Raw genomic sequence first — 57,671 nt, 5'->3', positions numbered from 1 at the left:
TTCACCAGCCATCCTTCGAGCAATGTGACGCATCCCGGAACCTTTGCCGGGTTGATCGAAAAAATACCTTACCTCACGCAGCTGGGCGTGACCCATGTCGAGCTTCTCCCGGTCATGGCCTTCGACGCGCAGGATGTTCCGCCGGCGGCCGCAGCCAGAGGGCTGTGCAACTACTGGGGCTACAGTACGCATAGCTTCTACAGCCCGCATCCGCGCTATTGCGTCGATCCGGCAAGCGCTCCGCAGGAGTTCCGCGCGCTCACGGACGCGATGCACGCCGCCGGTATTGGCGTGTTGCTCGACGTGGTCTTCAACCATACGGCGGAGGCGGGCGCATCCGGGCCGGTCATCAATTTCAAAGGCCTTGCCAACGACATTTTCTATCACCTGGACGCCGGCGACCGGCGCCGCTACCGGGACTACACCGGCTGCGGGAACACCGTCAATTGCAACCATCCTTTGGTAACCGCGTTCATTGTTCGATGCCTCGAATACTGGGTGCAGGAGCTCGGTGTGGACGGCTTCCGGTTCGATCTGGCGAGCGTGTTTGCACGTGATCAGCATGGCGATCTCCTGAGCGACCCGCCATTGCCCTGGGCGATCGAGTCTTCCCGGATACTTTCGCGCGTGCCGCTGATCGCCGAAGCGTGGGACGCCGGCGGTCTCTATCAGGTCGGCGCATTCCCCGGCATGGCGTGGGCGGAATGGAACGGGCGCTATCGGGATGTAATCCGCCGTTTCGTGCGCGGCGATCCTGGCATGTGCGGCGAGGTTGCCACCTGCATCGCAGGAAGTGCCGATCTGTATGCCGACGGTGGCAGACTGCCCGCGAACAGCATCAATTTCATTACTTGCCACGACGGCTTCACGCTCAACGATCTCGTGAGCTACAACGCGAAGCACAACGAGGTCAACGGCGAGGAAAACCGCGACGGTAGCAATGACAATCTGTCGTGGAACTGTGGTGCTGAAGGCGAGACGGACGACGCTGGCGTTCGTCGCCTGCGTAGCCAGCAGGCGCGTAACCTGATGGCCATTCTGTTTCTGAGCCAGGGCGTGCCCATGATCCTCGCAGGCGACGAACTTCTGCGCAGCCAGCGCGGCAACAACAACGGCTATAGCCAGAACAATGTGCTTTCCTGGATCGACTGGCGCTCGATAGAAGCAGAGTCGGACATGCTGCGTTTCGTGCGTGAACTGATTGCGCTGCGCAAGCGCCACGCGAGTCTGCGCCGCCGGCGCTTTCTCACTGGCAGACCGTCGTCCGGCCACGCCGACCCTGACGTTGCCTGGCACGGCGAACACCTTAACGAGCCGCGCTGGCATGATCCGGGAGTCCGGTTGCTGGCCTTCACTCTGGGCGGCGAAGCGTCCGGGGAGTCCGCGTTGCACGTCATGCTGAACATGGACGACTGCGCGCGCCGGTTTGACCTTCCTGTGCTTGGCGGGCGACGCTGGTGCCGGATCATCGATACGGCACAGGAGAGTCCGAACGACATCGTCTCCACCCTGCAACACGCCGCTATCGAGTCGGAAACGTGTTGCGTCGACGCACGCAGCGTCGTGGTGCTCGAAGCGATCTGAGCGGATTTAGCGTCGCCACTGTGTCGACCCGCGAAGGCTGATCTCCCCGAGACGGCATAAAACCGATGCGGGCGACCACATGCTATCCGCTGCTCGCGAGCGTTATCGCATCGCGCCTGCCAGGTTTGGCGCGTCGAGGCCCACAATCAGATCGAACTCGCCGTTGGTCAGCGTTTGCGTCGCGGGAACGCCGGCTGCCTTTAGTGCGGCGGTGTCGAGTTGTGAGGCGTCGCGCAACCCGACACGCAGCCGCGTTGCCGCCAGCGCGTCGATTTTCTGGATATTGGCGACGCCACCCAACGCTGCGCGGATTTTTTCAACACGCTCCGCCTGTTGCGTCGTGCTGTGCGCCGAAGCCTGGGCGCTCCCGATCGCGGTCGCAGTCGGCGCGGCGGCCTCCGCGACAGCCGTTCCGTCTGCTGCGAGGTCGGCCTCGCTGCCGGCTGTCTTCAGGTATTCGTGCATGTCGGTCTTCATGTTTTCGGACAATGGCCCGAAGATCGCCTGAACCCCGTTGCCGACCCGCACGACGCCCGCAGCGCCGAGCGCCTTGAGTTTGCCTTCATTGACGAGCGCGGGGTTCTTCACCGAGATGCGCAGACGCGTGATGCAAGCGTCCAGGCTGTCGATGTTGGAACGGCCGCCGAAGGCGAGCACCAGTTCGCGCGAACGTCCGCCGACGCCAGCGGTGCTTACCTTCGCGGTTTCGACGGTATCGTCCTCGCGGCCCGGCGTCTTGAGATCGAACCGGGTGATCACGAAACGAAAAACGCCGTAGTAGATCACCGCGTAGATCGGCCCGAGAATAAAGACGTACCACGCGTGAGTCGACTTGTTGCCGATCAGGTTGAACATCAGAAAGTCGATGCCGCCCTGCGAAAAGGTGAAGCCCATGCGCATGCCGAGCGTGTTGGCCACGAACTGCGCCGAGGCCGCGAGACATGCATGGATAAGGTAGAGCACCGGGGCGACGAACAAAAACGCAAACTCGATTGGCTCGGTGATGCCGGTGAGGAACGAGGTCAATGCGGCCGAGACCATCATGCCGCCAACGGCGACCTTGTTCTCCGGCTTGGCGCAGTGCCAGATTGCGATCGCCGCAGCCGGCAGGCCGAACATCTTGAACAGGAACGCGCCCGCCAGGATGCCCGCAGTGCGATCGCCCGCAAAGAATCGGGTGATGTCTCCGTGAACCACCTTGCCGGTCGTGGGATCGAGGAAGCTGCCTGCCTCGAAGAAGAACGGCACGTTCCAGATGTGATGCAGGCCGAACGGAATCAGCAGACGCTCGACAAAGCCGTAGACGGTTGCCGCAGTGCGCGGGTCGGACACCGCCGCCCATTGTGAAAAGGCCTTGATCGCGCTGCCGATAGGCGGCCACACGACGGACAGGATCGCACCGAGCACGATCGAACCGATTGCGGTCACGATAGGCACGAAGCGCTTGCCGGCGAAAAAACCCAGGTAGGCCGGCAGCGCGATTCTGTAGTAGCGGTTGAACATCCAGGCCGCGAGGCCGCCCGCTAGGATGCCGCCGAACACACCGGTCTGAATCGACGGAATGCCCATGATCATATCGGGCTCGATGCCTTCCACCTTGGCGATCACGCCCAACGTAGCCGTCATGACGAGATATCCGATTGTTGCGGCGATGCCCGAGACGCCGTCGTTTTCGGTAAAGCCGAGCGCCACGCCGATTGCGAAGATCAGCGGCAGATTGGCAAAAATCACGTCGCCCGCGTTCTTCATCAGGGCGAGCACGATGGCCGGCACGTAACCGTGGAAATCGGTCGCGCCGAGGCCGAGCAACAGGCCGGCCACGGGGAGCACGGCCACCGGCAGCATCAACGACTTGCCGACTTTCTGCAACACTCCGAACGCATGTTTGAACACGGCCGGTCTCCTGTTGAACTGCTTATTCGGCGAACGGAGCGAGGAGGGCGCGGACCTCCGCGGCGGTGCCGAGTCGCACTACTTCTGCGGCGAGCTGACGCGCCTGGGCCATCGTCAGCCGGGCGAGCTGTGCCTTGATTGAACCGACGGCGGGAACGCTGACCGAAAGCTCGTCGACACCGAGACCTACGAGCACCGGCACAGCGATCGCATCGGATGCGATGCCGCCGCATACGCCGACCCATTTGCCATGCTTATGCGCACCTTCGACCGTCATGCCGATCAGGCGCAATACCGCCGGGTGAAGCGCATCGGCCTGCCTGGCGAGCTTTGGATGCCCGCGGTCCATCGCGAGCGTGTATTGCGTCAGATCGTTCGTGCCGATCGAGAAGAAGTCGACTTCGCGCGCGAGCGGCTCGGCGATCAACGCGGCGGCCGGCACTTCGATCATCACGCCGACCTTGATGCTGTTCGCGCGGTCGCCGGCTTCTTCCAGCAGGATCTTTTTTGCTGCGAGCACTTCCTCGATCGCGGCAACCATCGGGAACATCACATGCAGATTGCCGATTGGAGCGGCGCGCAGAATCGCCCGCAGCTGCGTGCGGAAAATGTCCGGGCGATCGAGGCTCACACGCACGCCGCGCAGGCCGAGGAACGGGTTGTCCTCCTTCGGCAGCGGCATGTAGGAGAGCGGCTTGTCTCCACCCGCGTCGAGCGTGCGAATCACGAGCGGACGTTCGCGGCCGAGCGCTTCGGCAACGGCGCAGTACTCGCTGGCCTGTTCGTCTTCGGACGGTGCAGTGTCGCGATCGTCGAACAGGAATTCCGAGCGCAACAGGCCCACACCTTCGGCACCGGCTGCAACCGCATCGCGCGCTTCCTTTGCGTTGCGGATGTTCGCGACGACTTCGACGCGGTGACCGTCGGCCGTCATCGCGAGCTTGCTCGCAGCGAGCTTCTCTTCTTCGCGTTTTTCGGCCTGACGGCTAATGCGCTCACGTGCCTTTTCGACTTCGCCGGCGCTCGGGTTGCGCCGCAAGCTGCCATGCGAACCGTCCAGCACCACGAGCGTACCGTCGGCGAGTTGCAGCGCATCTTCGTCGATGCCGCAGATCGCCGGAATGCCGAGCGAGCGCGCAAGAATCGCGACGTGGCTCGTGGCGCCGCCCGTCGTCGTGCAGAAACCGAGCACTTTGGTTCGATCGAGTGAAGCGGTGTCGGACGGTGAGAGTTCCTCGGCGATCAGGATCGAGTCGGCGGGTACGTCGATCTGCGCCTGCTGCATGCCTGCCAGCAGCGCAAGCACACGCCGGCCGACGTCGCGGACGTCGCCCGCGCGCTCGCGCAGCAGCGGATTATCGAGCTTTTCGAGTGTCGCTGCCTGCTGCTCGAAGGCGGCGCGCCACGCGAAGCCCGCGCTTTTGCCTTCGCTGATGCTGCCGATCGCCATGCCGTTGAGATCGGGATCTTCGAGCAGTTCCAGGTGCGCGTCGAGAATCTGCGCCTTCGACGGATCGGTGAGTTTCGCTTTAAGCGCCTCGATGTTCTGACGCGCTTCGTGGTGTGCTGCTTCGAGCCGAACGCGTTCGCGCTGCGGCGATTCGCCGGCTTCCTTGACGTCGATGACCTGCTGGCGGAACTGCACGATTTTTCCGACGGCGAGGCCGGGGGAAGCCGATACGCCAGCGAGTTCGTTGACATCGGCAGGCTGCGCGCGTTTGACGACAGCCGGCTCGCCAGACGATCCACTCGTGGGCGCGAGACTCGTCGGAGGAAAGGCGGGTGCGTCGGCGGGTTTTTCGCCCGAACCTTCGGCGAGCAGACGCGCAAGCACGCTAGCGGCTTCTCCCGCGTCAGGACCGGTGGCCTGGATACGTACCCTGTCGCCGAACTTCGTCGCGAGCCCCATGACGGACACGATCGACTTGGCGTTCGCGCTGTTGCTACCGTGCAGCAGGCGGATCTCGGACTCGTACTTCTTCGCCGCGCCGACGAAGACCGCGGCGGGTCTCGCGTGCATGCCCGCGGGATTCGGCAGCGTGACCTCGTCGGAGACGATTGCGCCGGTCGTGCGGGCGGTCTGATCTTTGGCTGTATCGTCGGCGAGTTCGACAGTCAGTGCGACGTCGCCGGCTGCGGTAACGAGGCCTTCCGCGGGCACGTAGCGCGTCACGCGGTCGCCGTTTGCGATCACCATCTGAGTCAGCAGGCTGGCCGCCTTGGCGCCGACGTAGACCGGATCGAACCGGATCAGCGGCTGGCCCGTCGCGACCGTATCGCCTTCCTTGACGAGCGGGGTGAAACCTTCGCCGCGCAGCAATACAGTGTCGAGCCCGATGTGAAGCAACACTTCGAGCCCGCTCGCGCCCGTAATCGTGACGGCATGGCTGGAACTATGCAGTTGTGTGACCTTGCCGGGAAGCGGCGATAGCAATTCATGCGACGTCGGATCGATCGATATGCCGTCGCCGACCATCTTTTGTGCGAAGACCGGATCGGGCACGGTTTCGAGCGGCACCATGACGCCCGAAAGAGGCGCGACCAACTCGATGCGTAGTGGACGCTGAAGAGCTTTCATCGGCGCGACTCCGTTTGACGCCCGGCTGAAACGTGCTGCTTCGAGCGGCGCGAACTCGTCTGGAGAGCGCCGTGAACTGCCCCGATGACCTGGGCCGTTGGGTATTCCGCCGCGGACCTGCGTACCGGGCGCCGTTGCGGCGTCCAGCGGCGCTGACGTCAAGCCGTGAGCGATATCAGGATCGTGACACTGCCACAGCTAGCCTACAGGTGCCGCTGCGTGCGCGACATCGGTCGATGGTCCTATTGTCTTCACGATTGGATTGAACATAAATTTGTAGATGCGCCTTCGGGCTGCACATTCCAACAATCGAAAGCCTTCGATCGCAGCCGGAATGCCCCGACGAGCGCGAGGCTGGTGGCCGGATCGTGTCCCGGAGGCGCGGGGCTCATTCGCTGCTGCGTCTTCGCTCCAAGGCAAAAAGGAAACGCCATGGATACGGTCAGGACGTTGCTCGAAACGCAGCCGCTCTTCGTGCTGTTTCTCACGGTGGCCTTGGGATACGTGGTCGGTGAGATCAGCATTAAAGGGGTGTCGCTCGGCTCGGGCGCAGTGCTGTTCGTCGGCCTGGCGATCGGCGGCTTCGCACCGAAGTCCGCACCGCCCGCGTTGCTCGGCACATTCGGGCTGCTGCTCTTCCTCTACGGTATCGGTATCCAGTACGGCGATCAGTTCTTCAAGGGACTGACGAGTCCGGACGGCCTCAAGGCCAACGCCGCCGCCGCGCTCGGCGTGATCGTCTCGGGACTGGTCGCGGTCGCGTTCGTACCGCTCTTCGGCGTGAAACTCGACGAATCGCTTGGCATGTTCGCCGGTGCCGGCACCAGCACGGCGAGCCTGCAGGCCGCGATCGCCGCTGTGAAAAGCGACGGGCCGGCGGTGGGCTACAGCGTCGCCTATCCGTTCGGCGTTGCCGGGCCGATTCTCTTCCTGTATGCCCTTAGTGCATTGCTTAAACCGAACATCGTGCGACCGCCGCCCCCGCTCATCGAAACGGCCGAAATCGCGCTGCGCAATCCTGCGTTTATCGGGTTGAACATGGCGCAGCTGGTGGCGCGTATGCCGACCGGGCTGGCGATCGCGGCCGTGCGTCGCGAGCATCGCAACCGCCCGGCCGCCGACGACCTCGTCCTGCGTGCCGACGACGTGCTGCTCGCGACCTCCACCGATCCGGCCGTGCTGCATGAGGCCACGACACTTTTCGGCGAACTGCAGCCGGGCCGTATGACGAGTCACCGCGAAGACCTGGACTACGCGCGCGTGTTCGCGTCGAGCCGGCTCGTGGTCGGGCGGATGCTGCGCGACATCCGCTTTCCCGAGGGCGTCGTCTGCACTATTGCGCACGTGCGCCGGGGTGACGCCGACCTGATGCCGAACCCGGACCTCATCCTCGAATATGGCGACCGCGTCGGTCTGCTGCTCGATCGCGCCCAGATCAAGGCGGTTCGTGCGTTCTTCGGCGACTCCATCAAGGGTACTGCCGAACTGAGCTTCATCTCGATCGGTGCCGGTGCGGCGCTCGGCCTGCTGGCGGGTGCGATTCCACTATCCATTCCAGGCATCGGCAAGCTCGCGCTCGGGCTGGCGGCAGTGCTGCTGGTGGCACTCGTGCTCGGCAGGGTGCGGCGCTTCGGACCTTTCGTCTGGACGATGCCGCTCTCGGCCAATCTCGTGCTGCGCAACCTTGGCCTGACCATCTTTCTCGCGCAGGTAGGCATCGCTTCGGGGCCGAAATTCTTCGCGACCATCGGCGTAACCGGCGTGTCCTTCCTGCTCTATGGCGTGACGATCCTGCTCGCGCTCGTCGTCGTGACGGCGGCGGTCTGCCTGTGGATCTTCAGGCTGCCGTTCGACATGACGGTAGGCGTCTTATGCGGCGCGACGGGCAATCCCGCGATCCTCGCCTTTGCCAATCGCATTGCGCCGACCGACCGCCCGGACGTCGGCTACGCGATGATTTTCCCGTCGATGACCATCGCAAAGATTCTGTTCGTGCAGGTCGCCGCGGCGCTCGCCAGTGGATAGCGCGATCACCAGCCGTAACGATCGCACCCGGCACTCCTGATCAAATTTGCCACGGAGATCATCATGGACATAGCCGTCTTCAGCGCCAAGCCTTACGACCGCGAGTATCTGAATGCCGCGAACGCGGGGCATCATCATCGTCTCCAGTATTTCGATGTCCCGCTCGACATCGAAACGGTCAGCCTCGCCGCGAACCATGGCGCCGTGTGTATCTTCGTCAACGATCATGCGGATGCCGCTGTGCTGCAGGCGCTCGTGCACGGCGGCACGAAGCTCGTCGCGCTGCGCTGCACCGGCTTTAACAACGTCGACCTGAAAGCAGCGCAGGACCTCGGGATCAAGGTAGTGCGAGTAGTGAACTATTCGCCGAACGCGGTCGCTGAGCATGCGGTCGCGTTGCTGATGGCGATCAACCGCAAGATCCAGCGTGCCTATAACCGCACGCGCGACTTCAACTTTTCTCTCGACGGCCTGATGGGCTTCGACCTGAACGGCAAGGTGGTGGCCGTGATCGGTACCGGCAAGATCGGGCGCGTGTTCACGAAGATCATGCTGGGCTTCGGCTGCAGCGTGATCGGCTACGACAAGTTCCCATCAGCGGAATTCGAGGCGCTGGGCGCGCGCTATGCGCGGCCAAAGGAAATCGGCGAGAGTGCGGACATCATTTCGCTGCATTGTCCGCTCACTCCGGAGACGTACCACATCATCGACGCCAGCACGCTCGCGCGCGCGAAGCGAGGCGCGCTTCTGATCAACACGAGCCGAGGCGCGCTTATCGACACCGAAGCGGTCATCGATGCGCTGAAGAGCGGGCAACTGGGCGGTCTCGCGATCGACGTGTACGAGCAGGAGGCGGACCTTTTCTTCCGTGACCTGTCGGGCACCATCATCACCGACGACGTGCTTCAGCGGCTCGTCACATTCCCGAACGTGATCGTCACGGGCCATCAGGCCTTTCTCACGCGCGAAGCGGTGACGACCATCTGCGAGACGACCCTGCAAAGCGTCACGGAGTTCGAGACGGGCAAGCCGCTTTCAAACGAAATCAGCGCGAGTTGAACGCAGCGCGCTGCGCAGCGGTCAGTCCGTGCGAGTTCGTAAGCGTGTTCTGTTAGCCGGTACCTTCATCGTTTCGCCATAGATGTGGCCAAAGCAGTTTCGACATCAGGCATGCGCGGCGGGCGTCGCTGAGGAGCAGGAACCATGAAACTCTATTCACACGTTCTCCGGAAGTGGCTGACTGCCATCTTGACCAACCTCGCGATCACGGCGATTTTTGCGTTGGCAATCTCGCCTGCGGCTCATGCGCAGCAGAACTTCGCCACTCCGGAGGCCGCGATGAATGCCTTCGGTGAGGCAATTGTTAAAGACCGCGAGGACGCATTGCGCACCATCTTGGGCAAGGACTTTCGTAATCTGATTCCGCCCGTTGGCGCGCAGGTGCGGGATGCGTTTCTCACGATGTGGTCGAAGTCGCATGCGATCAAGCCGATCGATACGCGACACGCGGAGATCGCGGTAGGCGACGATGGCTGGACGCTCCCAATTCCACTCGTGAAGACCGAACGGGGATGGCACTTCGACACGCGCGCTGGCGCGGAAGAGATGCGGGAACGACGCATCGGCCGCAACGAACTAGCCGTCATTCAGACAATGCTCGCAATCTACGATGCACAACGCGAATACGCGCAGACTAATCACGACGGCGAGGGCGTGCTCGCCTACGCGTCGAAAATGGTGAGCTCGCCAGGCAAACACGACGGTCTGTACTGGCCGACGGGACCGGACGACCCACCAAGTCCACTCGGCGACGCGTTCGTTAATGCAAGCGCGCGCAACACCCAGAACGCCGGTTATCACGGGTATCACTACAAGCTGCTCTATTCACAGGGACCGCATGCGCCTGGCGGCGCCTATGACTACGTTGTCGACGGCAAGCTGTTCGGAGGTTTCGCCATCATCGCCTGGCCGGTGCGTTACGGAGATACGGGTATCAAGACTTTCATGGTCAGTCATGCCGGGCAGATCTATGAGCGTGATCTTGGCCCGCAGACCGCCGCGAAAGCCGAGGCAACGAAGTCGTTCGATCCGGGTCCAGGCTGGAAGAAGGTGAGCGCTCAGGATAGCGGCCTACCTTGACCATGGTGCTGTGCGCGTAGCGGCACCATGGTTAAGTAGTCGATGACTGCCGCGCGCTATTTACAGGCTGATGTCAGGTTCGCCTACGCTTGCGTTGAGCGCACAGCCGCCCCATACGTGCTGACGATCCGCGCATCCTGCTCAGCGGCCGAAAACAGCTCCCACTCCAGTCCGTTCACATCGAGGCTGCTTGAATACGCGTTGGCGGTATCGTCTTCGAATCCGACGTGCCGCAGTTGACCCGCTTGCTCCGGTTTCTCGTTGATCGAGAAGTTGAGCAGATCGGTTCGCCACATAGCGTATTTGCCGGGCACGACGGCATCGGGCGATTGTCCGAGCCGGCGGCTGTAGTCGACAATTGATTCGTCGAGACTCGCAACAGCGAGTGCGATGTGAAAACGCTTCATGATGGGCTCCCGCGATGGTTATCCGTTTTGACGGTCCGCCCATCGTAGCGATTGCGCACGAGCGCAACTAGGCAAGCGATTATGCTGGTATGTGCGTTACCCGGTTACGCTCGCAGGCCGGTTCGGATCGCTTCGCCGCCGAAGCGCGACAACGCAGTCAGAGATTCGACGGGTTGCCCGGATCCGTCTTGCCCTTTTCGGCGTTTTCACGCTGATCGCCGAGATCCTTGCGGTTTTCGCCTTCGGTGATTTGCGCTTCACCTTTGAGCTTCCTGTCTTCGTTGCCGGTGATAGAGCCGATGCCCTTGTTGATCATGCCTTTCAGTTCTTCCTTGATGCCTTCGGTCTTGTCGTTTGCCATGAGTGCCTCCAGAGTTAAGCGGGTTTTCGCGCGATGCGACCATCGCGTGCGTCATGTGCATGCGCAATCGGCATGCCGAAGCGCTCATGGACGGCGCTTCTTCCACGCATAGTCGGCGGGTGGATCGGCGACGCCAGGACGACCCACCGAGTTCGGGTTTTCCGAGCAAAGGGTAACGAAACACACCGGCTCGCCGCACGACTGACGTCGCCGCAACGTCTCGGCAAGTGACAGCGCCTCTGCCATCGCGCCGGCGGCAAAGGATGCGGCGCGCGGCACGATGGCGTCGTCTATCGCTTCCGACCAATAGACCATGTACACCGGGTTCACGGAGCAGGTGACTGGCTACCGGGCACACCGACGCCCGGTATGTCTCGCACGGGCTGCTGATCCGGCTGGACGTCGGTTTCGGGAAGCGCCTCCGGTGTGCGCGCGGGCGGCGTGCCGCGGCCAATTTCGGACTGTTGCGGATCGGGTTTTTGGGGCGTGGGTGTTTCGGTCATGGGCGGCTCCTTCTGCGTTGCTTTCGGTGGATCGAGTATCGTGTTCGGCAGCATCCTGTGTGCCAACGAGTCGCGAGCGTTGCGCACGCCAGTGCAGCATCGTGTGGCCGAGCAGCTTCCCGCATTGCTACACGCTGAATGCACAGCCGCAGGCTTCCCGGCAGTCTGGCCCCAGGTACCTTTACAATTCAACACTTCGATCCGACAAACGTGAATGCGCGATGAGATACCACTTTGCATTGATCCTTGCGGCGGCCGCTGCGAGTACCGCCGTGAACGCTCAAACAGCCGCGAATGGCGAGACAGGCGCACTGCAATGTGCGATCGGAAAAGTGACGGGCGTAGGCGGGTCGGAACAGAGCGTTCGTGAATATCTCGCGACGCCCGATCGGGACAAATATCGCTACATTGCCGACAACCCGATTCAATGCCGCATTTCCGACGAGGGCCGGGCGTCCGCATGTACCGGCATCACCACGCTTAAGCGCGAACAGGTCAGCGTGTACGATCAGATCGACAGCACGATGATCACCGTGGTCGCGCGCGTCGAGCTGGATCACGGCACGTATCCGGTACTTATCGCCGTGCCGAGAAAAGACGTGCAGTGTCAGGAGTAAATGTTCTGGCCCGGCCGGCTTTGTGCGCTGTCCTGAGAGCAATTGCAAAGGTAACCCGTCCATGCAAGCCAGAATCCGGATCAGCGTCCTCGCGAGCATTCCACGAAGCGTCTGGGTACTCGGCTGTGTGAGCCTTTGCATGGATATCTCGTCGGAGATCGTCCATAGCCTTTTGCCGATGTTCCTGACAGTGAGCCTCGGTGCGAGCGCCGCGACCATCGGCTTGATAGAAGGCATTGCCGAAGCGACCGCGCCGATAGTGAAGGTGTTTTCGGGCGCGCTGAGCGACTACCTCGGGAACCGTAAGTGGCTCGCGGTGGCCGGTTATGCATTGGGCGCGTTGAGCAAGCCGCTCTTTGCGATCGCGCCGACCGTCGGCGTGGTGGTGAGCGCGCGCGTCATCGACAGAGTCGGCAAGGGGATTCGCGGCGCGCCGCGCGACGCGCTCGTTGCCGACGTCACGCCTGTCCACCTTCGAGGTGCCGCATTCGGCTTGCGTCAGTCGCTCGATACCATCGGCGCGGTGCTGGGCCCGTTGTTCGCGGTAGTCATCATGTCGGTGTGGGCCGATAACTTCCGGCTCGCCTTCTGGCTTGCCGTCATACCAGGTGTCCTGGCGGTCGCACTGTTGATGGTCGGCATCCACGAGCCGGCGCGTGAAGCGGGCGCGAAGCGCGTCAATCCTGTGCGGCTGGAGAATCTGAAGAAGCTGGGCGCGCGCTACTGGTGGGTCGTCGCCATTGGCGCTGTGTTTGCGCTCGCCCGCTTCAGCGAAGCATTCCTCGTTTTGCGTGCAATGGGCAGTGGCGTACCCATCGCTCTGGTCCCGCTCGTTATGGTGACCATGAATATCGTGTATTCGCTGTCGGCGTATCCGTTCGGCAAACTTGCGGACACGATGAGTCACAAGCGGTTGCTGATCGCGGGCGTCGTCGTGCTGATCGCCTCGGACCTCGTGCTTGCACACGGCAGCCACTGGAGCATCGTGCTGCTCGGTGTCGCATTGTGGGGCTTGCACATGGGTATGACGCAGGGGCTGCTCGCGACCATGGTTTCTCACACCGCGCCGGCGCAATTACGGGGCACTGCGTTTGGCTTTTTCAATCTGCTGGGCGGTGTCGTCACACTGCTTTCGAGCGTCATTGCCGGTGAGCTGTGGGACAAGATCGGGGCTACGGCTACCTTTTATGCAGGCGCCGTTTTCTGCGTGGCGACAATCGCGCTCCTGCTTGCCGGCAAGGCGCCCGACACCCGCGCAACGTCGCACTGACAAACACAGTTTGCAAAGACCGCAGCTATCCTTTGAGTTCCGCGAGGAGGCGCGCCAGGCGGGCGATGCGGTTCCGGTACATGGGTGCTTGCGGACTCGTCTTCAAATGCTCGACGCGGTCTCGCCAATAGGTCGGTGAAAAAGGCTCCTGGGACGCCCATGCGATCACGCGCTCGAGATGAACAAGCTCGCTTTCGAAAATGTGGTGGTGCATCTTTGAACCCCCGTGGATGGCCAGTCTTCTCTCGTCACGGCGCCGTTGAAATCTGGCGCTGCGTAAGGCTGCTCAAGCAGCTTGTTTTCCGCGACTCGTTACAACAAGGTTAGCCGTCGCAGCCCTTTCCCGAAGGGAAGGCAACGACGGCCGGACCCATCCCGCAGCGGATCTTCGGTGCATAGCCGCAGATTTTCCGCTATCTGGTGCCGCGCATTGCGAGCTGCTTCTCTGCAGAAGCATGGTCGCCACCTGTCTACGCGTCACCGCTACAACAGCACAGCCCTCTCTCAGTCTGCTACCAACGGCTGGCTACCGTTGGCGTCGATCGGCGTTGCACGTATTAGTTCGTTTAACTAAACGACTGCTTGCCATAATGAATCGAGATTACTCGATCCGCGGTGTCAGCCGTCCCGCGACGGACGCAACGACGCGGCAACAGAACGTCGAACACGTTGCAGCGCGCGATCTTGTTTTGGTCTCTCAGGCTCCCCGGTCATTCGGACAATTTCGTTGAAGCTTTCCGGCCACCTGCCTTTGTATAAGCAATGGTCGTGCCATATGTTGAGATGGCTTAGGCTCGGGCGCGTCGGCGAATCGGGTCTGCCGGTGTTGGCCGATCTCGTCCAGGTTGGCGGTCAAAGTTGGTCGTTTTCGTCCACATGGCATGCGGCGCGCGTAATAGGGCGATTTCGTCCGCAGCGGGGCGCACTTGACGGCGTGAGGGAGGATTGCGAGCACCACGAACGGCGCAGAGAGGAGTCCGGCGCGGCGATGCATGCCGCAGCCGGACGAAAGCAGATGAAGCGGATGAGGGCGGACGGGGATGAGGCGGACAGAAGCGGCCTTGCTTACGCCTGCAAGCTGACCTTGCTGTACGTGAGCCTGCTCGGGCGCACGCGCATACGCACCAGCGACACGAGGAAGCTGAACCCCGCCTGATTGGGATCGATTACGGGCACGTAAGCGCCGAGCGCCTCGCCGAGCAGCGTCGAGACCCGGCTCGCCACGTCTACGAATCCCGTACAGCCGAGCAGAATTGCCTGAGCGCCGTCGTCCTTGATCGCCTTCAATGCCGCTTCGAAGGTGCGGACAACCACGACGTCGATGTTCTCGAGCTGCGCGACAGGGCAGTCGATCGCGCGAATCGACGCGAAGGTGTCTTCTATGCCGTAGGTTTGCGGATGACCGCGCTGCATCGCGAGCGTGCTTTGCAGGATGGTGATGATCGAGAAGCGCTGGCTGAGCGCGAGGGCCGTAAACGCCGACGCCGGAAAGCCGCCGATGATCGGAATGTCGATCACTTCGCGCGCGGCTTCGACGCCGCACATGTCGAAGTCGGTGAGCCAGATTCCGTCGAAGCCGTCGTTGGCGATGGACTGCGCGAGCTCGACCACCGGCATGCCGTTCTGCAGCCAGTTCGTGCGGTTCTCGATGTCGGGATGACCCGCGGTGATGTTGCGAATCTCCACCTGGACGTCGGGCGGCACGACAGGCGCAATCGCCTTCATGATGCGGTCGTTGTACTGGGACGTGGCAACCGGCACGAGCACACAGATACGAATGGGCGAGTTCAAGATGCATCTCCAGTGCGTGCGGACTGCAGCGATTCCAGCGGCACGTAAGGGCCGAGGTAGCCAAGCGAGTTCAGCAACTGCATGAAGCTGTCGAGAATGAGGCCCGGTTTGCGCAACTCCGTTTCGGCACGCCAGGCGATCAGCGTCACGGGGCGTTTGCCGATTGCCGGATTCAGCGAACCGTCGCCGTTGACAAGGTCGCCATTGCTAAAGACTGCCTGGCCCTCGCCGCCGACGAAATAGGCGACGCTGTCGGGCGCGAGCACGATCGGCTGTGCACACGTGCTGTCCCATGCGAGTAGCGACTCGTTCTGATACATCACCGTATAGGTATGCTGTCCAGCCTGAATGCGAATCTTGCCGACGTCGAAACCGCCGCTCGTATCGACTTCGGCCGACACCAGTTCGCCCGGTTCGGAAACTGCGCGCGCCGCAAGTCTGCAACGTTCGACGAGATAGGCGGTCATCTGCCGGGCGCTGCCGATCTCTCCGCTCTGCAACGCGCGCCCGAGTTTCAGTGCGCGCGTCAGTGTGCCGCGAATCGGCGTCGCGCGGCCGATATCGGCCGGCGTCATCACCCACATCGCGAGTCCGCCGAACTGGCCGAACTCCGGATCGGCCACGACCGGGCGCATCATCTGTTCGACGATCGCCGACACGTCCCGCTGATGAGTCGGCGCGCCTTCGCTGCCGCCGCGCGGCGTCACATTCAGTTCGACGCAAAGACCGCCCTGGCTTACGAGGAACGCGGGCCGCGGATCGATTTCCGCAGCGGCGAACGTCAGCATCGGCAACGAGGGCACCGCGCGCCCGGCGCCGTCGGCGTCGATGACCGCAAGGCCCAGTTTCGCCGCCACGAGTGCAGCCACCGTGAAGCCCAGCGCACCGCTTTCCGGCGGCATCACATAGGCGAGTTTCTTGGATTGCGAGGCGAGCCGAGCCTGAACGTTCTGCACCGCCGTCACGGGGCCGAGCGGGTAGGTCGCCGAGTTGATCGCTTCGGGCGCGCCGAGATAGGCGACCATGACGGCCGCGCCCTCGGTCGCTTCATCGACGGAAACGACCTTGACAGTGTCGGTGGGATAGTAGTCGCCGGCTACGAAGTGCGCGGCCAGATGCCGTGCGGAATCGATGGTGCCGCCTCCGCCGCTGCCGAAGAAAGCTGCGCCCAGTAGCAGCGGTTCGAGATCTTCCCGGCGTAGCTCATATGCCATTTACGATTCCTTTGGTGTAGTTGTGGAACGAAGCATGTTGCTGGAGTTCGGCAAGCAGATTCGCGGCGCCCGCGACGCGAGGCGTTGCATCCGTCGGCAACGCACGCAGGCCGCGCTCGAGCGTCTCGATGGCTTCGGCTACGCGGCCAGTCGAGCGCAGCAAATCGGCGAGGTGGTGCGCGGCATCCACGCGCCCAGGCACCGAGCCGAACGCGAGCGCCGTCGACAGCGCCGTGCGCAGCCCGAGTTCCGCGGCGTTCACGTCGCCGAGCGCCCACTGCGCGCGTGCTCGCGTGACCAGTAGCTTGCCCAGATACACGCGCTCCTGACGGGCGAGCGTTTCGTCGATAGCCGTAGCCAGAATCGCCTCGCACGTTTTCGCGCGGCCGGCGCGCAGCAGCAATTCCCCGTGCTGCCACGTCTTGAACGAATAGAAGAGCGCACCGCCATTGCAAACGACGTGGTTATCGTAGCCGTCGAGCATGACAGTTTCCGCTTCGTCGGCCTGCCCGAGCGCGCTGAGATGACAGCCGCGCAACACCTGCCCGACTCCGCGATAGAACGCGAAGCCGTGCGCGATCGACACCGACTCCAGTTCGCTCGCAAGCTGACCCAGCCGTTCCACGTCGTCGAACAGCGCGGCGAGCCAGGCGGCGCCCTGCAAATTGACGACGTGAGCGAGCGCGTGCACGCCGGGTTCGGATGTGCGCAAAATCAGCATTTCCATCGCGCGGCGTGCCTGTCCGAAGGCGCCGATCTGGTAGGCGGCGAGTCCTTCGAACGTCAACGCGAGACTCGCCAGGTCGATTCCTTGCGAGCCGGTGCGGATGTCGTTGCGCCCCACGCCGAGCAGATTGCCGCGCGCGAGACAGGCGAGAGCTTCTTCGCTGTCGCCGAGCCAGAACAGCGTGTTGGTCATGGCGACGTGAGCTTCGTCGAGCGACACGCGATCGCCGGCGTTCTGCGCGCGCTCCAGCATGTTCTGCGCGGTTGCGCGTGCCTGCTTGAGCTGCAGCGTGGTTAACTGCGTGGTCCAGATGCCGAACTGGATTGCGGCGATTTCAGCGGGGGAGCACACGCCTTCACCGACCGCCAGCGCTGCGGCGTAGCAGGCCGTGGCTTCCGCGTACAGCCAGCCGTGCACGCTGCGCAAGCTCATGCCCAGAAGGCGGTAGGCGTCGAACTGGAGGCGGCGCACGGGGTCCTGTTCGTTCGGCGTTTGCAGCACGTCGAGACAGCGGCGCAGCGGCGGAATTGCTTCGGCAAATTTCGATTCTTCGATCAGCGCACTCGCATGCTCCAGGCACTTGCGCGCTTCACGGTGATGTTCCTCTCGCGACTTCAGACGCCGTTCGATTGTTTTGCGACCCACGCCGAGCATCGCGGCGGCCGCACTCTTGTTGCCGCTCGTCCGTTCGAGTGCGCGGTCGATCAGCAAATCTTCGGCGGCGTTGAGCTTGTCGCGGCCTTCGAGTTGCATCAGCATATCGGCGAGACTCGCGCGCGATACCGGCCCGCTGGTCTCGTTGGCGAGAAACGGCTCGAGCGTATCCACGTCGATCACCGTGCTTTCCGCGAGCACGCTCAACTGGCTGACCAGGTTGCGCAATTGCCGGATATGACCAGGCCACGGGTGCTGCGCAAGACGACGCAGCGCGGCCGGCGCAAACTCCAGCCGGCGCGTGTGTTGTGACGCGAAGTGGTTGACGAGCGCGGGGATATCCTCGACGCGCTGCTCGAGGCCCGGCACCGCGAGTACGAAGACCGCGAGCCGGTAGAACAGATCCTCGCGGAACAGCCCCGCGCGCGCGAGCTCGCGCAGGTCGCGGTGTGTCGCGGCAACCACGCGCCCGGCAAACCGCAGACTGGTCGACGATCCCAGCGGACGGAATGTGCGCGTTTCAAGTACGCGCAGTAGTTTCGGCTGCAGCGCGAGCGGCAATTCGCCGATTTCATCGAGCAGCAGCGTGCCCTTGCCAACTTGCTGGAAAAGCCCCTGGCGGTTTTCGCCCGCGCCGGTGAACGCGCCCTTGACGTGCCCGAACAGTTCGGCTTCAACGAGGTGTTCGGGAATCGCGCCGCAATTGACGTCGACGAAGGGTTGATCCTGGCGCAGGCTGTGTGCGTGAACACGGCGCGCAACGAGTTCTTTGCCCGAACCGGTCGGCCCGAAAATAAGCAGCGGATGATCGGTGGGAGCAACCCGATCGATCATCCGGACCAGTTGGCGAAACGCTGGTGCGCCGCCTACGAAAGAGCCGGAGTCGGCCTTGTCGGTGGCGAACGGAACGACTGGGGTATAACTCATTACAAAGTAAGCTCCACATGATCCGCGTGCGGCGCTACGCGGAAATGGCCGTCGCAAGGACGGCGGTCATGCATCGATTCCCTGTCTGACGAGCTTCCGATTCCGCTGTCGGAGTAGCCCGCCTAAGAAGTGACAGAGTATGAAGGTTGGTTGTCGATGTTGTCGTTCGAAATTAATTTTGGCGCAAGTATCTATGCGCATTTCATCGGGTATGGCAAAAAGCACAGAAAGAAGAGCGTCCGCGACGGCGCAAGCGCGTCGCGCCGACTCACGATACGTGGTTGATATAACGGCGCCGCGTCAACGGTTCTTTAGCTGCTGCGCGCTTCGTGTCAATCGTGTGCAACGTGTGGAGGGAGTGCATGTGGCCGCTGTCGGGCCTGCGATGTGATGCGGGGTGGTTGAAGAGCCAGTTGATTGCAGCTTTGTTGCGCGGGTTTTGATGGAGAAATTGCCACGGTCGCCGGCAACGGGAGCGTGGCAATCTATTGCTTCATGACCGGCCGATGCAACGGCCGGCCGATCGGTGCTTACGGCCCGACGCGCAGGACGACTCCCGTTGAAATCTGCACCATCAGATAGTCGCCGCCAATGCCGACCCACGAATAGCCGCGCGGCGGCGGAGCCAGCCGGTACGCGCGCCAGTCGTCGATCACATACTGACGGTCGCGGTATTCAGGAGGCAGGCGATCGCCCTTGCGCCAATGTCCGGGCGCGTTCGCGGAGTTGCCTGGGCCGTCGGGGCTGTGTCCGGGTGGCACCTGCTTGGGGTCATGACCGTTCGATTCATGACCATGGTTGGGCCCGTGACCGTGACTCTCCCCATGACCGTGGTCGCCGCCCTTGCCGGGGTTGTCGTGCGGCGGTTGTGCGAGAACGAGCGACGACGCCAGCATACCCGCGCTCACCATCGACGCGAGAAATATGCGGGATTTATTCATTAACTATCTCCTGGAATTAGCAGCGTGAAGGTGCAGGGCACCAAACCGGACAGCCCGATCTGAATCTGTCAGGTTTGTATGTTAGCGGACCCAGGTCACCTGCGCGCACACGAAATCTTGCCAACCGTTGCTCGCGCAACTAGCAATGTTTTGCGTGCATTCGCATAGCAGACAGCCGCAGTTCCCCTCACGCTTTTATGCAAATTCGCGATTCGAAGCTATGCCCCGCATCGGAAAAATGCGTTCGAAATTCTCCGTTGCAGGCTTATCGCGGCACTGCATTGACTAGCTCATGCTGATTGCAATTCCGGCTGCGGTGCTATTCGAAGCTTGCGCCTCGAGTTCGTCCAGTCGCAGCAGGAGAAGGTCGAGTGAGCGCAATTGTGCATTCGTAAGGTGCTGCGAATCGAGTAGTCGATGAAGCCGCAGGCGCCAGTATGCGGCCGGCAAGATCGGCCCCGCGAGATCTCCTGTCATTGACGCGCTCATGACTCGCCCCAGATGCGCGATCTCCAGGTCTATTAAAGTGACCATGCCCCCACCTCGCAACGTTCGTTCTTGTTGTCTAACCAAGAGTTATTAGACATTAGTCCAAATGCGGCAAATAACCAATGGGGGCGATTATTGACGGACGGCTAAAGCGGTCGGCAATTTTTTTGGGGAGAATGCACATAGCATTAGGTGCAAGGGGAATCCAACGTCTTTTTCCTTGCAACAGCAAATGTTAAATATTTGTGGCAACGGCCTTTGCGATTTAAAACATATCTCCGCACTCGACGGTGCACGACGACATGCGGCGGCATGCAACCCGAGGCGGGCCGCATGCCGTCTCTTTCAGTTGCAGTTCAGGCTCTGCTTCGCGGCGAAACAACGCGATTGCTGCCCGGTACTGCATTGCGGCCAATGGCCGAGCCGCCGCTTTCTTCAATCGGCGGCTGATGGCGGAAACCCGCACTGCCCGACACGATCGCGATAATCGCGCCGACGATCAGCGCTGCGAAAGAGAACCAACTGGCGCGAGCGACGCCGCGCGCGGCCGTGTCAGCGGTTTCGCGGGCCCGTTGTCCGGCTTCGGGGCTGGACGCCATCGACGCCGCCGACGCCATGGCCGACTGCATCTGCTGCTTGGCAGTGTCAACGATGGAATTGGCTCCGCCTGCCTGATTGGCCGCGGTCGCGCCCACTTGCGCGCCGACTTGCGCACCCGTCGCCGCAACGCTTCCTGCAGTGCTGACCGCTCCCGTGATGAGCGAAGTCATTCCATAGAGAATGAACAGCGTCATGACAGCCCATGCTAGCAGGCCATGCAGCCATCCGAGCACGGGCGCGCACCGTCCTGCGTAGTACGAACCGACGAAGACCGCGAGAACCGTCGTTATGATTACCCACACGCCGGAGCCGAAGCCGAAGCCTTGCAACGGGTCGGGTTTGGACATCGGCGCGAGCAGCGACGCGCCGATAGCCGTGCCCAGCACGCTCATGACCAGATAGACGATCATCGAGAGAATAACGCCCGCGAAAATCGGGCCCCATGACAGCCGCGGCAGGCCGTCTTGTGTCGTGAGAAGTTTCATGGTGTCTCCTGCAGAGAGGGAAGAGGTCGCCTGGTGCCGCGCACATGGCCCGGCACTCCGGTTTGCGCAAGCGCCATGCCGTGGGCGCCCGTGACGCGCCGCGTCAGCGCCTTGCCGCGCTATACGCGCCGGCTTCCTCAATCAGCCAGGTTCTGAAGAGTTCGAGTGGCTTCCCGTGACTTAGCTCTGTCGGATAGACAAGGTAATACGCGGATTCCTCGACCGTGGTGGCCGCGAGCGGAATGACGAGGCCCAGTTGCGACAGCTGTTCGTCGACGAAAAATTTTGGAACGAGGGCCACGCCGAGTCCTGCGGCCGCGGCGCTAATCAGCATGGAATGCAGTTCGTACCGGACGCCTTGCATCGTGGCGTTATCTTCGACGCCGAGATTGGCGAACCAGCGGGACCAGGCGTCGGGGCGCGTCGTCGAATGGAGAAGCGGGTAGTTCAGCAATTCGTGCGCTCTCCTGACGGGCTTTGCAAGCAGTGACGGCGCGCAGACGGGCACGACTTCCTCGCCGAAAAGATAGTCCGACGACGTGCCCGGCCAGGTCGGCTTGCCATAGTGAATGGCGGCCTCGAAATGCGACTCCTCAAACGGGAACGGGTCGGTGCGAACACCCATGTTGATTCGAACGTCCGGGTTGCGGTCGTTGAAGTCCTTCATTCTCGGAATCAGCCATTGCGACGCAAACGTGGGAAGCACCGCGAGTTCCAGGTAACCGCCTCCGCTGCCGTGCGCAATGATCGACAGCGTGTCCCGATCCAGATTCTCCAGCGCCCGGCGCACCTGCGTACCGTACAGACGACCGGCGCGAGTCAGCATCACGCGCTGCTTCGAACGAACGAAAAGGCGCACGCCAAGATTCGATTCGAGCGTCAGGATCTGCCGCGAAACCGCGCTCTCCGTCAGGGACAACTCTTTCGCAGCATGAGTGAAGCTTTCGTGCCGCGCCGCGGCCTCGAAGGCCAGCAACGCGCTCGTGCCGGGAACCTTGAACTTGCGCATGTTAATTCCAAAAAGTCATCAAGTGGCAATTTAAACTCGCTTTACGGCGGGTGCAACACTTTGAATAATGAGAATCACGTAAGCTTGGCTACCCCTTCGCCTACCTTCTGGCTACCAGTTCCGGTATGCCGTCGATGAACACCTTCCCGCTGCGGCGGCGCGCCCCCGAGAGAAACGCAGATGCGCAATTCGAACGTTGAACGCCTGTTACTGAAACTGCTTGGCCCGGCCAAAACGGAGTCGCTCTTTACAACCCTCAGATTTCCGAGCGCACTGGCGGATTGGGAAGACGGCACGGTGACGCGCGCCGAACTCGCGCAGGCGATGAACATGGCCTTATTCGAGGATCTACTGGAGCGTTCGCCGAATGGGCGCGCCTATACGACCGAGACAATCGCGAACGGCGGCTCTGTGTATTTCGATCACGGCGCGTTGCGCACCGTGAGGTGGGAGAACAACGGGGCGCTGCCTCCTGGCGAGGCTGCATTCACTCGCATCTTGCGTCCGCTTGGCTTCAGGCTGAACGGCCGCTATCCGCTCGACAAACTGGGCATGACCGGCCGTGCGTACGCGCATGATGACGCGCCCGATGAAATCGCGCAGTTCTTCGTGAGCGAGTTGCATCCCGAACGCTTCTCCAGCGAGTTCCAGCAGGCGGTCACTAACGTGGTCCATTCGTCGAAAGATCCGTTGACGCCGCTCGCCGTATCGCAACTCTGGGAACTGGAGCGTGAAGGCTCGCTTGCTATCGACGCAGCTCACAAGTTGCTGCCGGTCATTGTCGGCGCGTTCGCTCGCCAGCACGATCTGCCGAGCGAGGCGGACTACGAAGTCCTGTTACGCGAATCAGCCGAAATGGCGTGGATCGCTACCGAAGGCAACGCCTTCAATCACGCGACGGATCGCGTGGAAGACGTGTTCACGCTGTCGGACGAAGAGAAGGGCAAGGGCCGGCCCATGAAGCCCGAAGTCGAGCGCTCGCGCTCGGGCCGCGTCTTCCAGACCGCCTATCGCGCGGATACGGTCGAGCGTCAATTCAGGTCCACTGGCGACAAGCTCGTCACGCGTACTGTGCCTGGCTCCTTCTATGAATTCATTACTCGCAAGCGCACTTTCGATCAGGCATCGCGTAGCTGGGTCACGGACCTGCGTTTCGACGCCGGTAATGCGCAAGGCATTTTCAAAATGACCGCGAACGCGGCACAGTAGGTGTGTCTCCGGCCGGTGATTCAGGCCGGTGGCTCATGCTGATAAGGCGTTCCGATCAGAATGCAGGCGGCATTTCCTATCAGAAATAACGCTTGCGAGCGCGCGGCGGCAGCGGAAGCGGTTGATGTTGCCGGCAAAAACCCGCGCGTGTATAGTTTCCGAACGTACCAAAATTTCGTATTGGAAATTCAAAGAGGTCTCAATCGTGAAAGCATCCGCCATTCTCTCGGAACTCGGCATTTCCCACCTCGCGGAAGCGGGCGACATTGCCGTCCATTCGCCGATCAACGGCGAACTCATCGGCCGCGTTGCGAGCCGGACGGTCGCCGAGGTCGACGCCGCGCTGGCCAGCGCCCAGAAGGCTTACGCAAGCTGGCGCAACGTGCCGGCGCCGCGTCGCGGAGAACTGGTGCGTCTGCTGGGTAACAAGCTGCGCGAGCAGAAGCACGCGCTCGGCAGCATCATCACGCTCGAGACCGGCAAGATCCTTCAGGAGGGCCTTGGCGAAGTGCAGGAAATGATCGACATCTGCGACTTCGCGGTCGGCCTGTCGCGTCAGCTTTACGGTTTGACGATCGCGTCGGAGCGTCCGGGTCATCGGATGGCTGAAACGTGGCATCCGCTCGGCGTGTGCACCGTCATTTCCGCGTTCAACTTTCCCGCAGCCGTGTGGTCGTGGAATGCCGCGCTCGCGCTGGTGTGCGGCAATGCGGTCGTCTGGAAACCATCGGAAAAGACACCGCTCACCGCGCTGGCAGTCGACAAGATCCTGCAAGACGCGTTGAAGGAATTCGGCGACGCTCCCGAAGGCCTGACGAGCGTCGTGAACGGTGGCCGCGAGGTCGGCGCCAAGCTGGTTGCCGACCCGCGTTCCAACATCGTGAGCGCGACGGGGAGCACGGAAATGGGCCGCGCGGTCGGCGTCGAAGTGGCGCGCCGTTTTGGCCGCTCGATTCTCGAACTCGGCGGCAATAATGCGGGCATCGTCTCCGGCAGCGCCGATATGGAACTGGCGCTGCGCGGTATCGTCTTTTCTGCGGTCGGCACGGCCGGTCAGCGCTGCACGTCGCTGCGCCGCCTGTTCGTTCACGAAAGCGTGTACGACAAGGCCGTCGAACGTTTGAAGGCGCTATACAGCAAGGTCGTGATCGGCAATCCGCTGGAGCAGGGCGTGCTGATGGGACCGCTGATCGACGAACAGTCGTTCAACCGCATGCAAGCGGCGCTCGAACAGGCAAAGAGCGAAGGCGGCAAGGTGTTCGGCGGCGAACGTCATGCGGTTGCCGGCAATGAGAAGGGCTTCTATGTTCGTCCGGCCATCGTCGAAATGCCTTCGCAAACGTCGGTCGTGCTGAAGGAAACGTTCGCCCCGATTCTCTACGTGCTGAAGTACAGCGACTTCAACGACGCGATCGGCGGAAACAACGCAGCGGTTCATGGTCTTTCGTCATGTGTCTTCACGACTGACCTGCGTGAAGCGGAGCGCTTCCTGTCGGCGTCGGGCAGCGACTGCGGTATCGCGAACGTGAATATCGGACCGAGCGGCGCGGAAATTGGCGGCGCGTTCGGCGGCGAGAAGGAAACGGGCGGCGGTCGCGAATCGGGCTCCGACTCGTGGAAAGCTTATATGCGGCGCGCGACCAACACCGTCAACTATTCGTCGGCACTGCCGCTCGCTCAGGGCATCGATTTCAACATCGGCTGAGCGTTTTGCGCTGCACGTGCACGGCTGTTTAACCACGGCCGTTTTTTGCGCGAGCTGTCGTTGCGGCCCTGCCGGACAAGTCGGTCACTGTATCCCGGCGGGCCCTTTCCGGGGCAGCCCGGTCATGTGCAACCTGGAGCGAGTCGTGAGTTCACAAGTCGTTATTGTCGGTGGCGGCGTTATCGGCAGTTCTATTGCTTACTTCTTGCGCGCTTCCGATCCGACGGTTTCCGTGTCCGTGATCGAACGTGATCCGAGCTACGCGAAGTCGTCGTCGGCATTATCGGCCGCTTCGATCCGGCAGCAGTTCTCCACGCCGTTATCGATTCAGATGTCGCTGTACGGTATCGACTTTCTGCGCAATATCGGCGAGCTTCTTGAAGTGGACGGCAACAAGCCCTCGATCGATTTGCATGAAGGCGGTTACCTGTTCCTCGCCACGGCCGCCGGCGACGCAACGCTGCGCGAAAACCACGCGTTGCAGAAGAGCCTTGGCGCGGACATCAATCTGATGGACCAGCAGGCGCTGAAAGCCAGGTTCCCCTGGCTGAATGTGGCCGACCTCACGTCGGGCGCCTTCGGGGAGAGCGGCGAAGGATGGTTCGACGGCTATGGCCTCGTGCAGGCGCTTCGCAAGAAAGCGCAGTCGCTCGGCGCGCGCTACATTGCCGCCGATGTGACCGGTGTCGTTCGCGAGGGCCGCAAGATCACGCACGTCATCGCCAGCAATGGCGAGCGCTTCGCCTGCGATACGGTCGTGAACGCGGCTGGCGCATGGGCGCGGAAGATTGCCGGCATGATGGACATCGACATTCCGGTCTTTGCTCGCCGTCGCAGCATTTTCAATGTGTCGTCTCCGGCTCGCCTCGCAGACTGTCCGTTGCTGATCGATCCGACCGGCGTCTATTTCCGGCCGGAAGGGAAGACCTACATTTGCGGCACATCGCCGGGCGCGGATAACGATCCTGACGATCTGCCGCTTGACGAGGTAGATCACCGCCTTTTCGACGACGTCATCTGGCCGACGCTTGCGCATCGTGTGCCCGAGTTCGAAGCGCTGCGTGTCGCGAACTGCTGGTCTGGCTATTACGAGTACAACGTATTCGACCACAACGCGATCATCGGCTATCACCCGCAAATCGAAAACTGCGTGTTCGCGAACGGGTACAGCGGACATGGTCTTCAGCAGGGCCCCGCAACGGGCCGCGGCGTAAGCGAACTGATTCTGAATGGACGCTACGTGTCGCTCGATCTCTCTTCGCTGAACTGGGACCGTCTGCTCGAAAACCGCCCCATCGTGGAAAAAAACGTGGTGTAGGCGACCACGAATAATGCTTGACGACCTGGGCTCAGCCGCCGCAAACATGTACGAATTCACCGCTCCTTTCCAGAATCCTTCGGGCTCTCCGATTCGCGAACTGTTCAAGTATCTGGGTGAGCCAGGCATGATTTCGTTCGCGGGCGGCTATCCGGCTAGCGATCTGTTCGATGTCGACGGTTTGCAGCAGGCCGAAGCTCGCGCATATCGAGACCCGAACAGCTGTCTGCAGTACGGGCCGACCGACGGGTTGCCGCGTCTGAAGCACGAGCTCATAAGCCTGATGGCGCGTCGCGGCGTGCCATGCGCGTTGAACGAAATGCTGGTGACTACGGGCTCCCAGCAGGGACTCGACCTGCTGCTTCGCGTGCTGGTGAGTCCAAGCGATGTCGTGTTCACCGAACAGCCTGCGTATCCGGCAACGCTTCAGGCACTCAAGCTTCAGCAGGCGAAAATCGTTACCGTGCCGGTGGATGCGCACGGCCTCGACGTCGAACATCTCGCCGAGCTTCTGGCGTCGGGTACGGTTGCGCGCCCGAAGCTGCTCTATACGGTTCCGACGTTTGCCAATCCGACCGGCGCAACCATCACGCGGGAGCGCCGCATCGCCTTGCTGAAGCTTGCGGTGCAATACAAGTTTCTTATCGTCGAAGACGACCCATACGGCGATCTGCGCTTTTCCGGAGTCGCGGTTCCGTCGATCATTTCTCTTGCGGCCGAAGTAGAGGGCTCACGTGATTGGGTCGTGCATTTTGCGAGCCTTTCGAAGATCGTCGCGCCTGGACTGCGCGTAGGTTGGACAATCGCACCGGCCGAAATCACGCGCCGTTGTGTGATTGCAAAGCAGACCGTCGACCTGTGCAGTGCGCCGTGGACGCAGGCCATTGCCGCCGAATATCTGGCCGACGGTGCGCTCGAACGACACCTGCCGCGCATCACCGAAATGTACGGGCGCAAATGCGAGGCGCTATGCGAAGCACTGCGCTCGCAGTTTGGCGATACGCTCCAGTTTCATCGGCCTGACGGCGGCATGTTTGTCTGGGCGCGTATCGAAGGCATCGACGCCTCTGCGCTTCTACAGCACGCTATCGAGAACAAGGTCATGTTCGTGCCGGGCAAGGCATTTTTCGCGGACAGGATCGACCCTGCGTCGTTGCGTTTGTCGTTTGCGGCGCCGGGTATTGCCGATATCGAAGAAGGCGCAAAGCGCTTGCGGCGCGCATACGACACTGCGGCACGCAACGTTGTCTTATCGTGACGCCGGCCCCGTCGACTCTCTGACCTGCAGTAGCGCGTGCACTTCCTGACCGCGTTGCGCCCGCTTGCCGTCCAGCATGTCGAGCAGATATTGCGCGGTGAGTTGTCCGATCTCACGCGTATCCACGCGCATCGTGGTGAGCGTGGGGTGAATCTCTCTGGATATCTCGAGATCGTCGAAGCCCGTTACTGATAGCTCGCGCGGTATGGCAATGCCGAGTTCTTCCGCTTCGCGCAGCACGCCAAGCGCGATGTGATCGTTGCCGCAGATAAGAGCAGTCGGGCGTTCGCTCGCCGCTTGCCAGATGGAGCGCAGACTGCGGCGCCCGAATGCGATTGTCGATTCCCCCTCGCACATGTGTTCGGGTCGCACCGCGAGGCCGTGACGTTCGAGCGCCGCCCGAATGCCGGCGACGCGCGCCTGCACCCGGTCGTTGTCGCGCGTCGGCTGAATGCACACCGCGAATGAGCGATGACCGAGGGCGATCAGATGTTCGGTCATTTGCACATACGCCGCGAAATTGTCGAAGCCGATGCAGACGTGCGGACTCTCCTTGCGGTACGCGTAGGTCACCGCATACGGCACGCGGTAGAGCCGCAACGCGTCGAAAAGTTCTGGCGGATGCGCCTCACCCACGATGGCCATTGCCTCGACGCCTCGCGCGAGCATCGCGCGCACCTGCACGAGCGCTTGCGTGGGATCGTAGTTCGAGCAGCCGAGAACGAGCGTAATGCCGCGCGTCGCAAACGCGGCTTGCATGCCGCTTACCTGCGAGGCGAACACCTGATCGTCTAGCGTGGGAATGATGATGCCCGCGATGTGGCTGCGCGTGGACGCAAGCGCGCGCCCCGCGGCATTGGGAAACCAGTTCAGCGCGAGCGCCGCCTGTTCGACGCGCTCGCGCACCGCAGCCGATACTTTCTCCGGCTCGTTGTAGACGCGCGATACGGTCGCGGTCGATACGCCCGCCAGCTTCGCAACATCCGACAACACCGTGCGGCCCGTCCCGCGGCGCACGCGGCTCGTCTGAGTTCGGGCTGTAGCGGCGAAGCCGGTTGTGTCTGGTGTGTCGGGCGTGTCGGACATGAGTTCGGAGTGCGGGGTGAAGCTGAAAGCCTGACATCTTACCGTTGCGTCACTCTTGGCGTAGCCGCGACGATCGCGCGAGGCACGGGTTATCGCTAGCGGCTCGAATCCAGTGCTGCGATGCGAGCGCGGAAATGCTCGGTGCCGGCCACGATCTTGTCGAGTATCGCATCCAGCGCCCAGAACCGTTCGCGGACGTCGTAGTCGATTACGCGGCAGCGAATCGAATTGAACGTGCCGATGCGCTGGTGGTACATCTTCGCAAGCGCGGGGTAGCCGAGCGATTCGGAGACGGCGGCGAGCACAAGGAACGTCGCGAGTTCATCTGCGAGGGCAGGGTCCCGGGCCGCGTCGTTGCGCAGCCATTTGTACAGGTCAGTATGAAAGTTGGTGAACACGCCGTTAAAGCCTGCCGAACCGGCTTTCATCGCGTCCCACGCAATCGCCGCGTTGGCGTTGAGGATCTTCAGCGGCGAGCCTTGCGCCAGCGCGACGCGGCGTTTCACGGTCGCGAGATCGCAGCTCACGTCCTTTAGCATGATGAAGCGGCCAGTGTCTATGCATAGTTTTAGTTCGTCATCCGAAAGAAGGCGACGATGCGGTGCGGGGCACTCGTACAGGCCGAGCGGCAGGTCGGACGGAAGACGCGCGAGCAATCGCTTCAGATTCGCGGCAAATGCCTGCGTGCCCTCGCGCGCGGGATCGAGCCGGTTGGTGACTAACACAATGGCTTGTGCGCCCGTCGCTGCCGCAACGTTTAGTTCTTCGGCTTGCGCGTCCGGATCGTCGCTGATGTGGCCGGACACCACGACAGGGATTCGCCCCGCGACCTTCTCGACGACGAACCGCCCGAGCGCGCCGCGCTCGGCGAGCCTAAGAAACTGCATCTCGCTCGACTGCGCGACCGCAAACAGCGCGTCCGATCCCTGCGCGAGATACCATTCGATCAGACGTTCAAGGCCGGCGTAGTCGATCGCGCCCGAGTCGTCGAACGGCGTCAGCATCACGGGAACAATCCCTTCAATTGACACGGTGGGTGGCTTCGCGATTGTCATGCTGTTGTGCTCCAGAAGAATTTGATTGGACGGGCGAGAGGCGAACGGTTCATGCCGGTGCCTGGATCGTCTCGTTCGTGGCGGGTGTGTCGGCGATCGGCTTGCGCACCAGCAGCAGATAACTCATCGCGCCGATAAACGCGATGCCCGCGGCTGTCAGCAAGGCCGGCACGAACGACCACGTCTGCGCGATATAGCCGGTGAAAATCGGCGCGAGTGCGCCGCCGAGAAAGCCGCCGAAATTCTGAATCGCGCCGAGCGAGCCGACGCGGTTCGGCGGCGCGGCCGCTGTCGCGAGCGCCCACGAACTCGCGGATGCGGCGTTGGCGAGAAAGATCACGACCGAGATACAGACGATTGCCAGCACGTTGCTCTCGACGAGCGCGGCTGGAATCGTGAACGCGACCATGCCCAGCATTGCGATGACCACGGCGTTACGGCGGCTCGCGACCGGGCTCGCGCTGCGGCTCGTGATGAGATCGGAAAACCAGCCGGCCGTGAGCGAGCCGAGGAAACCGCAGAAAAACGGCACCGACGCGGCGACGCCGGTGTGCATCAGGCTCATGTGGCGCTCCATGGTCAGGTAGCCTGGCAGCCATGTCAGATAGACCCAGTTCAGATAAACGGAGCCGAAAAAGCCGATTAGCATGCCCCACGTGGTGCCGTGCGAGAACAGCGAGCGCCATTCGGCGAACGTGACGGCCGGTGCCGGCTTACGGTCCGCTTCGTCGCCTTCCAGATAGCGGCGCTCTGCCTCGCTCATGGTCGCCTTGACCGGGTCGCGATAAACCGCGAACCATACGGCCGCAACGATCAGACCGGCCGCGCCGGTCGCGATGAATGCCCATCGCCAGTGGAAGTTCACGACGAGCACCGACAGGCAGAGCGGCGCGAGCGCGGTTCCGAGCGGTGACGCCGAATTGAAGATGCCGGTCGGCTTGCCGCGTTCGCGCAACGGAAACCAGTTGCTGACCACGCGGGCTGCCGACGGAAATTGCGGCGCTTCGCCGATGCCGAGCAGGATCCGCGCAAGCACGAACCAGCCGAACGTCGAGACGAAGCCGCCGGCGGCCTGCGCGAGCGACCACACGATCAGCCCCATGCCGAGAAGTTTGCGCGGTCCTATCCGGTCGACAAGGCCGCCGACCGGCAACTGGAAGAGCGCATAGCTCCACGAGAATGCGGACAGCAGCAGTCCCATTTGCCCGAGCGTCAGGCCCATGTCGTGACGGATCAACGGATTGGCGACGGCGAGCGTTCCGCGGTCAAGATAGTTGACGATGCCGCTCACCATCAGCAGCGTGAGCGCCACGACCTGGGCGCGGCGGATTTTCGGCGGGGGCTGCTCGTGGCTCGACGTTGCGCTCATGATCGTTGTCTCCGTTTCATGTTGCGATTCAGGCGGGGCGCACCGATGCGGTGTCGGGCGACCGTGAGTTGTGCGGCGATTCAAGCGGGCGCTGGCGGGGGTATGCCACCTTCGTGGTGGCGATCGGCGCTTGATCCCTTGCGGTACCTTCAAACTGTAGACCACCATCTCTACTGTTAGCGCTTACATTTGAAACGCAAGCGTTCGCAGTTTTTCCGACGGGCGCTCTTAGGGCGGCCGGAAGATTGATGATAGCGCTTACATTTTGTGTCGCCTCGCTGGCAGGTGCAAGCTCGAAAAGCAGGTTGACGGGTAAACACCGACCATCACCGGCTGTTGCTAAGAGCGGGCAAAAATGCAACGCGGCAGCAGGCACACGGTTTGCTCAGCGCTCGATGCCTTTGTGTCCACACAGCTTCGATAACGAGAACAACCATGCAACCTGACCAGACTGCTACCGAGTTTCCCCAGTCTCAACCGCTGCTCGCGACTCCCCTCGCAGGCGTGAGCGAGGGCGCGGCTCACCGCCAGATCGGGCTGCTGCCGGCGGTGACGTTCTGCTTCGCGTGGCTATTCGGGCTGGAGCCGTTTCTTAATGGCGCCGCCGGCGATTCATCGCAGCGCGGTCCGGACCGTCATTGATGTATGTGGGACGCCGCACTGACGCCTTGTGAAAATTTCACTTGCGGCTTCGGCGGTTTCTACATCGTCGCGCATGGGTGCGGCAGCGCGCTGCGAGCGCCGTTCGCGGGAATAACGGTTGCGATGCTGTCGGCGGGAGTCCTTCCCGTCCACAGGAGCCTGTCATGCAAACCGATCCGACCGTCGATCCCGTAGCCGACCCTTCGAATCAGCCGCTCGACGCGCCAGAAGAGCAGCCGCGCCCGCTGCCCGGCACGGCGCCAGACACGGACCCGCAGACCCCAGGCAGCGCTCCCGACGACGATGCACTCTAAGGCAGTCTCGCCAGCCGCCGCAGAGCACGGCAACAGCGCTGCTGGAATTAGGGAATCTACGTGTGAAAAGACGCACGGTCGTGCCGTTAATGTAGATGGAAGGCTGTTCGATGCATTGCCGTCCGCTTTCAGCACAGGGTTGGTCACGCGGCGGTCGGCGTCGCAGTTCACCTCCGGACACGCCCGTGCTGAAGGCTTCACTTACTAGCCATGAATACGTATTTATGGGGCATTTGTGCCGCACTTTCCCCTCGGCCGCCTGAAGGGTGGTTTTTCATTGGCTCGGCCGAAGCGCTGCGGCCAACGTTCTCCGGTTCCTCACGGCGCCAGCAGTTCACGCCAATAATCACGTTGATTAAAGTCGCTGAATGCCGCGATAACCGATTACCGCGAAAGGTGCGGATTAACCGCGACTATATCCAGTCAATTAAGTTCCCCGCCTTTTCAAATGATTGATCCCGCGCCCGTAATGACGCCCACACTGCGCAATTAATCATCAACTATTCATTCCGGAAGTACGCTTTTCTACGCCGCGCATTACTTCGGCCGTATTACAGGCTGTTGCATTCGCACAACTTTAGTTATTGAAAAGTTGCAAATAATTTATGTCCGGAGCAGGTCGATGGCCTGACCCTCATTGCGATAACTTTCCCAAAAACAAAGACTTAGCCCCTAAGGGCAATCGATTATTGCCAAATCGGCAAGACCGTGTTGTGCGAATTGCGGGCGTCCGTTGTCCGGGTGGCCCCCTACACTCACGCTTCGTTTAGAGGGTGCCCCAGCCGGGCCAGAACGGTTCGGCGATAAGGGCGGTGGCGCGTTCGCGTACTACCGAGGCTGGTCCCGCTCCCCCGCGAAAATTTATCGAACAGGAGTCCCACGCATGAAAAAGAGTCTTATCGTCGTTGCGGTTGCCGCATCGTTCGCTTCCGTCGCTCACGCACAAAGCAGCGTCACCCTGTACGGTCTGCTGGACGCTGGCGTGACCTACACGAGCAACGTTGCTCACAACTCGAAGTGGGCAGCCGGCAGCGGCGGCATCGACCAGAGCCGTTTCGGTCTGCGCGGTTCGGAAGACCTGGGTGGCGGCCTGAAGGCAATCTTCACGTTGGAAAGCGGCTTTAACGTCAACAACGGCCGTTTCGCTAACAACAACGGCATGTTCAACCGTCAGGCATTCGTCGGTCTGTCGAGCGCGCAATTCGGTTCGGTCACGCTGGGCCGTCAATACGACGCAGCGCAAGACTTCCTGGCACCGCTGACCGCAACGGGCAGCTGGGGCGGCACGTACTTCGCGCACCCGTTCAACAACGACAACCTGAACACGAACGGCGGCTTCGCAGTTAACAACTCGGTCAAGTACTCGAGCGCTAACTACGCTGGCTTCACGTTCGGCGGCACGTACGGCTTCTCGAACCAGGCTGGCGCATTCGCAAACAACCGCGAATACAGCCTCGGTGCTGCTTACCAGTGGCAAGGTCTGCGTTTGGGCGCTGCTTACGCACAGCAGAACAACCCGGGCGCAACGAACGCTGCTGGCACGGCTAGCAACGGCGGCGCGACCGACGGCGGCTTCCTGGGCGCAACGGGCAACTTCCGTCAGCGTGAATTCGGTGCAGCTGGTTCGTACGCTTTCGGCCCGGCAACTGTCGGTCTGGCATGGACGCAATCGCGTATCGACAACGTTGCAGGCGTTCAGCAATCGCTGCGCGCTAACAACTACGAAGTCAACGGCAAGTACAACCTGACCCCGGCTCTCGGCCTGGGCGTGGCGTACACGTTCACCGACGGCAAGGGCTATGGCACTGCCGCAAACGGTGGCTCGACGTCGGTTCGTTACCACCAGATCGGCCTGCAGGCTGACTACGCTCTGTCGCGTCGTACGGACGTCTACGCTCAAGCCGTGTACCAGCACGCAATGGGCGACGGCGGTGTCGCTTCGATCTACAGCGGCGACATCACGCAAGCTCCGTCGTCGTCGAAGAACCAGACGGCTGCTACGGTCGGTCTGCGTCACCGCTTCTAAGCTTCAACAGAAGCTGCTTGTTGTACAAAAAGGTGCCGTTCGCGGCACCTTTTTTTATGCGCGTTCCGTTTGAACGCAACAGCCGGATCAGGCAGGCTGGCCGACTTTGAACACCGCGACAGCCTCGCGCAACTGCTCGGTCTGCTCATCGAGCGAACCTGCCGCGGCTGCAGCCTGTTCGACCAGTGCGGCATTGCGCTGCGTGACGTCGTCCATCTGGCGAATCGCGAGGTTCACTTCGCCGATGCCGGAACTCTGTTCATTCGACGCCGCCGCGATTTCGTTCATGATCGCCGTGACGCGGCCCACCGCCTCTACCACCTCGCCAATCGTACTGCCGGCCTTCCCGGCTAACGTCGAACCCTCGCCGACCTGCTCAACCGACTGGTCGATCAACACCTTGATCTCTTTCGCGGCTGTCGCGCTGCGCTGCGCGAGATTGCGGACTTCACCCGCCACAACCGCAAAGCCGCGGCCTTCCTCACCCGCGCGTGCTGCTTCCACGGCTGCGTTGAGCGCGAGAATATTCGTCTGGAACGCAATGCCTTCGATCACGCTGATGATCTCGCCGATCTTGCGTGAGCTGTCCGTGATGCCGGCCATTTTCTGAACGACGTCGTTGACAACTTCGCCGCCGCGCGCGGCGATGCTCGATGCGTCCTTTGCCAGTTCGGACGCAGTTGCTGCGTTGCCCGCGTTCTGCGTGACGGTCTTGGTGAGCTCGTCCATGCTGGCGGCGGTTTGTTGCAACGACGCGGCCTGTTCTTCGGTACGGCTCGACAGGTCCAGATTGCCTGCGGCGATTTCCTTCGAGGCGACCGTGATCGTTTCGGCCGAGTTCTTGATGCGAGCGACGGTGGCCGCAAGCTGATCGCGCATTTCACGCAACGAGAACAGCAGGCTGGAGGTGTCGTCGCGGCGCAAGTCGATACGCGTAGCGAGATCGCCGCGGGCGATGCGCGTGGCGATTTCCGCCGCAGCGGACGGTTCGCCGCCGATCGAGCGCGACACATTGCGCACCACGCGCGAGGCGACAAAGGACACGACTACGCCCAGCACCAGCAACATGCCGCCCGAGCGCAGCAACGTGGCGTAGAACTCCGCCTGAATGTCGTCCATGTAAGCGCCGGCGATGAAGTCCCAGTTCCACGGCGCGAAGCGCTTCACGTAGCCGATTTTCTCGCTCGGCTTCGTGTCGCCGGGCTTCGGCCACCAGTAACGCAGATAGCCGGCGCCGGTGGCCGAGCCGCCCGCGGCGGCGATGTCGTGATACAGCGCATTGCCCTTGGCGTCGCGAAAGCCGCTCATGTCCTTGCCGTTGAGTTGCGGGCTCATCGGGTGCGCGACCATCACCGAGTCGCTGCGCACAATCGTCACGTAGCCCGAGGTGCCGTAGCGTTGCGCATTGACGCGGGCAATGGCTTGCTGCTTCGCTTCGTCGACGGAAAGCTTGCCGGCGTCCGCCTGCTTCGCGTAGTCGGCGACAATCGAGGCCGCCATGTCGGTCACATCGGCCAGTGCCGAACGCCGTGCGTCCATTTGTGCGCTACGTGCTTCGAATGCGTTCACTACGGTGACGATCAGCAGGGCCGCCCAGCAAAGCAGCAGGGGCACCCATAACTTCTGTTTCAATGTCAGACGGTTCATTTATTGGATTCGACGGTTCGTTGAGCGCGAGAGATAGGAGCGCTTGCCAGGCAGCGCCATAGTTCGCATAACGGCTGTCGAAGCGGATTCTTTATCCCTGGTCAGACGGGCGTGTCGGCACCGCGCACCAAACAAATCAAATAGTTGCGCGGTGGTCACGGGGTTCGCGCGCACGGCGCGCGACGCTACGCATTGAACAGTTCGCTGCGCGCGGCGTCGATGATCGTCGCGACAGCCGGGTGACTAATGCGACGTTCGATCGAGATCGCGAAGAATTCCTCGACGATGGTGTTGATTTGCCCGACGGAAGTGAGTTTTTGTTCGGCGTGTAACTGGTTCTCCAGCACCGTCGGCGCGAAGAGCAGGCCGCGGCCTTCGCGTCCGAACGCGAGTGCCATCGCGCTATCGTCGAACTCGCCGACGATGCGCGGTGAGATGGCACGCGACGCGAGCCAGTGATCCAGTTTGCGGCGCACTGCCGATTCGGTGCCTGGCAGCAGAAGCGGCAACTGGCCGAGCGACATGGGAAAGCGCTTCCGCACGCCCTGCAGCAGCGCGTCGGCGCCAAAGCAGCTCAGGGTAGAGCGGCCGAGCGGGTGATTGAACGCCTTGATATTGACGTCGGCGGGGATGGGCGCGTCCGCGATGATCAGGTCGAGGCGGTGCACGGCCAGTTGAGCGAGCAGCGCGTGCAGCTTGCCTTCGTGGCAGATCACGCGCAGCGAAGCGGGCGCGCTCAGCGCGGGTTCGAGCAGCCGGTACGCAATCGCCTTGGGCACCGAGTCCGCAATGCCGACGCGAAACCTGGATTGCGTGCCGACCTCCTGCTCGCGGCGCACCGCGCTTTCCAGCTCGGAGCCTAGCGAGAAAATTTCGTCGGCGTAGTCGAGCGCCAGCCGGCCCGCATCAGTTAGTTCGAGCGTGCGCCCGCTCTTCTTGAAAAGCTTTTTATCCAGCGCTTCCTCGAGCAGTTTGATCTGCCCGCTCAGCGTTTGCGGCGTGATGTGAAGTTGCTCACCGGCACGGACGATGCCACCCGCGTGTGCCGCGACCCAGAAGTAGTACAGATGCTTGAAGTTCACGCTCCCTCCGTCAATCGAACGACGTTACGGTTTTTTCGAATGATCAGCAACAAAAATACGAATTTTCCGTTGTCTCCCATTCGGTTAGATTCAAGGCTCGGCCCGAGGCGTTAGCGGGCGGCAATTAGAGCTGACAGAGGTGACTTATGGCATCCGTTGCACAGTTTCTGCGTTCGAAAGCGTCCCAGACAGTCTGGTCGATCGAAGCGTCGGCGTCGGTGTACGACGCGATTGCGATCATGGCTCACCGGCAGGTTGGCGCGCTGATCGTGGCGCACGAAGGGCGCATTGCCGGCATCGTCACGGAGCGCGATTACGCGCGCAAGATCGTTCTAATGGACCGTTCGTCGCGTAATACGCCGGTTCGCGACATCATGTCGACGGCGGTGCGCTACGTCGGCCCGGAGCAGACGACCGAGGAGTGCATGGCAATCATGACCGGCCACCGCATACGGTATCTGCCTGTGATCGCCGCGGGGCAGGTGATTGGAATGGTGTCGATCGGCGACCTGATCAAGAGCCAGATGTCGGAGCAGGAACACACGATCCAGCAGTTGGAGCACTACATTCACGGCAACAGTTCCCAGTCCGCGCATGGCGGAATGCAGGCTGGCCGATGGCAAGTTTAACGACGAAAAATTTTACTGTCCGTAAGGTAGCCGCGAAAAGATGACGCGCGGCGCGGGCGGCCCCTGACACATCAAGAGAGGTTCATATGTATACGCAAACTATCGATCGCTTGCGGCGCGTTGCCGGCAAGGTGACACGCGGCACCGTAGCGCTCGGTCTCGCGGGCGTGCTCGCGATTGGCGCGCTCGCGGCCAACGACGCGCAAGCAAAGCGCGTCGGCGGCAGTCAAAGCATTGGGCGCCAGTCGCAGATGGCGTCGCCGTCCGCTCCGGCGCAACGAAGCCAGCAAGCTCAACCGGCGCAACAGGCCGCGCAGGCGCCGGCCGCCACGCCGGCGCGCAACCGCTGGCTTGGTCCGCTGGCAGGCCTCGCCGCTGGCTTTGGTATTGCCGCGCTGCTGTCGTCACTTGGCCTGGGCGCGGGTCTCGCGCAAATGCTGTCGAATGTGCTGCTGATCGGTCTCGTGGTCGTTGCCGGCGTGATGCTGTTCAGGTTCATCGCCAATCGGCGCCGCCCGGATCTGGCTTATGGACACGGCGCCGCGAACCGGTCGCAGACCAACGGCTCGCCGCTTCACAACCAGGCCGGTCACGCGCGGCCGGACACGAACTTTTTCGGCATGCAGCGCGCCGCGACGAATCCGGCCGGAGCAACGGGCACAGTAACGGGGCCCGTGCAACCGCTCGGGCTCGATCAGGCCGAGTTGGTGGCGTTGGCGAAAAATATGTTCATGCGTCTGCAAGGCGCATGGGACCGCAACGAGCAAGGCGACCTGTTCGAACTGACCACGCCGGAAATGTTCGCGCAAATCAAGCGCGATCTGGAAAGCCGCGGCAGTGAGCCGAATCGTACGGAAGTGCCGCAACTGGAAGCCGAAGTGCTGGGCGTGGAAAACACCGCGGACGAGACGCTCGTCAGCGTGCGCTTCTACGGCCTGATGCGCGAAGACGGCGCAGCGGCTGCCCAGCCGTTCCAGGAGGTGTGGAACATTGTTCGCAGCGTACAGGGCGACCAGGCGTGGCGGCTTGCGGGCATTCAGCAGCTCGACCGTTAAGGAAACGGGTGTTAATTCGCGGGGGCATCTATTAATGGATGCTCCCCGCGAGCATGAGAAAGCGGCTAATCGGCCACTGACTATTGCGCTCTATCTGGCATTGGCCGAACTCTTTTTCCACCATGTCGACAGCACCCATTCGTCGGCGGCGAAATATAGCGGAAGCTTCGCGGGATAGCCGAGGTCGCGACTATATGCGATGCGGTGACTTGCGGAATACCAGTGCGGGATCACGTAGTACCCATTCATCAATACCCGGTCGAGCGCGTGTGTCGCGTCGGCAAGTTCCTGATGCGTTTGCGCCGATACCACTCGTCGCAGAATGGCATCGATAGCCGGCGACTTCACGCCGGCCAGATTGTCGGAACCCTGCTGATCCGCATACTTGCTGCCGAAACGCGAAAGCTGTTCGGTACCCGGCACCTGGACATCGGGCAATCGCACGGTTGTCATGTCGAAGTCGAACGCGTCGAGGCGCTTTTGCACGAGCGCAAAATCCGCGGTGCGGAAATTCATCGTAATCCCCAGCTTCTGCAGATTGCGGCCGAACGCGGCGGCGACCGGCTCCATGGACGTGCCGCTACCGCTGTCGTCGAGAAGTTCGAATACGAACGGCTGCCCATTCATGTTGCGCAGCGCCCCGTTGCGATAAGTCCAGCCCGCCTGCGCCAGCAGTTGGCGCGCCTTGACGAGATTGGCGCGCAGCGAACCGGGCGGATCGGTGTCGGGCTGTTGCGGCATCTCGCCGAACACGGCCGGGTCTAGCTGTCCGCGCAAAGGCTCCAGAATCGCTAGCTCGCCTTCGCCTGGCTTGCCGGTCGCCTGCAAGTCCGTGTTGGCAAAGAAACTGCCAGTGCGCTTGTACTGATCGAAAAATAGCTGACGGTTAAGCCACTGGAAGTCGAGCGCGAGATCGAGTGCCTGACGTACCCGCACGTCGCGAAAAATCGGCCGTCGCAAGTTGATGAAGAAGCCTTGCATGCCGGCGCCATTGTGGTGAGGAAACTCCCGTTTGATCAGCTCGCCGTTGTCAAAGCGCTTGCCGACGTCGCGCCGCACCCAACTCTGCGCGACGTTCTCGACCAGCACGTCGTACTCGCCTGCCCTGAACGCCTCCAGCTTGGCGACTGCGTCGGAATACAGCTTGTAGTCGATGCGCGCAAAGTTGTGCGTGCCCACGCGCACCGGCAGCGAGGCGCCCCAGTAATTGGGGTTGCGCCTGTAACTGATGGTGCGGCCGTTGTCGTATTTGTCGATCAGATAATCTCCGCTCGCTATCGGCTTCTCGAATGCGAGTTGATCGAAAGGAATGCGCGTGCCGTCCGGCCTCATGCCCCACTTGTGCGAAAACACCGGGATTCCGCCCGCGAGCAGCGGCATTTCGCGCGTCGCGACCTTGTAATCGAAGCGGATCGTGAGGCGGTTGACGACCACGGCCCGCGCGATCTGCGCGAAGTACACCGAGAACTGCGGCAGAGCCTGCGGACTCTTCAGCGTGTCGAACGAGAACTTGACGTCCTCGGCCGTGACCGCGTCGCCATTTGAAAAGCGCGCTTGCGGATTGATGTGGAAGGTGGTCGAAAGGCCATCTGGCGCCACGTCGATGTCGTCGGCGAGCAGGCAATACGCGCTCGCGACTTCGTCGGAACTGCCGGTGGTCAGGCTCTCGAACATTAGCCCGAGTCCGGGCGCCGGATTGCCGCGCAGTGTGAACGGGTTGAATTTATCGAAGCTCGTCAGGCGATCGGGGTTCGCGAGGACAAGCGTGCCGTCGCGCGGTGCGTCGGGGTTCACATAATCGAAATGCTTGAAGTCCGCCGGATATTTGGGCTCACCATATTGTGCGATCGCGTAGACGGCGCACGCCTGATTCGCGATCGACATGGCCGATCCGCCGAGCACGAGCGCGACCAGCAGGCGCCGGATGTCGCGCGCGCGAAACCTCGTGTGAGTCATAAACTCCCTTGGCGCAATGCTCCAATTCGTAGGTGAATTGGACCGCCACGCGCCGCCGGCGTTTCATGCAGCGTGTCGCCATAGCGACGTTATTGCGTTGAGATCGCGTAATTGGGCGCCCGCCATCAGCGCCGTTCAACTCGTGAGGGCGGAAGCCCGGGTTGCAAAAAATTGCGCAAATCTGAGCAGGTCAGTCCGCATGCGGCGATGCCGCAGCCGGCGCCAACTCCGCGAGCAGCGACATCAGATATTCAATGTCTACCGGCTTGACGAGATGATGGTCGAACCCAGCGGCCTGCACCCGCAGATGATCGTCCGCCTGGCCGTAGCCCGTTACCGCGATCAGCACCGGCCGGACTTCGCCCTTCAGGCGGATCAGCCTGGCGAGTTCATAGCCGTCCGTATCGGGCAGCCCGATGTCGAGCAACGCTGCGTCCACAGGCTCCGCTTCGGCTTGCGCGAGAGCGTCGCTGGCGCAGTAGGCGACGCTGACGTGGTAGCCCTCGCTCTCGCAAAGCAGCGCGAGTGAGTCGGCGGCGTCCTTGTTGTCGTCGACGATCAGCACATGCAGCGAAGCGCGCTCCGCATGCGAATGACCCCCGGCCGACGGTTCGTCGTGCAGCGGCGCAGGCACTTCGGGCGCGTGGCAGAGCGGCAGCCTGATCGACACCGTGGCGCCGCGGCCGGGTCCGGGACTCGCAATGTCGATCGAGCCGCCGTGCAATTCGACAAGCTTTTTCACGAGCGACAAGCCGATGCCGAGGCCGCCATGCGCCCGGTCCAGCGTTCGCTCGCCTTGCGCGAACAGATCGAAAATATGCGGCAGAAGATCGGGCGAGATGCCGCTGCCGTTGTCTTCAATGGTGACGGTGGCGAAGCGTTCGTCGGCGAGGGCGGTCACGCAGACGTTGCCGCCGGGGTCCGTGTACTTGCACGCGTTGTTCAACACGTTGACCAGAATCTGCGACAGCCGCAGCGGGTCCGCGTGGAGCCAGACCGGGGTGGGCGGCAGCCGCACGGTGAGGTGCTGGCCGCGCGAACTCGCCATTGACGACACCGTTTCGAGCGCACCATACACCGCCGCGCCGACCAGTAGCGGCTCGCGTCGAAGCACGATGCGGCCGTGCGTGATGCGCGAGACTTCGAGTAGATCGTCGACGAGTTGCGCCATGTGATCGACCTGCCGGCTCAGCATGCCGACCAGTTCGCCGGCCTTCAGGCCGGCTTCTTTCTCTCGACGCAGTAAGGCAATGGCATTGCGCATCGGCGCGAGCGGGTTGCGCAGTTCGTGCGCGAGCATCGCGAGAAATTCGTCTTTGCGGCGATCCGTTTCGCGCAATGCGAGTTCCAGCGTTTTGCGCTGCGTGACATCCACGGCGCTCGCAATGACGCGCCACGGGCGGCCGTCGGCGTCACGCTGCAACACGGCCTGGCTTTGCAGCCAGCTTTCCCTGTTACCCAACGAAATGCGAAATTCCAGTGGTTTGTCGAATTCGCCGGTAAGCGCGACGCGGCGCATCGCTGCGTCCACCGACGCGCGGTCTTCGGCGTGCACGCGATGAAGCGCCGCGTCGTAGCTGAGCGCGCTCGGCGCGGCTTGCACGCCGGGCACCGCGTCGACGCTGTCCCAGCAGAGCGTCCATGAATCGAGCGACAGATAGCCAATCGTCATTCTGGCGGCGCGCATGGCCACCTGCAGGCGCAGATTGCGCTCTTCGAGCGCGGCCGCCGCGGCGCGTTCGTCGGTGACGTCCGTCGCCATGCAAAACCATTCGCGCAACGTGCCGTCGTCGTCGCGTAAAGGCGCGGCCCGCGCGACCAGCGTCCGCCAACTGGAGTCGCGCCGGCGCAGCCGGAACGTCATCGAGCCCGGCATCTCGGTCTTCATGATCTGCGACCACTTCTCGCGAGCGCTTTCCTGGTCGTCCGGGTGAACGAGGTCGAGCCATTCGCAACCCGCGGTCATGCCGTCCTGCGCCGCGAATGACTGCCAGTTGCCGAGCTGATGCGTCTTCCCCTGTGCATCTGCGATCCAGGTGAGTTCGGAACTCGCTTCGACGAGCGCGCGATAGCGCTGTTCGCTGCGTTCACGTTCTGTCTGCGCGTCGTGCTGTTCGGTGATGTCGTATGTCACGCCGAATACGCGCTCGATTTCCGAGCCGGTTCCGCAGTCGGTCTCGCCGCGTGTTCGAAGCCACAAGCGCTGCCCATCCTCGAGCTGGATCGGAAAGTCCAGTTCGAACGGCACACACTGATGCAGGCGGCCGGTCAGCTCGCGCGCGAACCAGGCGCGATGACTTTCGGGGATTCTGTCGAACAGCCATTGCAGCGGCACTTCCGCCTGCTCGGGATCGAGACCGTAAATCTGCGCCAATTGAGCGCTGATTCGCGCGGTGCGGCTGCCCATGTCCCATTCCCACGCGCCGACACGCGCCGCGTCCAGCGCGAAACGCAGACGCCGCTCGCCGACCTCATAGGCTTCGCCGGCTTTCACGAAGTCGTCGATGTCCATCGCGATGCCGCACGCGCCGGACACGACGCGCGCCTCGTCGAAGATCGGTCGTATGCGCAGTTTGTGCCAGCGGTATTTACCGTCGAAACGCTGCAGGCGCGCATTGACCTTCACGCTCTCGCCGTCGGTGAGCGCGGTGCGCCACGCATCGTGCACTTTCTTGACGTCGGATTCGAGGACGAACTGGTCCCAGTGCAACGTCGTGTTGGGCGCGAACGGATTGCCGAGATATTTGCGGCAGGCGAGGTTGGCATAGGTAACGGTTCCGCGTGCTTCGGCAGTCCACACGAGAGCCGGAACCTGATCGGCAATATCGTTGTTGCTCATTGCGTTATCAATCGCACTGTTCGTACTGCTTCCAGGAGAACGTCTGCTCGCATCCCAAGTGAGATTGAAGCGCCGCCCAGCACGGGCTACGCGAAGTTAATCGTCGTTTGCACGGTGCCTGGCTGCTATTGGGGAAATCATGGGTTTGCGCATTCGCATTGCCGCACGCGCTGTTCCCGGCGTGGCCAATTCTGCAGACGTTTAGGCACATTCCGTCGATATCCCGCTCACCTGGCCTCATTGTGCTCCTGAAACCGGCTGTAATAATACGGCGTGCGTGCAGCGGTCATGTGGCGCCATAACCGCAAGAGATCAGACAATGCGGCGCCCATCGAGTGGGACAGGAGACGAGATGATCAAGACTTCGCCGGCAGGGTATGACCTGGGAAACTCACGTCGGCGAGGTGCGCGCAATGCGCTCCTGCCGCTTGCTGCGGCGCTGCTGTGCTGCGTCGCTTCAATCGAGGCGCACGCCGCTGGTGCGCTGCCCGCGGGCGGAAGCTTCGTCCGCGGAAACGGCTCCATCAGCGGCGACGGTACGACGGTGACCATCAATCAGGGTTCGAGCCGGGGCGTCGTCGACTGGAATAGCTTTTCGATAGGCAGCGGCAACCGCGTCGTGTTCGCCAACGGTAACGGCTCGACGCTCAATCGCGTCACGGGCGGCTCTCCGTCCGCCATCATGGGTACGCTCACGGCCAGCGGCAGCCTCTACCTGATCAATCCCCAAGGCATCCTTGTCGGCTCGGGAGGCGTAATTTCGACGAACGGACGTTTCGTCGCGTCGACGCTCAACGTCGTCGACATCGACGCATTCATGAACGGCCAGCCGTTGACACTCGCGGGCAATTCCGGCGCGAGCATCGTCAACATGGGGACGATCGGATCCGGCACCGGCGATGTGTTTCTCATTGCGCGGCAACGGGTGGCCAATGCCGGCACCATCAGCGCGCCGAATGGCACGGTGGAACTGGCAGTCGGACAGCAGGTGTTGCTGCAGGACTCGTCCTCGGGCAGGCAGGTCTTCGTGCAACCGGGCCCGCAGGGCGCGGGCGGGACCATCGCGAGTAGCGGCTTGATCGAGGCGGCGCAGGTCAGCCTGCAAGCCGTTGACGGCAACATCTACGCGCTCGCCGGCAACAACGAAGCGATCCGCGCAACGGGCACGACCACGCGCGACGGACACGTGTGGCTCGTTGCGGGACACGGCACGCTGCAGCCAGGCGGCACGATCGAGGCAACCGGCGGCACCGTCGACATGAGCGCGGACACGGTGGCATTTCCAACCGGCGGCGCCACGGTCCGGGCTAACCAGTGGAACATCGCGACACCGGCATTCACCGTAGACGGCAACGCGGCGCAAGCGCTTTCCACGAGTCTCGGCACCGGCACATCGGTTAACGTGCAAACGACCGGCGCGAACGGCAGCACCGGCGACATCGACGTGAACTCGGGAATCGGCTGGCAGGGCAACGCCTCGTTGACGCTTGCTGCGTATCGCAACCTGACGATCGCACAAGGTGCAACCGTCGGCAACCAGGGCGGCGGGAGCCTGACGTTGCGCGCGGACTCCGCCAGCATCGACAACGGTGGCAGCGTGGCCAATCGCGGTGTGATCGACTGGTCGCGCAGCACGGGCCTCGTCAATGCGCTCTACGACATGAACGGGACGTACAGTCCCGGCACGTTGCTGGCCAATACCGCATGGGCTGCCGCGGCCGGCAGCGGTCAGATCACGCAGATCACCGCCTACAAGCTGGTCAATAACGTGACGGACCTCCAGAACATTTCTCAGGATCTGGCGGGTAATTACGCGCTCGGTACGGACATCGACGCGACCGGCTACACATTGACGCCGATCGGCAACCATACGACGCCTTTCACCGGCCAGTTCGACGGCATGTGGCACAACGTGCGCAACGCAAAGATCGAGATTGCCGACTTCAGCACGGATTATTCGTCCGGCCTGTTTGGTCTTGTCGGGCAGACCGGCGTGCTGCGCGATGTCGGTGTGGAAAACGGTTCGGTGAGCACGAGCCACTCGGGCAGCGGCCTGCTCGCCGGCGTGAACCAGGGCACGATTGCGAATGCGCATTCGACCGGCGTGGCCATGGAACTCTTCCAGAACGGCACCACGTTCGGCGGGCTGGTCGGCCGCAACGACGGCAATATCGAGCGCTCGTGGAGCAGTGCCTCGGTCTCGGGGTCGGACGCGAACGGCGGACTCGTCGGCTACAACCTCGGTTCGATTACGCAGTCGTATGCAACCGGCAGCGTCAGTCCGGTTTTCTCGACGGGGTACGGCGGCGGGCTGGTCGGCATCAACGAAGGAACCGTCGCGCAGTCGTTTGCGACAGGCGCGGTTCAAACGCAACGCATGCCGACGCACGGCGTGATTGCGTTCGGCTCGGGCACGCTCGCGCCGGACGTCTACTGGAACAAGGAGACGACAGGGCAGCCCGCGAGTGGCGGGAGCTTGCCGCCGTCGAACGGCCTGACCACCGCGCAAATGAGCGACCCGGCGAACTTCGCGGGTTATGACTTCGGACCGAACGGCGTATGGGCGATGCCGTCTGGCGCGACGCAACCCGTGTTGCGCTGGCAGCTTGCCCATTAGGCGGCGCACTTCATTCGCGGATGGGCCGTCGCGCGTGCCGCCCCTGCGGTGGGCGCTGGTGACGTCATGCCTGCTGGCGGCTCTTCAGTCTTCGCCGGTGTTCGCGCAGGCCTGGCGCGACGTCGCTCCGCTGCCGGCGCCGACGACTCCGCGCAGCGCGCCGTCGCAACCTTCCGCGCAGTCCGAAGCGCAATCCGCGCAAGTTGCGGTGGCGAAGCTCGAAGGTCTGGTGTTCGAACCCGCGGGCGCGAATGCGCCAGCGGCGGCCACACACCCAGGCATTGCCGCCGAGTCGTTGCCTGAACTCGACCCGGCTTTTCTCCGCACGTTCGAGGCCGATCTCGGCGAGCCGCTCACCTTTGGACGGCTCGCTGAAATCCGCCGCGCTGTGGTCGAGCACTATCGAGCCGCCGGCAAACCGCTCGTGGATGTCTTTGTGCCCGAGCAGGACGTAAGCTCTGGCGTCGTGCGTATCGCAGTCGCGGAATTTCGCTTGGGACAGCTGCGCACGAGCGGCAACCGCTACTTCTCCGACGATCTGCTGAAGCGCGAGATGCCGCTGGAAGCAGGCGGACCGATTCTGCAATCGGACGTGTCGCTGGGTCTGGCCGTGCTCAACGCAAATCCCTATCGACGCGTGGATGCCGTCTTCGCGCCAGGCGAAGCGGCGAATTCGACCGACGTCATCTTGCAGACCGACGACCGTCTGCCGCTGCGAGTGAACGCCGGGTACGACAACGCGGGTGTGCGCGACCTCGGCCGGGACCGTTTTTTCGCAGGTATCGACTACGGCAATCTGTTCGGGCTCGACCAGCACATCGCATATCAATTCACGGCCAGTAATGATTTTTTCAGCGGCAATCCGGACATTGAAGGACGCGCCAATCGCGCGCGTTTCACCGCCCACGCGCTGAGCTATATCGCGCCTCTGCCGTGGCACGACAGCATCGAACTGTTCGGCGTCTATGCGCAAAGCACGCCGCGCCTGCCGGACAGTTATGGGCAAACCGGCATTTCGGCGCAGATGAGTTTCCGTTACGACTGGCGTTTGCCGACGACGGCGGATGCGGCGCAACTCGTTCAGCTCGGGTATGACTTCAAGCGCAGCAATAACGATCTGGAATTCGGCGGCTTTCAAGTGTTCAACTCGAACACGCACATACACCAGTTTCTGCTCACGTACGACTTCAGCAAGCCGGGCGATGCGGGAGCAGCGCATGCCTCCGCAACGCTTGTGGCAAGTCCCGGCAGATTGGACGGCTCCAACAACGACGCGGCGTTCGCCACGGCGCGGCACGGCGCGACAGTGCGCTACGCGTATCTGCAACTCGCTGCGCAGCGCGCTTTCGCGCTCGGCGGCGGATTCACGTTGAGCGGACGAGGCGCGTTCCAGTGGACGCCGAACACGCTGTTGCCAAGCGAGGAAATGGGCTTGGGAGGAGAGTCCAGCGTGCGAGGTTACGAGCCGTATGTCGTGCTGGGCGATCGCGGCTGGAACGTGCAGACCGAATTGCGCGCGCCCGCTTTGCCGTTCGGCACGAGCAGCGCGGCGGCGCAGCCCTTTGTGTTCATCGACGCCGGCCATGTGTGGAATCGCATCGACCAACCTGCGGAGACAGGTAACGGTTCGCTGGTCAGCGTCGGCGCGGGAGTGCGTTTTCAATGGTCGCGTTTCGTCGATTTCCGCTGCACTTACGGCGTGCCGCTTCGTGCACCGACGCCGGGCGGCTCAAAAGCGCCGATGGTACTTCTCTTCGTTTCAATCGGCAGTTAAAGCGCAGCGGGCACGGCACATATCGCTGCCATTGAGTCTCGAAAAATACTTAGCGTAACTGACGGCTAGTAATCGACGATTTTTCACTAGATCGGTTGCATATACTTGGCTTACGCGCGGGATGCTTGTCCAAAGTGCGTGAGCGCGGAGCCGTTCGCGTTCGTCTTGCGCGTCTGGGTCCCGGCAGGAAGTGAGGGGAACGTCATGGCGACATATGTTGTTCTTGCACAATTTACTGACCAAGGCATACGCAACGTGAAAAACAGCGCGCAACGCGCTGGTCAGGCTGCGGAAATGGCCAGGAGCTTTGGCTGTGAAATGAAGGAGATCTATTGGACGATGGGGCAATACGACATTGTCACCATCGTTGAAGCACCGGACGAGCAGAGCTTTCTGTCGTTCGGCCTTGCGCTAGGTTCAGCGGGGAACGTCAAGACGCAAACGCTTCGCGCCTTCTCCGCCGACGAATTCAGCGCATGTATCGGCAAGCTTCCATAAGACGGTTCGCATCAGCCTGGCGAAGCGTGAGGCCTCACCGACTATTGATCCGTCGTGCGGCGATCGGAGGGCGCTTCGCATTCAACGGTGGCCGCATCGGATCTTTCAAACGTGAGGTTGACGGAGCGCGCCCCTAACGGCCGTGCCGGATTCAGCGCTGAACGCCTACCGCAGTTGCTTATGGAAGAACGTCGTACCGCAGAACCTTCCGTCAGGCATCAACGCATAGTTGGGCACGTCTCCCACGCGCTGCCAGCCTGCGCGTTCGTAAAGTCTCTCGGCGTCGCCGCCCGTCACCGTGTCGAGCACGAGCACGGACTTGCCCGCGCGCCGCGCTTCTTCGTCGACGGCTGTCATGAGCCGCGCGGCAATGCCTTGGCGCCTCGCTGCACGGCAAACGAGCATCTTCGCGACGTCCGCGCGATGCGGCTGATTTTCAGGTTGCGCAGTGACGAGTTGCACGGTGCCGACGAGCTTGCCGTCCGCGGATTCAGCGACAAGAAGGATTCTTTCGTTGCGCGCTACGCCGTTGGCCACCTGCTTCCAGAATTGCAGCGCGGTTTCTTTCGAAATGGGCAACATGAAGCTGACTGACGCGCCTCCTTCGACGCAGTCAATCAGTAGATCGGCGAGCCGATCGGCGTAGCGCATTGCTTCGTCAGCGCCGACGCGCCGAACGGCTATTGTTTCAGTCATCTTTCGCTCCGCGAGTCGGAGGGCAAAGTGCACAACGCTACGAGATAGCGAGCGCGCCGGCGCGACGTGTTACGAAAACGAATCGGGCTGTCCAGTTTCATGGTGAGACAGTCGCCGGTTTCGAGTTGCCATTGCCGGTCTCCCACCGTGATTTCCATCGAGCCGTCTATTAGCCAGATCTGTTGATGGATATCGGCGTCGCGCCCGCTTGTGTCGTAGCTCACTTCCTTGCCGCGCGGGAAATCCACTTCTACCAACTGAATAGGCGAATACGCGGGCGGCGACACGTTACGCCGTATGTATCCTGAAACCGGGTCTTTCCATACAGGCTGATCGCGCAACGACGAATGCGGAGAAAGCTCGGTTGCTGAAGCAGCATCTGGATGCTCGAAGAGCGACGCGAGCGGAACGCCGAGTGCGGTTGCGAGTTTGTCGAGCACAACCGCGGTCGGACTACTTTCCCCGCGCTCGATAAGCGAGATGTTGGAGCGGCTCACCGAACTTCGCTCGGCGAGCGTCTCCAGCGACCACGCTTTTGCGTCGCGCAGTTCGCGAATGCGTCGCGCGATGATCTGGTGAACGTCCATGTTCCAGTTTAATGGAGAGAATTGTCCGGTAAACTAGACGGCGTGATCTGGCTTGTCAAGTCGTTGACCGACGCGGCGCGACGTGACGCAACGCATACAGGCACAACCCGCTATGAATCCGCGTTTGTGGCGGCTTGCTCGTCGCGCGCATATTGGGTTGGCGGCCGGCCGACGTGCCGCGTAAAGGCGACGCTGAATGTGCTTGCGGAACTGTAGCCGACGCGTTCTGCAATCTCCGCAATGCGCCCCGCGTTCCGTCGCAACATGTCCTTTGCGAGCGCCATGCGCCAGGTGAGCAGATATTGCATCGGCGCTACGCCGACTTCGCGACTGAAGCGTTCGAAGAACGTCGAGCGCGAGAGGGCGGCCTCTTTCGCAAGCTCGGCGACCGTCCACGCGTGCGTCGGGCGCTGGTGCATGCCGCGAATCGCGGCTGCGAGCCGGCAGTCGGAGAGCCCGCAAACCAGACCCGGCGATGCGTTGGATTTTGCGGATGAGCGCAGCGCCTCGATCAGCAACACCTCCAGCAGTCGCGAGAGCACGACTTCACGCGCGGGTCGCTGCTCGCGCGATTCTTCCCGCACAAGGTCAACGAGCGTGGCGAGCCGCTGCTCGCCACGCACATGCACGAGTTGCGGCAGCAGGGAAACCAGCAGCGACGCATCCGGTGAACCGAAGGTGCAATGTCCCGCCATCATTCGTGCGTCGATCTTGTTGCCAGGCGCGCCGATTCTGAACTCGCCATTTCCGAGCGCGATGGGCGCGGGCGTCTCGATGCCCGGCGGCGGAGGCTGAAGGCTCGACATGGCGACGCCGTAGGCTGCGGGAATCAGAACGAAATCGCCGGACGTCAATTCGATTGGATCGTGCCCGTCGATCGCGATGCGGCATCCGCCTTCGAGTATGACGCAATAGAACGGTTGCCCCGCGTCCGAGCGACTGATGCGCCACGGACTCGCGCCGAAAACGAGCTTCGAGAATCGCGCACTCGGCTGCAGCAGCGTCACCACTTCGGCAAGTGGGTCGGTCATGGTCGGACTCTCGCAAATGAAATTCGGACGTTTGATTGTAGCGAGTACGGCCCGAGCAATCTATCGTATGAGCAGTCGCCAACCTTTCCCACAGGAGTTTCAATGCAAACCGTGCTTATCACTGGCTGCTCTTCCGGTTTCGGTCGCGAAATTGCCCGCTATTTTCTCGCTCAAGACTGGAACGTCGTGGCGACCATGCGCACGCCGCGCGCGGACGTGCTACCGCCCTCGGAGCGCCTGCGCATACTGGCGCTTGACGTTACGAACCCGGACAGCATCCGCGAGGCCGTTGAGGCGGCGAGGCCGATCGACGTGCTCGTCAACAATGCGGGTATCGGCGCGGCATCTCCGGCTGAGTTGACTCCGCTATCGACGGTGCACGAGGTGTTCGAGACCAACACGTTCGGCACGATCGCCATGACGCAGGCAGTGCTGCCGCAGTTCCGCAAGCGCGGCGCCGGCGTCGTCGTGAACGTGACCTCGAGCGTGACGTTGAGGGCACTGCCGCTGCTCGCCGCGTATCGCGCAAGCAAAGCAGCAGTGAATGCATTTACCGAGTCGATGGCGCTGGAACTCGAGCAATTCGGCGTTCGGGCACGTCTGGTGTTGCCGGGCCGCGCGCCCGATACCCGCTTCGGCGAAAACGCGCGCGCCAACATGCACGGGTTTGAGCATGAGGCGTACGAGGATCTCGGCAAGAAGGTCTTTGCGCAGTTCGCGGATACGTCCTCGCAGATCACGCATGCGGAGGACGTCGCCAAAGCGGTGTGGCGCGCCGCGACCGATCCGTCCGCCCCGATGCACATTCCGGCCGGTGCCGATGCTGAAGAGTGGGCGTCTGCGGCTCGCTGAACCGGCTGCCGTCGAACGGATTTGCCCGAAGCGATGCAGCGCCGCAGCGATCGGTTTCCTGATCGACACCGCTTGTTGCATGCGCTCGGCGCGCACTCTTTCACACGAGCCGCGATCCGCCGTCGACGTTGAGCGTCGCCCCGTTCATCCAGCCGTTGGTCATGAGAAAGAGGACGCTCGCGCCTGCTTCGTCCGCCGTGCCTAACCGCTTTAACGGCAGCGAATTGCGCATCGACTCGACAACCGCATCGCGGTTCGCGCCGAGCGCCTTGCTGAAGATCGGTGTGTCGATCGGCCCAGGCGACAACGTGTTGACGCGAACCGGCGCGAGTTCCAGCGCAAGGCCCCGGGCGAAAGCCTCCATCGCGGCGGAAGCAGCGGCGAGCACTGCCGTCCCGTTTGCGTTGGGGCGGTCGGCGAGCGCACCTGAAATCAGCGTGATCGAACCGTCCCGGCTCAAGCGGTCGCCCACCGCGCGCACCGCATGGACCGCGGACCACATCCGCTCGTCGAACGCGCGGCGCAGATAGTCGACCTCGGCCTCGCGAACCTTGCCCGCCACGAAGGTGCCGGCCAGCAAGACCAGATGATCGACTCGCGCGATGTCACGCAGCGCGGCTTCGAGCGCAACGCCGTCGGTAACGTCGGCCGCGCGCCAGCCGTCGAAGCCGTGCTTCGTGGCCACTTCTTCCGTGCTCGCCGCGTTGCGACCGACCACGATCACGTGTGCGCCGGCGGCCTTGGCCTGAGTCGCGGCCGCGAGGCCAATACCCGACGTGCCGCCGACAATCACCACGGTCTTGCCTTCGAGTTGTCCGCGCAGCGACTGGCCGCCTGCGACGTTGCTGAAAGTGCCGATGCTCGATGCGTTGCTCATGTTGTTCTCCGTTGAAGACGCCATCGTGGCGTCGTTGGAGAACAGATTAAATTGAAGCTGTGGCCTTGATAATTGGGTTGAGATTCGCTTTAATCATGCCACCATGGAACAAATCGGAATTGAACGACTGACGGGCGTGATCGCCTTCGCGCGGGCTGCTTCGCTCGGCAGCTACACGGCGGCGGCGCGAGCGCTGTCGGTTTCGCCGTCGGCGGTCAGCAAAAGCGTGCAGCGGCTCGAACAGCACTTCGGGCTGCGACTCTTCAGCCGGACCACGCGCTCGCTCACGTTGACGCCGGAAGGCCGCGACCTGCTCGAACGCGCGCAGCGCCTGCTGCGCGAAGCGGAAGAGATCGAGCAGGCAGTGGTCGCCGCCCGCGCTGAACCCGCCGGCACCATTAAGGTCACGGCACCGCTGCCGGTTGGGGTTCATATCCTCGCGCCAGCGCTGCCCGGCTTTCGCACGCGATATCCAAAGGTGAATGTCGATTTGCGCCTCGGCGATCAGTATGTGGACCTCATCGCGGAAGGCGTCGATATCGCAATACGTGCTGGCGACCCCGGCGATTCGCGGCTGATCTCGCGTCACCTTGCGCCGCACCGGCTATGCACGTTCGCATCGCCCGACTATCTGCTTCGACGCGGCGAGCCTCGGCATCCCGACGAGCTCAAGGCACACGAGTGCGTGAATTTCCGTTATCAGAGCTCCGGTCAGGCGGCGCGGTGGCCGTTCCAGACGGGCAAGAGTGTGCTGGAGATTGTGCCGGACGCGCCCATTACCATCGACGTCAGCGACGCAGTTGCAGCGGTTGTGGTCGCGGGCGGCGGCATAGGCCTTTCACCGACTTATATCGCGGCGCCGTATGTGAAGCGCGGCGAACTGGTACCGGTCATGTACGAGTTTGCGCACGCCCGCCATCCGCTGACTGCGCTATGGCCGGAGAGCCGGCGCGGCAATCCGAACGTGAAGGCGTTCGTTGCGTTTCTCGCCGAAGTCTTTCCGTCTCCGGCTCCGTGGGACCAGCTCATCGAGGCAGTTGCCCGCGCGCGCAAGCTCGAACGCGGACAGTAAAGCGCGCTAGTCGAATGCCGGTGTTTTCCCGAGCGCCATTGCCATCGCCTGCAATGCAACCACGTAACCATTTGCGCCGAGACCGCAAATCACCCCCGTCGCTGCACGCGAAATCAGCGAGTGCCGATACGTCTCGTCGCGTTTATGGATGTTGGTGATGTGCAGCTCGATCAACGGTTGCTGGATGAGTTTGACGGCGTCGAAGACAGGCACCGACGCAAACGAGAAGCCCGCCGGGTTGATGATGACTGCAGCGTTGCGCTCGAACGCCTCCTGCAACCAGTCGACGAGCGTCGCTTCGCTATTGGTCTGGCGGAAGTCACATGTCAGCGACAGTTGCTCAGCGAGCGCCTCGACCCGCTGCTGTATCTGCGCAAGCGTGGTCGCTCCGTAGAGATGCGGCTCGCGCTTGCCAAGCATGTTCAGGTTCGAGCCGTTCAGCACATAGACGAGGTCGGTCATTATCGGTTTGCCTGTTTCATAAATGCGGAAGTTGCGTAATGCGTGACAAGAAGACGCGAAGGCGGGACAAGTCTCAAGTGTGGCGCCCGTTGCCGATGCCGGCCGATACATAGCCCGCATCGCCCGTCACTGCGGAAGTGGAATCCGTGCGATTCATGTCGATGCCTAGCGTTTCGCGCGCCGTCAGGATCGCGATCAGTGAAATGACGTTGAAGGCGACGCACACGGCCACGACGCCCCACGGCGACCCGTGGCAGACCGAGAACAGCCACACCGCGAGCACGGGCATCGGCCCCCCTGCGATGAGATTCGCGCCGGTATAGGCGAGGGCCGAACCGGAATAGCGCACGTTAGTCGGGAAGGCTTCCGCGAATGCGACGGGTTGAATGCCGCTCTGGAACTGAGTGAAGCCCAGGAAAAAGCCCATGGCCGCAAGCATCGGCACGAAGCTCTTCGTGTCGAGAATCTGGAAGTAGACGAACAGCATCAGCAGCGTTGCCGTGGAACCAATAGCGAGCGCCTTGCGGCGGCCGATCCGGTCGCTCAGCATGCCGCCGGCCAGCGCTCCGACAATCGCGCAGACGTTCGCGCCCATCAACAGCAGAAAGCCGGTTTGCTTCGGGATGGCAAGCGTCTTGGTGATGTAGCTGAGCGAGAACACGACGATCAGATAGAAGATCGCGGCCGGTCCGCAGAAGAACAGCATCCAGCGCAGAACGGTTCGCCAGTGCAGACGCAGCGCGTCTCGCAGCGGACTGCTCACGTGCACGACCTCCGTTTTGCGCAACTCGACGAAAGCCGGCGTCTCGCTGACCTTCAGGCGGATATATACACCGACGATCACCAGCACGAAGCTCAGCACAAACGGTATGCGCCAGCCGTACGAGTCGAACGCGCTTGCCGACATCGTGGATGCGAGCAATAGCAGCACGCCGTTCGCCATGATCTGACTGAGCGGCGAGCACAAGCCCAGCAGGCCGGAATACTTGCCGCGGCGATCCGCACTGGCGTGTTCGATCGCCATCAACTGCGCGCCCGTCGATTCTCCACCCAGCGCGAAGCCCTGCAGAATGCGCAGTACGACGAGGAGAATCGGCGCCCATACGCCGATGCTGGCATAGGTGGGCAGCAAGCCCATCATCATCGAAGCGAGACCCATCACCGTGACCGTGCCGAGCATCAGGTTGCGGCGCCCGAGCTTGTCGCCAAGGTGTCCGCAGATGATCGCGCCGAGCGGACGCGCGGCGAGACCCACGCCGAACGTTGCCAGCGAAGCCAGCAAAGCGGAGGTGGAGTCCATGGACGGGAAAAACAGTTTGGGTAGTACCGTCGCGGCCAATGCGCCGTAGAGCGTGAAATCGAACCACTCCAGTGCGGTGCCGACTGCGGCGGCGGTCACCGCGCGCGTGCGCATCGCCGCAGATGTGCTGTGTTGTGCGTCATGTGCCATGTTGTCTCCTTGACCTGCCGCCGTGCAAAACGTGCCGTGCGGAATATGGCGGAAGTGCCGACGGTCGCCGCCGTCCGCTGCTCTCGCGCTTTATAAATTGCTGTTTGCCGGGACTCCTGGGGGCGTTGGGAATCTCGTGAACCAAGGTTAGCATTAGTAGGTGGGACGCTATTCCAGGGTGGAATTTCGTTTCATATCGTGCAACCATTCGGCTTCACCGCGCTCCGCTGAGGCACGCGGATTTCCGGAGACAGATATGCCCGGCGTCACAGAACGCACCATGGCGGTCCTCGAATTTCTAGCCACGCAGATGGAAGGCACGCCGCTCGCATTGATTGCTGACGAGCTCGATATTCCGCGCAGCGCGTGTCACCGCCTGCTCGTCGATTTGAAGAATTGCGGCTATGTGCGGCAGTTGCGCGAGCACGGCGACTATGTGCTGACAACCAAGCTCGTCGGCTTGGGGTTGGGGTATCTCGCGACCTCGGGGATCGTGGATATTGCACAGACCGTACTGGATCGCCTCGCCGAAAAATCGGGCGAACTGGTACGGCTTGCAATAGTCGACGGCGACAGACTGACGTGGGTCGCCAAGTCGCAAGGCGCATTGAAGGGCCTGCGCTACGACCCCGACATGGGCATGGACACGATCCTGTCGTGCAGCGCCACCGGCCACGCATGGATGATGACGATGACCGACGAGCGAGCGCTGGAACTCGTCTCGCGGCAAGGCTTCGGGCAGCCCAAGCAGTACGGCCCGAACGCGCCGACGACCATTGCCGGCTTGTTGAAATTCGTTCACGCGGCGCGCGAGCGCGGCTATGCAACCATTAACGAAGTGTTTGCGCCCGGCATGACGGCAATGGCCGCTCCCGTCCTGCGACGCGGTTATCCCGCCATCGGCGTGATCAGCATAGCGGGACCGCTCGTGCGGCTCAACGAGAAGCGCATGGCGAGCCTCGGCCCGACGCTGCTCGCAGCAGCCGCCGAACTGGCTGCCGCGAGCCACGCATCGCCGCTATTCGATCGCGGACGTAACTGACGTAACTGACGTGACCGGCGCGGCCGGCTGTCGCGCTTCGGGTCAACGCGGAATGAGCCGCTCGTCTTTGAGCCGGTCGAACAGTTCGAAGAATGCGTCGGGCGTGCTCTGATAATCGAGAAATCCAGCCTTGCGGCTCTTCGTCATATCGGTGAGTACTTCCATGGGACGCCCCAGATCCGCGTCCGTGTGCCACCACGACGCGAGCTTGCCGATATCGCTTTCGCGCAGATCGAACTGTGCGGCAATGTCGGCCCATTGCTTGCCCGCATCCTGCATGCGATTTTCGAGCGGACGCACGACGCCGTCGAACGGTGCCGCTTCCACGCCGAAGTATTCCGCCAGTCGCGGCCACAGCCATTTCCAGCGAAACACGTCGCCGTTGACCACGTTGAAGTCTTCATTGCTCGCATTCGGCGAGGTGGCGGCCCATTCCAGATGCCGTGCGAGAAGGCGGGCGTCGGTCATGTCGGTGAGACTTTCCCATTGCGCGGCGGAGCCCGGGAAAACAAACGGCTGACCCGTGTGTTTGCACAGCGTTGCATAGACGGCGAGCGTCATGCCCATGTTCATCGCGTTGCCGATCGCGAAGCCAATGATCGTGTGCGGACGAATACCGTTGCCCGCTGATTGAAGTAAAGCAAGCGAGGCGTGCCGATCCAATCGTCAAAGCTGCGGATCGAGCAGCGCCACTGTGCGTTCCAGCAGTTTCTCGGCGAGCGGACGACGGCGCCAGTCTTCGAGCGTAATGCGTTTCGCGCGAGCGACGTCGTCGTCGAAAATCGCCGTCTGCTGGCGCGCGAAATCGCGATCGTAGATGTTGAGATTGGCCTCGTCGTTGAGTTTGAACGAGCGGCTGTCGAAGTTGGTCGAGCCGACCGACACCAGATACTCGTCTACGACAATCACCTTGCAGTGGTACATGGTCGGCTGGTACTCATACATTTCGACGCCTGCCGCCAGCAGGTCGCCCCAGCAAGCACGCGATGCCTCGCGCACCGTGCGCGTGTCGATATGCTTGCCCGGCGTGATGACACGCACCCTCACGCCGCGCTTCGCGGCCTCGACGATGGCGTTGATCGTCAGCTTGTCGGGCACAAAGTAGGCGCTCGAGAGGTGGATGGAATGCGTCGCGGCGGTGATCGCCATGAGGTACATCAGCTGCATGTCGTCGCTGCCGCCCGAGGGCGAGCTGCTGAACATATGCGCAAGGCCGTCACCGGCAGTGTCGATCTCCGGAAAGTATGGCGAGCCGTGCAGTACATTTCCGGTTGCCTTGACCCAGTTGTCCATGAACACAGCCTGCATC

At 62.3% G+C, this 57,671-nt stretch carries 48 protein-coding genes and 1 pseudogene (2 of these 49 only partly in view); 21 read left to right on the top strand and 28 right to left on the bottom strand.

The genetic code is table 11. The features are described from left to right. Positions 1-1,584: the 3' portion of a glycogen debranching protein GlgX gene (gene glgX / locus SB753_RS06445; RefSeq protein ID WP_410799550.1), read on the top strand. 507 nt of this gene lie to the left of the window's left edge; the window shows 1,584 of its 2,091 coding nt (coding positions 508-2,091); its start codon lies beyond the left edge, outside the window; its stop codon occupies positions 1,582-1,584. 102 nt (positions 1,585-1,686) lie between these two features. Here glgX and ptsG read toward each other — a convergent pair whose 3' ends face one another. Both ptsG and ptsP read right to left on the bottom strand, forming a co-directional pair. After that, a complete protein-coding gene (ptsG, locus tag SB753_RS06440) occupies positions 1,687-3,477 on the bottom strand; it encodes a PTS glucose transporter subunit IIBC (RefSeq protein WP_410799549.1) in 1,791 nt (596 codons plus the stop codon). A 22-nt stretch (positions 3,478-3,499) separates the two neighbouring features. Further along, positions 3,500-6,055, bottom strand: a complete 2,556-nt coding sequence (gene ptsP / locus SB753_RS06435; protein WP_410799547.1) for a phosphoenolpyruvate--protein phosphotransferase — start codon at positions 6,053-6,055, stop codon at positions 3,500-3,502. A gap of 432 nt (positions 6,056-6,487) precedes the next feature. Between ptsP and SB753_RS06430 the strand changes: the two genes are divergently transcribed. The 3 genes from SB753_RS06430 (at position 6,488) to SB753_RS06420 (ending at position 10,219) form a co-directional block, all read left to right on the top strand. Continuing rightward, positions 6,488-8,080: an aspartate:alanine exchanger family transporter gene (locus SB753_RS06430; RefSeq protein ID WP_204522025.1), complete on the top strand. Its 1,593-nt coding sequence runs from the start codon at positions 6,488-6,490 to the stop codon at positions 8,078-8,080. Positions 8,081-8,143: 63 nt separating this feature from the next. After that, complete coding sequence (locus tag SB753_RS06425; protein WP_020066885.1) at positions 8,144-9,139, top strand: 2-hydroxyacid dehydrogenase; 996 nt, start codon at positions 8,144-8,146, stop codon at positions 9,137-9,139. A gap of 144 nt (positions 9,140-9,283) precedes the next feature. Further along, the gene (locus SB753_RS06420; RefSeq protein WP_410799545.1) at positions 9,284-10,219 is read left to right on the top strand and encodes a DUF2950 domain-containing protein; all 936 of its coding nucleotides are present in this window, start codon (positions 9,284-9,286) and stop codon (positions 10,217-10,219) included. 83 nt (positions 10,220-10,302) lie between these two features. Here SB753_RS06420 and SB753_RS06415 read toward each other — a convergent pair whose 3' ends face one another. The 4 genes from SB753_RS06415 to SB753_RS06400 form a co-directional block, all read right to left on the bottom strand. Further along, complete coding sequence (locus SB753_RS06415) at positions 10,303-10,626, bottom strand: hypothetical protein (RefSeq protein WP_410799543.1); 324 nt, start codon at positions 10,624-10,626, stop codon at positions 10,303-10,305. A gap of 157 nt (positions 10,627-10,783) precedes the next feature. Further along, positions 10,784-10,987 (bottom strand): CsbD family protein, encoded by a 204-nt coding sequence (locus SB753_RS06410; RefSeq protein ID WP_020066882.1) that lies wholly within the window; start codon positions 10,985-10,987, stop codon positions 10,784-10,786. Between the two features lie 84 nt (positions 10,988-11,071). After that, a complete protein-coding gene (locus SB753_RS06405; RefSeq protein ID WP_410799641.1) occupies positions 11,072-11,308 on the bottom strand; it encodes a hypothetical protein in 237 nt (78 codons plus the stop codon). Positions 11,309-11,313: 5 nt separating this feature from the next. Next, positions 11,314-11,490 carry a hypothetical protein gene (locus SB753_RS06400; protein ID WP_164701842.1) on the bottom strand — a complete coding sequence of 59 codons (177 nt, stop codon included), beginning with the start codon at positions 11,488-11,490 and terminating at the stop codon, positions 11,314-11,316. Positions 11,491-11,711: 221 nt separating this feature from the next. Here SB753_RS06400 and SB753_RS06395 point away from each other — a divergent pair, with 221 nt between their 5' ends. Together SB753_RS06395 and SB753_RS06390 are read left to right on the top strand one after the other, a co-directional pair. Further along, on the top strand, positions 11,712-12,107 hold the full coding sequence (locus tag SB753_RS06395) for a hypothetical protein (RefSeq protein WP_027804447.1): 396 nt from the start codon (positions 11,712-11,714) through the stop codon (positions 12,105-12,107). A 61-nt stretch (positions 12,108-12,168) separates the two neighbouring features. Then, on the top strand, positions 12,169-13,377 hold the full coding sequence (locus SB753_RS06390; protein ID WP_410799541.1) for an MFS transporter: 1,209 nt from the start codon (positions 12,169-12,171) through the stop codon (positions 13,375-13,377). Positions 13,378-14,442: 1,065 nt separating this feature from the next. On the opposite strand, the gene SB753_RS06385 is transcribed toward SB753_RS06390, so the two are convergent. The 7 genes from SB753_RS06385 to SB753_RS06355 form a co-directional block, all read right to left on the bottom strand. Further along, positions 14,443-15,168, bottom strand: coding sequence for an aspartate/glutamate racemase family protein (locus tag SB753_RS06385; RefSeq protein WP_408415899.1), 726 nt, complete (start codon positions 15,166-15,168; stop codon positions 14,443-14,445). Further along, positions 15,165-16,382 carry a DUF917 family protein gene (locus tag SB753_RS06380; RefSeq protein WP_410799539.1) on the bottom strand — a complete coding sequence of 406 codons (1,218 nt, stop codon included), beginning with the start codon at positions 16,380-16,382 and terminating at the stop codon, positions 15,165-15,167. Before SB753_RS06380 ends, SB753_RS06385 begins: the two co-directional genes overlap by 4 nt. After that, entirely contained in the window at positions 16,372-18,690 is a 2,319-nt protein-coding gene (locus tag SB753_RS06375) for a sigma 54-interacting transcriptional regulator (RefSeq protein WP_410799538.1), read from the bottom strand. The genes SB753_RS06380 and SB753_RS06375 overlap by 11 nt, the downstream gene beginning before the upstream one ends. 530 nt (positions 18,691-19,220) lie before the next feature. Then, a complete protein-coding gene (locus SB753_RS06370; RefSeq protein WP_410799536.1) occupies positions 19,221-19,631 on the bottom strand; it encodes an RcnB family protein in 411 nt (136 codons plus the stop codon). Between the two features lie 285 nt (positions 19,632-19,916). Beyond that, positions 19,917-20,165: a hypothetical protein gene (locus tag SB753_RS06365; RefSeq protein ID WP_027804445.1), complete on the bottom strand. Its 249-nt coding sequence runs from the start codon at positions 20,163-20,165 to the stop codon at positions 19,917-19,919. Between the two features lie 311 nt (positions 20,166-20,476). Next, positions 20,477-21,205 carry a hypothetical protein gene (locus SB753_RS06360; protein ID WP_410799534.1) on the bottom strand — a complete coding sequence of 243 codons (729 nt, stop codon included), beginning with the start codon at positions 21,203-21,205 and terminating at the stop codon, positions 20,477-20,479. A gap of 103 nt (positions 21,206-21,308) precedes the next feature. Then, entirely contained in the window at positions 21,309-22,214 is a 906-nt protein-coding gene (locus SB753_RS06355; protein WP_088174055.1) for a LysR substrate-binding domain-containing protein, read from the bottom strand. 180 nt (positions 22,215-22,394) lie between these two features. On the opposite strand from SB753_RS06355, the gene SB753_RS06350 reads away from it, so the two are divergent. The 4 genes from SB753_RS06350 to SB753_RS06335 all read left to right on the top strand — a co-directional run bounded on the left by SB753_RS06350 (position 22,395) and on the right by SB753_RS06335 (position 27,704). Next, positions 22,395-23,423 (top strand): DUF1338 domain-containing protein, encoded by a 1,029-nt coding sequence (locus tag SB753_RS06350; protein ID WP_410799532.1) that lies wholly within the window; start codon positions 22,395-22,397, stop codon positions 23,421-23,423. Positions 23,424-23,628: 205 nt separating this feature from the next. After that, complete coding sequence (locus SB753_RS06345; protein ID WP_410799530.1) at positions 23,629-25,128, top strand: aldehyde dehydrogenase family protein; 1,500 nt, start codon at positions 23,629-23,631, stop codon at positions 25,126-25,128. 145 nt (positions 25,129-25,273) lie between these two features. Beyond that, entirely contained in the window at positions 25,274-26,446 is a 1,173-nt protein-coding gene (locus SB753_RS06340) for an NAD(P)/FAD-dependent oxidoreductase (protein ID WP_204522014.1), read from the top strand. A gap of 46 nt (positions 26,447-26,492) precedes the next feature. Beyond that, on the top strand, positions 26,493-27,704 hold the full coding sequence (locus tag SB753_RS06335; protein ID WP_410799640.1) for a PLP-dependent aminotransferase family protein: 1,212 nt from the start codon (positions 26,493-26,495) through the stop codon (positions 27,702-27,704). Here the strand turns inward: SB753_RS06335 and SB753_RS06330 are convergent. The 3 genes from SB753_RS06330 to SB753_RS06320 all read right to left on the bottom strand — a co-directional run bounded on the left by SB753_RS06330 (position 27,696) and on the right by SB753_RS06320 (position 31,214). Continuing rightward, complete coding sequence (locus SB753_RS06330; RefSeq protein ID WP_193610932.1) at positions 27,696-28,790, bottom strand: LacI family DNA-binding transcriptional regulator; 1,095 nt, start codon at positions 28,788-28,790, stop codon at positions 27,696-27,698. The genes SB753_RS06335 and SB753_RS06330 overlap by 9 nt on opposite strands. A gap of 95 nt (positions 28,791-28,885) precedes the next feature. Then, positions 28,886-29,845 carry a dihydrodipicolinate synthase family protein gene (locus SB753_RS06325; protein ID WP_410799528.1) on the bottom strand — a complete coding sequence of 320 codons (960 nt, stop codon included), beginning with the start codon at positions 29,843-29,845 and terminating at the stop codon, positions 28,886-28,888. 49 nt (positions 29,846-29,894) lie between these two features. Then, positions 29,895-31,214, bottom strand: coding sequence for an MFS transporter (locus SB753_RS06320; RefSeq protein ID WP_020066862.1), 1,320 nt, complete (start codon positions 31,212-31,214; stop codon positions 29,895-29,897). Between the two features lie 435 nt (positions 31,215-31,649). Here SB753_RS06320 and SB753_RS06315 point away from each other — a divergent pair, with 435 nt between their 5' ends. From SB753_RS06315 to SB753_RS06305, 3 genes are all read left to right on the top strand, one after another. Then, positions 31,650-31,856, top strand: coding sequence for a hypothetical protein (locus SB753_RS06315; RefSeq protein WP_087752044.1), 207 nt, complete (start codon positions 31,650-31,652; stop codon positions 31,854-31,856). A gap of 164 nt (positions 31,857-32,020) precedes the next feature. Next, positions 32,021-32,170, top strand: a complete 150-nt coding sequence (locus tag SB753_RS06310; RefSeq protein WP_410799527.1) for a hypothetical protein — start codon at positions 32,021-32,023, stop codon at positions 32,168-32,170. An 883-nt stretch (positions 32,171-33,053) separates the two neighbouring features. Beyond that, entirely contained in the window at positions 33,054-34,196 is a 1,143-nt protein-coding gene (locus tag SB753_RS06305; RefSeq protein WP_020066859.1) for a porin, read from the top strand. Positions 34,197-34,283: 87 nt separating this feature from the next. Here the strand turns inward: SB753_RS06305 and SB753_RS06300 are convergent, their stop codons facing one another. Beyond that, positions 34,284-35,843 carry a methyl-accepting chemotaxis protein gene (locus SB753_RS06300; RefSeq protein WP_020066858.1) on the bottom strand — a complete coding sequence of 520 codons (1,560 nt, stop codon included), beginning with the start codon at positions 35,841-35,843 and terminating at the stop codon, positions 34,284-34,286. A gap of 185 nt (positions 35,844-36,028) precedes the next feature. Next, positions 36,029-36,925 carry a transcriptional activator NhaR gene (gene nhaR / locus SB753_RS06295; RefSeq protein ID WP_088174060.1) on the bottom strand — a complete coding sequence of 299 codons (897 nt, stop codon included), beginning with the start codon at positions 36,923-36,925 and terminating at the stop codon, positions 36,029-36,031. A 146-nt stretch (positions 36,926-37,071) separates the two neighbouring features. Between nhaR and SB753_RS06290 the strand changes: the two genes are divergently transcribed. Both SB753_RS06290 and SB753_RS06285 read left to right on the top strand, forming a co-directional pair. Further along, the gene (locus tag SB753_RS06290; RefSeq protein ID WP_020066856.1) at positions 37,072-37,554 is read left to right on the top strand and encodes a CBS domain-containing protein; all 483 of its coding nucleotides are present in this window, start codon (positions 37,072-37,074) and stop codon (positions 37,552-37,554) included. An 86-nt stretch (positions 37,555-37,640) separates the two neighbouring features. Next, positions 37,641-38,609 carry a Tim44 domain-containing protein gene (locus tag SB753_RS06285; protein WP_088174062.1) on the top strand — a complete coding sequence of 323 codons (969 nt, stop codon included), beginning with the start codon at positions 37,641-37,643 and terminating at the stop codon, positions 38,607-38,609. 90 nt (positions 38,610-38,699) lie between these two features. Here SB753_RS06285 and SB753_RS06280 read toward each other — a convergent pair whose 3' ends face one another. Next, a complete protein-coding gene (locus tag SB753_RS06280) occupies positions 38,700-40,565 on the bottom strand; it encodes an extracellular solute-binding protein (protein ID WP_410799525.1) in 1,866 nt (621 codons plus the stop codon). Between the two features lie 190 nt (positions 40,566-40,755). Continuing rightward, the gene (locus tag SB753_RS06275; RefSeq protein WP_020066853.1) at positions 40,756-43,404 is read right to left on the bottom strand and encodes a PAS domain-containing protein; all 2,649 of its coding nucleotides are present in this window, start codon (positions 43,402-43,404) and stop codon (positions 40,756-40,758) included. Between the two features lie 352 nt (positions 43,405-43,756). Here SB753_RS06275 and SB753_RS06270 point away from each other — a divergent pair, with 352 nt between their 5' ends. From SB753_RS06270 to SB753_RS06260, 3 genes are all read left to right on the top strand, one after another. Beyond that, positions 43,757-46,021: a filamentous hemagglutinin N-terminal domain-containing protein gene (locus SB753_RS06270; RefSeq protein WP_410799523.1), complete on the top strand. Its 2,265-nt coding sequence runs from the start codon at positions 43,757-43,759 to the stop codon at positions 46,019-46,021. Between the two features lie 34 nt (positions 46,022-46,055). After that, complete coding sequence (locus SB753_RS06265; protein WP_410799521.1) at positions 46,056-47,795, top strand: ShlB/FhaC/HecB family hemolysin secretion/activation protein; 1,740 nt, start codon at positions 46,056-46,058, stop codon at positions 47,793-47,795. 204 nt (positions 47,796-47,999) lie between these two features. After that, on the top strand, positions 48,000-48,293 hold the full coding sequence (locus tag SB753_RS06260) for a GYD domain-containing protein (protein ID WP_027778758.1): 294 nt from the start codon (positions 48,000-48,002) through the stop codon (positions 48,291-48,293). Between the two features lie 165 nt (positions 48,294-48,458). Here SB753_RS06260 and SB753_RS06255 read toward each other — a convergent pair whose 3' ends face one another. The 3 genes from SB753_RS06255 to SB753_RS06245 all read right to left on the bottom strand — a co-directional run bounded on the left by SB753_RS06255 (position 48,459) and on the right by SB753_RS06245 (position 50,607). Next, on the bottom strand, positions 48,459-48,989 hold the full coding sequence (locus SB753_RS06255; protein WP_088174067.1) for a GNAT family N-acetyltransferase: 531 nt from the start codon (positions 48,987-48,989) through the stop codon (positions 48,459-48,461). Further along, positions 48,986-49,576 (bottom strand): helix-turn-helix domain-containing protein, encoded by a 591-nt coding sequence (locus SB753_RS06250; protein WP_410799519.1) that lies wholly within the window; start codon positions 49,574-49,576, stop codon positions 48,986-48,988. Before SB753_RS06250 ends, SB753_RS06255 begins: the two co-directional genes overlap by 4 nt. Before the next feature lie 110 nt (positions 49,577-49,686). After that, on the bottom strand, positions 49,687-50,607 hold the full coding sequence (locus tag SB753_RS06245) for an AraC family transcriptional regulator (RefSeq protein ID WP_410799517.1): 921 nt from the start codon (positions 50,605-50,607) through the stop codon (positions 49,687-49,689). Between the two features lie 102 nt (positions 50,608-50,709). On the opposite strand from SB753_RS06245, the gene SB753_RS06240 reads away from it, so the two are divergent. Beyond that, on the top strand, positions 50,710-51,459 hold the full coding sequence (locus SB753_RS06240; protein WP_410799515.1) for an SDR family oxidoreductase: 750 nt from the start codon (positions 50,710-50,712) through the stop codon (positions 51,457-51,459). Positions 51,460-51,559: 100 nt separating this feature from the next. Here the strand turns inward: SB753_RS06240 and SB753_RS06235 are convergent, their stop codons facing one another. Then, on the bottom strand, positions 51,560-52,336 hold the full coding sequence (locus SB753_RS06235; protein WP_410799513.1) for an SDR family oxidoreductase: 777 nt from the start codon (positions 52,334-52,336) through the stop codon (positions 51,560-51,562). A 103-nt stretch (positions 52,337-52,439) separates the two neighbouring features. Here SB753_RS06235 and SB753_RS06230 point away from each other — a divergent pair, with 103 nt between their 5' ends. Beyond that, entirely contained in the window at positions 52,440-53,408 is a 969-nt protein-coding gene (locus SB753_RS06230; protein ID WP_410799512.1) for a LysR family transcriptional regulator, read from the top strand. 6 nt (positions 53,409-53,414) lie between these two features. Here SB753_RS06230 and SB753_RS06225 read toward each other — a convergent pair whose 3' ends face one another. Continuing rightward, positions 53,415-53,870, bottom strand: a complete 456-nt coding sequence (locus SB753_RS06225; protein ID WP_020066843.1) for a type II 3-dehydroquinate dehydratase — start codon at positions 53,868-53,870, stop codon at positions 53,415-53,417. A 73-nt stretch (positions 53,871-53,943) separates the two neighbouring features. Further along, positions 53,944-55,320 carry an MFS transporter gene (locus SB753_RS06220; RefSeq protein WP_204522002.1) on the bottom strand — a complete coding sequence of 459 codons (1,377 nt, stop codon included), beginning with the start codon at positions 55,318-55,320 and terminating at the stop codon, positions 53,944-53,946. A 256-nt stretch (positions 55,321-55,576) separates the two neighbouring features. Between SB753_RS06220 and SB753_RS06215 the strand changes: the two genes are divergently transcribed. Next, positions 55,577-56,362, top strand: coding sequence for an IclR family transcriptional regulator (locus SB753_RS06215; RefSeq protein WP_288826362.1), 786 nt, complete (start codon positions 55,577-55,579; stop codon positions 56,360-56,362). Positions 56,363-56,404: 42 nt separating this feature from the next. Here the strand turns inward: SB753_RS06215 and SB753_RS06210 are convergent. Continuing rightward, positions 56,405-56,974 (bottom strand): annotated as a pseudogene (locus SB753_RS06210) (NAD-dependent dehydratase); the annotation flags it as partial. 54 nt (positions 56,975-57,028) lie between these two features. Beyond that, positions 57,029-57,671, bottom strand: the 3' portion of a protein-coding gene (gene cls, locus SB753_RS06205) for a cardiolipin synthase (protein WP_392394024.1). Its footprint extends 629 nt past the window's final position; 643 of the gene's 1,272 nt are visible here — the last part of the coding sequence; its start codon lies beyond the right edge, outside the window; the stop codon is at positions 57,029-57,031.

Source organism: Paraburkholderia sp. SIMBA_053 (assembly GCF_046534895.1).
In the GTDB taxonomy this organism is placed as follows: Bacteria; Pseudomonadota; Gammaproteobacteria; order Burkholderiales; family Burkholderiaceae; genus Paraburkholderia; species Paraburkholderia caledonica.
This window is presented reverse-complemented; position numbering and strand designations above follow the sequence as displayed.

Excerpts from the sequence above, each read along its gene's own strand:
- SB753_RS06290 (WP_020066856.1), top strand. The coding sequence starts at position 37,072 with ATGGCATCCGTTGCACAGTTTCTGCGTTCGAAAGCGTCCCAGACAGTC.
- SB753_RS06425 (WP_020066885.1), top strand. The coding sequence starts at position 8,144 with ATGGACATAGCCGTCTTCAGCGCCAAGCCTTACGACCGCGAGTATCTG.
- SB753_RS06390 (WP_410799541.1), top strand. The coding sequence starts at position 12,169 with ATGCAAGCCAGAATCCGGATCAGCGTCCTCGCGAGCATTCCACGAAGC.
- SB753_RS06350 (WP_410799532.1), top strand. The coding sequence starts at position 22,395 with ATGCGCAATTCGAACGTTGAACGCCTGTTACTGAAACTGCTTGGCCCG.
- SB753_RS06230 (WP_410799512.1), top strand. The coding sequence starts at position 52,440 with ATGGAACAAATCGGAATTGAACGACTGACGGGCGTGATCGCCTTCGCG.
- SB753_RS06410 (WP_020066882.1), bottom strand. The coding sequence starts at position 10,987 with ATGGCAAACGACAAGACCGAAGGCATCAAGGAAGAACTGAAAGGCATG.
- SB753_RS06380 (WP_410799539.1), bottom strand. The coding sequence starts at position 16,382 with ATGGCATATGAGCTACGCCGGGAAGATCTCGAACCGCTGCTACTGGGC.
- SB753_RS06275 (WP_020066853.1), bottom strand. The coding sequence starts at position 43,404 with ATGAGCAACAACGATATTGCCGATCAGGTTCCGGCTCTCGTGTGGACT.
- SB753_RS06220 (WP_204522002.1), bottom strand. The coding sequence starts at position 55,320 with ATGGCACATGACGCACAACACAGCACATCTGCGGCGATGCGCACGCGC.
- SB753_RS06305 (WP_020066859.1), top strand. The coding sequence starts at position 33,054 with ATGAAAAAGAGTCTTATCGTCGTTGCGGTTGCCGCATCGTTCGCTTCC.
- SB753_RS06250 (WP_410799519.1), bottom strand. The coding sequence starts at position 49,576 with ATGGACGTTCACCAGATCATCGCGCGACGCATTCGCGAACTGCGCGAC.
- SB753_RS06420 (WP_410799545.1), top strand. The coding sequence starts at position 9,284 with ATGAAACTCTATTCACACGTTCTCCGGAAGTGGCTGACTGCCATCTTG.
- SB753_RS06315 (WP_087752044.1), top strand. The coding sequence starts at position 31,650 with ATGCAACCTGACCAGACTGCTACCGAGTTTCCCCAGTCTCAACCGCTG.
- SB753_RS06330 (WP_193610932.1), bottom strand. The coding sequence starts at position 28,790 with ATGTCCGACACGCCCGACACACCAGACACAACCGGCTTCGCCGCTACA.
- SB753_RS06285 (WP_088174062.1), top strand. The coding sequence starts at position 37,641 with ATGTATACGCAAACTATCGATCGCTTGCGGCGCGTTGCCGGCAAGGTG.
- SB753_RS06280 (WP_410799525.1), bottom strand. The coding sequence starts at position 40,565 with ATGACTCACACGAGGTTTCGCGCGCGCGACATCCGGCGCCTGCTGGTC.
- SB753_RS06395 (WP_027804447.1), top strand. The coding sequence starts at position 11,712 with ATGAGATACCACTTTGCATTGATCCTTGCGGCGGCCGCTGCGAGTACC.
- SB753_RS06335 (WP_410799640.1), top strand. The coding sequence starts at position 26,493 with ATGTACGAATTCACCGCTCCTTTCCAGAATCCTTCGGGCTCTCCGATT.
- SB753_RS06370 (WP_410799536.1), bottom strand. The coding sequence starts at position 19,631 with ATGAATAAATCCCGCATATTTCTCGCGTCGATGGTGAGCGCGGGTATG.
- SB753_RS06235 (WP_410799513.1), bottom strand. The coding sequence starts at position 52,336 with ATGAGCAACGCATCGAGCATCGGCACTTTCAGCAACGTCGCAGGCGGC.
- SB753_RS06260 (WP_027778758.1), top strand. The coding sequence starts at position 48,000 with ATGGCGACATATGTTGTTCTTGCACAATTTACTGACCAAGGCATACGC.
- SB753_RS06255 (WP_088174067.1), bottom strand. The coding sequence starts at position 48,989 with ATGACTGAAACAATAGCCGTTCGGCGCGTCGGCGCTGACGAAGCAATG.
- SB753_RS06225 (WP_020066843.1), bottom strand. The coding sequence starts at position 53,870 with ATGACCGACCTCGTCTATGTGCTGAACGGCTCGAACCTGAACATGCTT.
- SB753_RS06240 (WP_410799515.1), top strand. The coding sequence starts at position 50,710 with ATGCAAACCGTGCTTATCACTGGCTGCTCTTCCGGTTTCGGTCGCGAA.
- SB753_RS06310 (WP_410799527.1), top strand. The coding sequence starts at position 32,021 with ATGCAAACCGATCCGACCGTCGATCCCGTAGCCGACCCTTCGAATCAG.
- SB753_RS06430 (WP_204522025.1), top strand. The coding sequence starts at position 6,488 with ATGGATACGGTCAGGACGTTGCTCGAAACGCAGCCGCTCTTCGTGCTG.
- SB753_RS06320 (WP_020066862.1), bottom strand. The coding sequence starts at position 31,214 with ATGAGCGCAACGTCGAGCCACGAGCAGCCCCCGCCGAAAATCCGCCGC.
- SB753_RS06415 (WP_410799543.1), bottom strand. The coding sequence starts at position 10,626 with ATGAAGCGTTTTCACATCGCACTCGCTGTTGCGAGTCTCGACGAATCA.
- SB753_RS06325 (WP_410799528.1), bottom strand. The coding sequence starts at position 29,845 with ATGACAATCGCGAAGCCACCCACCGTGTCAATTGAAGGGATTGTTCCC.
- SB753_RS06375 (WP_410799538.1), bottom strand. The coding sequence starts at position 18,690 with ATGAGTTATACCCCAGTCGTTCCGTTCGCCACCGACAAGGCCGACTCC.
- SB753_RS06215 (WP_288826362.1), top strand. The coding sequence starts at position 55,577 with ATGCCCGGCGTCACAGAACGCACCATGGCGGTCCTCGAATTTCTAGCC.
- SB753_RS06365 (WP_027804445.1), bottom strand. The coding sequence starts at position 20,165 with ATGGTCACTTTAATAGACCTGGAGATCGCGCATCTGGGGCGAGTCATG.
- SB753_RS06245 (WP_410799517.1), bottom strand. The coding sequence starts at position 50,607 with ATGACCGACCCACTTGCCGAAGTGGTGACGCTGCTGCAGCCGAGTGCG.
- SB753_RS06300 (WP_020066858.1), bottom strand. The coding sequence starts at position 35,843 with ATGAACCGTCTGACATTGAAACAGAAGTTATGGGTGCCCCTGCTGCTT.
- SB753_RS06270 (WP_410799523.1), top strand. The coding sequence starts at position 43,757 with ATGATCAAGACTTCGCCGGCAGGGTATGACCTGGGAAACTCACGTCGG.
- SB753_RS06400 (WP_164701842.1), bottom strand. The coding sequence starts at position 11,490 with ATGACCGAAACACCCACGCCCCAAAAACCCGATCCGCAACAGTCCGAA.
- SB753_RS06360 (WP_410799534.1), bottom strand. The coding sequence starts at position 21,205 with ATGAAACTTCTCACGACACAAGACGGCCTGCCGCGGCTGTCATGGGGC.
- SB753_RS06355 (WP_088174055.1), bottom strand. The coding sequence starts at position 22,214 with ATGCGCAAGTTCAAGGTTCCCGGCACGAGCGCGTTGCTGGCCTTCGAG.
- ptsP (WP_410799547.1), bottom strand. The coding sequence starts at position 6,055 with ATGAAAGCTCTTCAGCGTCCACTACGCATCGAGTTGGTCGCGCCTCTT.